General features: G+C 41.2%; 48 protein-coding genes (1 of these 48 only partly in view). 5 read left to right on the top strand and 43 right to left on the bottom strand.

Features of this window, described 5'->3' with window-relative positions; genetic code table 11:
• From AC1DOK_RS07740 to AC1DOK_RS07720, 5 genes are all read right to left on the bottom strand, one after another.
• Positions 1-348, bottom strand: the 5' portion of a protein-coding gene (locus tag AC1DOK_RS07740) for a C40 family peptidase (RefSeq protein WP_477553669.1). It extends 186 nt beyond the left edge of the window; 348 of the gene's 534 nt are visible here — the first part of the coding sequence; its start codon is at positions 346-348; the stop codon falls past the left edge of the window.
• A gap of 176 nt (positions 349-524) precedes the next feature.
• Complete coding sequence (locus tag AC1DOK_RS07735) at positions 525-989, bottom strand: hypothetical protein (protein WP_477553668.1); 465 nt, start codon at positions 987-989, stop codon at positions 525-527.
• Between the two features lie 3 nt (positions 990-992).
• The gene (locus AC1DOK_RS07730) at positions 993-2,174 is read right to left on the bottom strand and encodes an MFS transporter (protein WP_477553667.1); all 1,182 of its coding nucleotides are present in this window, start codon (positions 2,172-2,174) and stop codon (positions 993-995) included.
• Positions 2,175-2,196: 22 nt separating this feature from the next.
• On the bottom strand, positions 2,197-2,955 hold the full coding sequence (locus AC1DOK_RS07725; protein ID WP_477553666.1) for an ABC transporter permease: 759 nt from the start codon (positions 2,953-2,955) through the stop codon (positions 2,197-2,199).
• Complete coding sequence (locus AC1DOK_RS07720) at positions 2,946-3,695, bottom strand: ABC transporter ATP-binding protein (protein ID WP_477553665.1); 750 nt, start codon at positions 3,693-3,695, stop codon at positions 2,946-2,948. Before AC1DOK_RS07720 ends, AC1DOK_RS07725 begins: the two co-directional genes overlap by 10 nt.
• A gap of 119 nt (positions 3,696-3,814) precedes the next feature.
• Between AC1DOK_RS07720 and AC1DOK_RS07715 the strand changes: the two genes are divergently transcribed.
• Positions 3,815-4,063, top strand: a complete 249-nt coding sequence (locus AC1DOK_RS07715; protein ID WP_477553664.1) for a hypothetical protein — start codon at positions 3,815-3,817, stop codon at positions 4,061-4,063.
• Here the strand turns inward: AC1DOK_RS07715 and AC1DOK_RS07710 are convergent.
• From AC1DOK_RS07710 to glnA, 8 genes are all read right to left on the bottom strand, one after another.
• Entirely contained in the window at positions 4,052-5,377 is a 1,326-nt protein-coding gene (locus AC1DOK_RS07710) for a glycoside hydrolase family 1 protein (protein WP_477553663.1), read from the bottom strand. The two genes, AC1DOK_RS07715 and AC1DOK_RS07710, sit on opposite strands and share 12 nt — an antisense overlap.
• Before the next feature lie 241 nt (positions 5,378-5,618).
• Entirely contained in the window at positions 5,619-6,524 is a 906-nt protein-coding gene (hprK, locus tag AC1DOK_RS07705; RefSeq protein WP_477553662.1) for an HPr(Ser) kinase/phosphatase, read from the bottom strand.
• A gap of 267 nt (positions 6,525-6,791) precedes the next feature.
• Complete coding sequence (locus AC1DOK_RS07700) at positions 6,792-8,108, bottom strand: ArsB/NhaD family transporter (RefSeq protein ID WP_477553661.1); 1,317 nt, start codon at positions 8,106-8,108, stop codon at positions 6,792-6,794.
• A 147-nt stretch (positions 8,109-8,255) separates the two neighbouring features.
• On the bottom strand, positions 8,256-9,095 hold the full coding sequence (gene dapF, locus AC1DOK_RS07695; protein ID WP_477553705.1) for a diaminopimelate epimerase: 840 nt from the start codon (positions 9,093-9,095) through the stop codon (positions 8,256-8,258).
• Positions 9,096-9,137: 42 nt separating this feature from the next.
• Complete coding sequence (locus AC1DOK_RS07690) at positions 9,138-10,376, bottom strand: LL-diaminopimelate aminotransferase (protein WP_477553660.1); 1,239 nt, start codon at positions 10,374-10,376, stop codon at positions 9,138-9,140.
• Between the two features lie 76 nt (positions 10,377-10,452).
• Entirely contained in the window at positions 10,453-11,955 is a 1,503-nt protein-coding gene (locus tag AC1DOK_RS07685) for a glutamate synthase subunit beta (protein WP_477553659.1), read from the bottom strand.
• Positions 11,956-11,986: 31 nt separating this feature from the next.
• Entirely contained in the window at positions 11,987-16,591 is a 4,605-nt protein-coding gene (gene gltB / locus AC1DOK_RS07680; RefSeq protein WP_477553658.1) for a glutamate synthase large subunit, read from the bottom strand.
• A 39-nt stretch (positions 16,592-16,630) separates the two neighbouring features.
• Positions 16,631-17,971 carry a type I glutamate--ammonia ligase gene (gene glnA, locus AC1DOK_RS07675; RefSeq protein WP_477553657.1) on the bottom strand — a complete coding sequence of 447 codons (1,341 nt, stop codon included), beginning with the start codon at positions 17,969-17,971 and terminating at the stop codon, positions 16,631-16,633.
• 234 nt (positions 17,972-18,205) lie between these two features.
• Here glnA and AC1DOK_RS07670 point away from each other — a divergent pair, with 234 nt between their 5' ends.
• Positions 18,206-18,550 carry a MerR family transcriptional regulator gene (locus AC1DOK_RS07670; protein WP_477553656.1) on the top strand — a complete coding sequence of 115 codons (345 nt, stop codon included), beginning with the start codon at positions 18,206-18,208 and terminating at the stop codon, positions 18,548-18,550.
• A gap of 154 nt (positions 18,551-18,704) precedes the next feature.
• On the opposite strand, the gene AC1DOK_RS07665 is transcribed toward AC1DOK_RS07670, so the two are convergent.
• On the bottom strand, positions 18,705-20,330 hold the full coding sequence (locus AC1DOK_RS07665) for a formate--tetrahydrofolate ligase (protein WP_477553655.1): 1,626 nt from the start codon (positions 20,328-20,330) through the stop codon (positions 18,705-18,707).
• Positions 20,331-20,820: 490 nt separating this feature from the next.
• Here AC1DOK_RS07665 and AC1DOK_RS07660 point away from each other — a divergent pair, with 490 nt between their 5' ends.
• The gene (locus tag AC1DOK_RS07660) at positions 20,821-22,092 is read left to right on the top strand and encodes a methyl-accepting chemotaxis protein (RefSeq protein WP_477553654.1); all 1,272 of its coding nucleotides are present in this window, start codon (positions 20,821-20,823) and stop codon (positions 22,090-22,092) included.
• Between the two features lie 164 nt (positions 22,093-22,256).
• On the opposite strand, the gene AC1DOK_RS07655 is transcribed toward AC1DOK_RS07660, so the two are convergent.
• From AC1DOK_RS07655 to ppdK, 21 genes are all read right to left on the bottom strand, one after another.
• Entirely contained in the window at positions 22,257-23,546 is a 1,290-nt protein-coding gene (locus AC1DOK_RS07655) for a homocysteine synthase (RefSeq protein WP_477553653.1), read from the bottom strand.
• Between the two features lie 75 nt (positions 23,547-23,621).
• A complete protein-coding gene (locus tag AC1DOK_RS07650; protein WP_477553652.1) occupies positions 23,622-24,416 on the bottom strand; it encodes an ABC transporter ATP-binding protein in 795 nt (264 codons plus the stop codon).
• Positions 24,416-25,345 (bottom strand): ABC transporter permease, encoded by a 930-nt coding sequence (locus tag AC1DOK_RS07645; RefSeq protein ID WP_477553704.1) that lies wholly within the window; start codon positions 25,343-25,345, stop codon positions 24,416-24,418. The genes AC1DOK_RS07650 and AC1DOK_RS07645 overlap by 1 nt, the downstream gene beginning before the upstream one ends.
• A 119-nt stretch (positions 25,346-25,464) precedes the next feature.
• A complete protein-coding gene (locus tag AC1DOK_RS07640; protein WP_477553651.1) occupies positions 25,465-26,565 on the bottom strand; it encodes an ABC transporter substrate-binding protein in 1,101 nt (366 codons plus the stop codon).
• 173 nt (positions 26,566-26,738) lie between these two features.
• Positions 26,739-28,271 (bottom strand): acyl CoA:acetate/3-ketoacid CoA transferase, encoded by a 1,533-nt coding sequence (locus AC1DOK_RS07635; RefSeq protein WP_477553650.1) that lies wholly within the window; start codon positions 28,269-28,271, stop codon positions 26,739-26,741.
• Positions 28,271-29,023, bottom strand: coding sequence for a 3-oxoacyl-ACP reductase FabG (gene fabG / locus AC1DOK_RS07630; protein WP_477553703.1), 753 nt, complete (start codon positions 29,021-29,023; stop codon positions 28,271-28,273). Before fabG ends, AC1DOK_RS07635 begins: the two co-directional genes overlap by 1 nt.
• Positions 29,024-29,116: 93 nt before the next feature.
• The gene (gene phaZ / locus AC1DOK_RS07625) at positions 29,117-30,016 is read right to left on the bottom strand and encodes an intracellular short-chain-length polyhydroxyalkanoate depolymerase (protein ID WP_477553702.1); all 900 of its coding nucleotides are present in this window, start codon (positions 30,014-30,016) and stop codon (positions 29,117-29,119) included.
• A 7-nt stretch (positions 30,017-30,023) separates the two neighbouring features.
• Positions 30,024-31,088 (bottom strand): 3-oxoacyl-ACP synthase, encoded by a 1,065-nt coding sequence (locus AC1DOK_RS07620; RefSeq protein WP_477553649.1) that lies wholly within the window; start codon positions 31,086-31,088, stop codon positions 30,024-30,026.
• Positions 31,089-31,094: 6 nt separating this feature from the next.
• Entirely contained in the window at positions 31,095-31,256 is a 162-nt protein-coding gene (locus AC1DOK_RS07615) for a hypothetical protein (RefSeq protein WP_477553648.1), read from the bottom strand.
• The gene (locus AC1DOK_RS07610) at positions 31,256-32,281 is read right to left on the bottom strand and encodes a branched-chain amino acid ABC transporter permease (RefSeq protein ID WP_477553647.1); all 1,026 of its coding nucleotides are present in this window, start codon (positions 32,279-32,281) and stop codon (positions 31,256-31,258) included. The genes AC1DOK_RS07615 and AC1DOK_RS07610 overlap by 1 nt, the downstream gene beginning before the upstream one ends.
• 8 nt (positions 32,282-32,289) lie before the next feature.
• The gene (locus AC1DOK_RS07605) at positions 32,290-33,147 is read right to left on the bottom strand and encodes a branched-chain amino acid ABC transporter permease (protein ID WP_477553646.1); all 858 of its coding nucleotides are present in this window, start codon (positions 33,145-33,147) and stop codon (positions 32,290-32,292) included.
• A gap of 19 nt (positions 33,148-33,166) precedes the next feature.
• Positions 33,167-33,871 carry an ABC transporter ATP-binding protein gene (locus AC1DOK_RS07600; RefSeq protein ID WP_477553645.1) on the bottom strand — a complete coding sequence of 235 codons (705 nt, stop codon included), beginning with the start codon at positions 33,869-33,871 and terminating at the stop codon, positions 33,167-33,169.
• A complete protein-coding gene (locus tag AC1DOK_RS07595; protein ID WP_477553644.1) occupies positions 33,858-34,622 on the bottom strand; it encodes an ABC transporter ATP-binding protein in 765 nt (254 codons plus the stop codon). The genes AC1DOK_RS07600 and AC1DOK_RS07595 overlap by 14 nt, the downstream gene beginning before the upstream one ends.
• A gap of 116 nt (positions 34,623-34,738) precedes the next feature.
• A complete protein-coding gene (locus tag AC1DOK_RS07590; protein ID WP_477553643.1) occupies positions 34,739-36,010 on the bottom strand; it encodes a substrate-binding domain-containing protein in 1,272 nt (423 codons plus the stop codon).
• A 50-nt stretch (positions 36,011-36,060) separates the two neighbouring features.
• On the bottom strand, positions 36,061-39,303 hold the full coding sequence (locus tag AC1DOK_RS07585) for a BTAD domain-containing putative transcriptional regulator (protein WP_477553642.1): 3,243 nt from the start codon (positions 39,301-39,303) through the stop codon (positions 36,061-36,063).
• 117 nt (positions 39,304-39,420) lie between these two features.
• Positions 39,421-40,965 carry an AMP-binding protein gene (locus AC1DOK_RS07580; protein WP_477553641.1) on the bottom strand — a complete coding sequence of 515 codons (1,545 nt, stop codon included), beginning with the start codon at positions 40,963-40,965 and terminating at the stop codon, positions 39,421-39,423.
• A gap of 36 nt (positions 40,966-41,001) precedes the next feature.
• Positions 41,002-42,183: an acetyl-CoA C-acetyltransferase gene (locus tag AC1DOK_RS07575; RefSeq protein ID WP_477553640.1), complete on the bottom strand. Its 1,182-nt coding sequence runs from the start codon at positions 42,181-42,183 to the stop codon at positions 41,002-41,004.
• 210 nt (positions 42,184-42,393) lie between these two features.
• A complete protein-coding gene (locus AC1DOK_RS07570; RefSeq protein WP_477553639.1) occupies positions 42,394-42,870 on the bottom strand; it encodes a DUF3939 domain-containing protein in 477 nt (158 codons plus the stop codon).
• Between the two features lie 164 nt (positions 42,871-43,034).
• Positions 43,035-43,844, bottom strand: coding sequence for a pyruvate, water dikinase regulatory protein (locus AC1DOK_RS07565; RefSeq protein WP_477553701.1), 810 nt, complete (start codon positions 43,842-43,844; stop codon positions 43,035-43,037).
• A gap of 40 nt (positions 43,845-43,884) precedes the next feature.
• Entirely contained in the window at positions 43,885-44,526 is a 642-nt protein-coding gene (locus AC1DOK_RS07560; RefSeq protein WP_477553700.1) for a helix-turn-helix transcriptional regulator, read from the bottom strand.
• Between the two features lie 64 nt (positions 44,527-44,590).
• Positions 44,591-47,230, bottom strand: a complete 2,640-nt coding sequence (gene ppdK, locus AC1DOK_RS07555; RefSeq protein ID WP_477553638.1) for a pyruvate, phosphate dikinase — start codon at positions 47,228-47,230, stop codon at positions 44,591-44,593.
• A 133-nt stretch (positions 47,231-47,363) separates the two neighbouring features.
• Between ppdK and glpX the strand changes: the two genes are divergently transcribed.
• Positions 47,364-48,329, top strand: a complete 966-nt coding sequence (gene glpX, locus AC1DOK_RS07550) for a class II fructose-bisphosphatase (protein WP_477553637.1) — start codon at positions 47,364-47,366, stop codon at positions 48,327-48,329.
• A gap of 123 nt (positions 48,330-48,452) precedes the next feature.
• On the opposite strand, the gene AC1DOK_RS07545 is transcribed toward glpX, so the two are convergent.
• The 5 genes from AC1DOK_RS07545 to AC1DOK_RS07525 are packed head-to-tail and all read right to left on the bottom strand — an operon-like array spanning position 48,453 to position 53,562.
• Positions 48,453-49,607 carry a M20 family metallopeptidase gene (locus AC1DOK_RS07545; protein WP_477553636.1) on the bottom strand — a complete coding sequence of 385 codons (1,155 nt, stop codon included), beginning with the start codon at positions 49,605-49,607 and terminating at the stop codon, positions 48,453-48,455.
• Positions 49,608-49,624: 17 nt separating this feature from the next.
• Positions 49,625-50,428, bottom strand: a complete 804-nt coding sequence (locus AC1DOK_RS07540; RefSeq protein WP_477553635.1) for an ABC transporter permease — start codon at positions 50,426-50,428, stop codon at positions 49,625-49,627.
• Positions 50,425-51,282 (bottom strand): ABC transporter permease, encoded by an 858-nt coding sequence (locus tag AC1DOK_RS07535; protein ID WP_477553634.1) that lies wholly within the window; start codon positions 51,280-51,282, stop codon positions 50,425-50,427. Before AC1DOK_RS07535 ends, AC1DOK_RS07540 begins: the two co-directional genes overlap by 4 nt.
• A gap of 3 nt (positions 51,283-51,285) precedes the next feature.
• Positions 51,286-52,404 (bottom strand): ABC transporter ATP-binding protein, encoded by a 1,119-nt coding sequence (locus AC1DOK_RS07530; protein WP_477553633.1) that lies wholly within the window; start codon positions 52,402-52,404, stop codon positions 51,286-51,288.
• 9 nt (positions 52,405-52,413) lie between these two features.
• Positions 52,414-53,562, bottom strand: coding sequence for an ABC transporter substrate-binding protein (locus tag AC1DOK_RS07525; protein WP_477553632.1), 1,149 nt, complete (start codon positions 53,560-53,562; stop codon positions 52,414-52,416).
• 175 nt (positions 53,563-53,737) lie between these two features.
• Here AC1DOK_RS07525 and AC1DOK_RS07520 point away from each other — a divergent pair, with 175 nt between their 5' ends.
• On the top strand, positions 53,738-54,499 hold the full coding sequence (locus AC1DOK_RS07520) for an IclR family transcriptional regulator (protein WP_477553631.1): 762 nt from the start codon (positions 53,738-53,740) through the stop codon (positions 54,497-54,499).
• A gap of 72 nt (positions 54,500-54,571) precedes the next feature.
• Here the strand turns inward: AC1DOK_RS07520 and AC1DOK_RS07515 are convergent, their stop codons facing one another.
• From AC1DOK_RS07515 to AC1DOK_RS07505, 3 genes are all read right to left on the bottom strand, one after another.
• On the bottom strand, positions 54,572-56,191 hold the full coding sequence (locus AC1DOK_RS07515; protein WP_477553630.1) for a family 10 glycosylhydrolase: 1,620 nt from the start codon (positions 56,189-56,191) through the stop codon (positions 54,572-54,574).
• A 143-nt stretch (positions 56,192-56,334) separates the two neighbouring features.
• Positions 56,335-57,054, bottom strand: coding sequence for a YwiC-like family protein (locus AC1DOK_RS07510; protein WP_477553629.1), 720 nt, complete (start codon positions 57,052-57,054; stop codon positions 56,335-56,337).
• 111 nt (positions 57,055-57,165) lie between these two features.
• Positions 57,166-57,648, bottom strand: a complete 483-nt coding sequence (locus AC1DOK_RS07505; RefSeq protein ID WP_477553628.1) for a hypothetical protein — start codon at positions 57,646-57,648, stop codon at positions 57,166-57,168.
• Between the last annotated feature and the right edge of the window lie 23 nt (positions 57,649-57,671).

Here is a 57,671-nt window from a genome sequence, read left to right as displayed (position 1 = left end):
ATCACTCTTAGCAACTTTCTTGCCTTGCTGATATTGTGCATTCGCTCCCCATTTCACATCGACCCCGATATGTTTAAGCGCATATTTGGTAAATGAAGAACAATCGAATATCAGATTACTAGGATCGTTCTTACCATAAACGTATTTAACTTTACCCTCTAATGATTTAGCAAAATTAATTAGCTCGTCCGCTTTTTGCTCCGATGTCATTGAATTTGTACTTGCTGTTGTTTGCGCTTTGGTGCTATTCACATCTGTCGCAGCAAATGCAGTAGTTGGCATAATCAAAGCCGCGCTCATCACAACACCAAGAACTAGTTTACTCAAAGATTTAAATTGTGTTTTCATTGTTGTTGCCTCCCTGAGTACGTATTTGGTTTCTGTCACAACTATAACACAGCCCAAATCGTCATTTTCCTAGCCCGAAGGAGTCAAACCCGCACCATAACTGAACAAACACTACCTTATTAGAAAACCATTAATATCTCATGATAATCTACTAACCTACTGCTCATACATTAGATTTATAAGCGTTCTCTTTGTAAGAACTCCTCGATTTCATTGACATTCTCGAACACCTCAAGAAGACTTAGATCAAGTAAATCTGCGTGATTCCCTTCCCCAAAGCAATCCTCAATCAACCTTCTGTAGACTTGTCCAAAATGAATAATAATCGCTCGTTTATGTTCGATAGAAGCATCCATAAACAAACCTTTAACAGCTTCTGTAAAGGCTATCATATAAGACCTTGGTTTATATTGATGTGAGATAATCACAGCCCCTGAATCTTCATGTTGATTACAAATACCTAGAATGAATGCAGGACTATTGGTTAAACCACAGCCCATGTACAGAATATAAGGATGATCATTGTTATAAGAACTACTTTGTAGCTGCGCCTCGACCAGATATTTGCCATTTACCAGAGCTTCTGTCTGAATAAAATCATTGATTTCTTGCTCTAGCTGAATCCTATTTCCTTTGATCATCTACTATACCTCCAATTTTTTCGTTCGTCCCGTATCTAATTTGAACGCAACAAAGCTTAAAGTAAATAAGAGTATAAACCCACCAATTAAAGCTCCTATCGCAACATCGATACTAAATCGATCAATTATCCAGCCCGTTGCTAGGGGTAAGAGAGCACCCCCGACTCCACCTGAAGCGATTAGAATGCTTGTAGTTCGCTCTGTTCTTCCTTGAAGAACCCTATTAGCAAATATGAGAGCGATGGCAAAAATACCTGACATCAATAATCCAACGATCATGATGACCATAAAAGAAGACCAAATCTTCGTAGTAAAACCAATCGTAGCAAAAATGATTAACGAACCAAGAGTGCTCCATAATACGTAATAAGCATATTTAATCTTTTCTGCAATAGCACCTGCAAAGAATCTACCGATTGCCATCGTAATCCAGAAGAAAGTGATACTTAGTGAGGCTACAGCAGGCGAAAGACTTAACCGATCGGCCATGATAACAGGAACGAAATTAACAATACTCATTTCCACCCCCACATACAATAAGAAGAAAGCAATAAATACAATTAATATTTTTATTTCTGGTTTAGAATATTTGCTTGGAGTTACCCTTCGTACTCCATTCGCTGACTTTGCAATTAAGAGATCAAACTTTCCTAAAGGTAATATCGCCCACCCAATAGCCAAAGCAAATGCGGATATCCCAATGAATATAAATGACAGCTGCCACAAACCCATAATAATTAGCCAACTGCAAATTAACGGCATGAGTAACGCACCAACACCGAACATAACCTCGATTCGGCCCATCGCTACAGCTCTCTTATCTCCCATAGACTCAATTATGAGTGCACCTACGACTGCTTCGACTGCGCCAAACCCAAAGCCTGCAGCAAAGCCTATTACATACATCCAGTTCCAGATTGGAAGGAAACCATAAGCAATTTCCGATACAGCTAAGCATCCTAGAAGAAATACAATTGTGCCTCTCTTACCTAATTTACTAGACAACCATGGCACAGCAAGCACACCAAATAGAAAGCCAGCAAATTGAGTAAACACTAGCTGTCCACCAACACCATAGCTTATTTCGTAATGGCTTACGATCTCAGGCAATACCGCACCAATCACAACATGTGCGAGTCCTATTAATAAATAGGATATACATCCTAACCAAAACAGCCGTTTCATTATTCCACTTCCTCTTCAGTCTTTATTTTGACTCCACCCAGCGCAAACGAAGATCCTTAGTAAACCAGAGACGATAACAGAGTAGACTTAGAATGATACTTGTAATTGCCGCTGCCGAAGTAATAGCAAACATAATTAAAATCTGATAGCGCACTGCTTCAACCGGATTTGCTCCAGCTACAATCATACCGGTCATCATACCCGGAAGCTGTACAAGCCCTACAGTCTTCATACTATCAATTGTAGGAATCATGCTGGATTTAACCGAACGTTTAAGAGATACTTGGATCGCCTGCCTAGTTGTTGCACCTAGCGATAACAAAGTTTCAATTTCTCCGCGCGATGACTCCACTTCTCGGTTCATTTGGTTCAAAAATAAACCCGATACGATCATGGCATTACCGATGATCATGCCGCTCATTGGGATGATGTATTGTGGAGTTGGATCGATAATATGGAGTCCAATGAATAAGCCCATCGTCAAAACTTCAGTTGCAGCGATAGCGGCTCCAATTCGCCATAATACACCCTTCAAGCTCTTGCCACGCTTAGCTGCATTCCAAGATGCGATCGAAATCATGAATAATGGTATAAGAAACAAGAAAATGGGGTGATCTGTATTAAATACAAATTGTAAGACATAACCCATGATAAGCAGTTGAACTGCCGAACGAATTGTACCAACAACAATGTCTTTCTCAAGGCCTAGCTTTTGCCAAACAGAGACTAGCACCGTAATCATAATAAAAATGAGTGTAAACGATAAGGCAACTATAGACATTCTGCGTCTCCTTGCTCAACCATATGTAAATATTTCCTTCCTAGCACCGAGGAAGGATGAGCGAAGAATGAGGTACTACTAACATCCTCCAGCAGCGTTCCATCACCGATAAACCAGATCCGCTCGCTTAATTGGCGAGCCTGTTCGATATCATGCGTCACCCAAATTTGTGTAGTTCCTTCAGATTGATGCCAATGCTTAAGGAAATTCTCTACTGCCTGCTTGCTCTGTGAATCAAGTGAAGCTGTTACTTCATCTAAAAGAATAATTTCGGGTCGCAATAAAAGAGAGCGTACCAAGGAGACTCGTTGCTTCTCTCCTCCTGATAGCAATTCAGCATTCTGCTTCCAGTCCAAATAATCAAGTCCGAGCTGCTCCATAATTTGAAGTGCAAGCTGTTGATCAAACAAGGTGCGATGCAAATGACTGACTGCCTTCAGATTATCATCTACAGTCCCTGGCAGCATCACTGCTTGCTGAGCCACATAACAAACCTTCATTCTCCATTTCCTTATGTCCCATTGATCTGAGGGAATATTGTGTAAGCGAATTTGCCCACTATCAGGTAAATCAAGCATAGCAAGAATCCGTAGCAACGTACTTTTACCTTGCCCAGAAGCCCCTAATACAGCTATCAATTCATGCTTATTAACCTGCGTAGATACATTCGAGAATAGAGATAACTTGTCTCCAACCGTTCTCGTCTTGGTAAGATTATGAATACTTAATAGAGATGTCACTTCATCTGTACTCCTTTACTTGATTCCATAATCATTGATCCATATTATATCATTTACACTTTTATATTCACTCGAAAAGTTGTAAACTACAATCATAAACCAAATAGGAGTTGATAGCCATGTCCCGTAGTTTATCAAGAAAACAACGTGATAAACAAGCTCGTAACAAAGGGTATGACCTGAACGCAATGAAACGAAGTGGTACACAAATCGCTTTTAACACAACGACCAAGACAACCAAGACCAAAGCCGAACTGCTTATGCAGCACAAACACAAAAAGCTCGATCTCACCGACAAATACGGAGATGATCGAGCTTTTATGTATCTTGTAAGGAACAATGTAAGGTACTCCTATTTATCTTGCTAACCGTTTAAGAAGATATTGATCTACCATTTCAGCCGTAACTGCTTTGTGCTTACAAATCTCCGCATAAAAATATCCACTATCACGAATCGTTCTTACCTGTGTTACATAATCAATTTGGACAAGGCCAAATCGTTGACTTAATCCTTCCTGCCATTCAAAATTATCAATTGTCGACCAGTGATAGTATCTCTGCACAGGTATACCTTCATCCCTTAATCGTACAATTTCCCGAAGATGATCATAAATAAACTTAGCTCGTTTCTCATCCTTTTGATCACAAATGCCATTCTCAGTAATATAAATTGGAAGCTGGTATTGCGCGAATACCTTCTTACATATTCGGTATAATCCCTCAGGATATATCTCCCAGCCCATGTCATTCGTATCCGCCCCTTCCTTGACCAGTTGCTTAGCAAATACCAAGAGTGGATTCCATGTGAATTCAACGATATCACGCGAATAGTAATTAAGGCCGAAGAAATCACAATAGAGCTCGTTTCTCTGTGTTATATATTGTTTACCGCTGTGAATAGGAAATTTATAATTACCTCGGATCATTCCTTCTAGAAATAAGGTGTGAAAGGTATAATCGGTTAATTTGCGAGAAAGGATTGAACGAATCTTCTTCTTCTCGATATCAAACACTCGCATATGAAATGCAACACCAACCTGCGTCTTGCCTGGATAATGCTGCTCACCACGAATTCGATGAATGGCCCTGTAAGCATCAATATGAGCTTCAATCATCAGCTTAGTTCCTTTAAAAAAGGAGGTAATGCTTGGCTCAGCTGGAGGACTAGTTAATTCAATGTAAGACTGAAATAAATACACATTCGGCTCATTGATTGTCACCCAATCGGATACTAAATCTCCAAGCGCTTGTACTACGACCTTCACATACTTGGTAAAATAATTAACAATTCTGGCATTTGTCCAGGCTCCTATTTCTTCTATCCATAGTGGATTCGAAAAATGATGGAGGGTCACGAGTGGTTTGATACCTGCATTCAGCAGCATGGTAATTTCAGCTCGATAATGATCCAGAGCCTCTTGATTATATTGTCCTTCAGCGGGTTCTATTCGGCTCCATTCTATACTCATTCGATACGTATCATGATGCATCTGCTTCATGATAGCAATGTCTTCTTCATATCGATTCCAATGATCAGCGGCAATGATGCAATGAGAACCATCCTTAATCTTCTCTTCTTCACAAAATTGGTACCAGCTATTCTGTGTATCGCCACCCTCGATCTGCAAGCTTGCTGTTGCTGAACCCATAAGTAAATCATCTGGTAATCTAAAAGCTTCCATACCTTCCCCTCCTTAAGAAGCATATTTATTAAGTAAATAGTAAATTTCCGCTTTTTATTCTAATTTATACCATTATATCATAAGTTTTTTCTTACAATGCTAAGTCCTTTTGAAGCTCTAAATCTTTCAAGCACTGATTTTGTTATTGAGCCCCTTTTGACACAAGAGAACAAATAAAAGACGTGGTAGAAACGACTCCGCTAAGGAATCTTTAGTTTCTGTTCACGTCTTTTATTCATTACTAACTATTCAAGCGCTGCATGAATTCTTCTGCGGCACTATAACCTTGAAGCTGAAGGAAGTAGCTATTAGCAGCGGCTTCAACTAAGGCTGCAATATCTCTTCCGGGCTGAAGTGGAATCTGAATATGCGGAATACGAACATCCATATACTCAACGTGTTTGGTTTCTAATTCCAAATCATTATAGAGCTCACTTTCTTTCCACTGGGTTAGCTCGATATCGAGCACAATCCGAGATTCATCCTGAAAAGAGCTTCTTCCGTAAATACGTGCAACGTTAATTAACCCTATACTACGCAAAGCAAGGAATTCTCGGGTCTTCCCGTTATGTGTTCCAATAATAGTCTCAGGATTCACCTTTTTAAGCACGACTGCATCGTCAGCGACTAGTCGGTGTCCACGACGAATAAGTGTTAGGGCAGTCTCACTTTTACCTATACCCGATTTACCCCTTAGCAAAATCCCAATGCCGGCTACATTCACACATACCCCATGGATTTGCATTTCAGGAGCAAATAACTTGGTTAAGTAAGAATCCACTAGCTCTATAAAAATACTTGTAGGCTTCGGTGAGCGGAGTAACGGAATACTTTCCCTATTGCAATGAGCGATTAAATATTCAAGACCACCTTGGTTCCAAGTTACAACAAAGCATGGCGGGTGATATTTAACTACATTGCCAATTCGAATATCACGTTCACTCTCGGTCTGAGTATGTAAATATGCGATTTCCTTCTCACCTAATACTTGTACATGTTCTTGTGGAAAAAAATCAAAATAACCTACAAACTCGAGGCCAGGCCTATGTACAACTGATCTTGATATAGTTCGATGCAATTCAGATTGTCCAGCAAGCACTTCCAATTGAAATTTATCAACTATATCTTTGACGGTGATTGTTTTCATGGTACTGCACCTCTCATCACTATTTCATTTACAACGTCTATTCTATCATAAATGAATCAATTTCAGATCAAAACGCTTTAATTTGTCTATATATAGTTTCAATATAACCATTTAGATCAGTTATGAAATTGATTCAAATACACAAATTAACGCAGTCACTAGCTTTTATTAAGGAATAACTATGGATTTGAGTCAAAGCATCACTTTGAATAGCAATGGATAACCAGTAAGTAGCACCATTTGATTATTCGAAGTGACGCCATGCTCTTAATGGTATACGACTAGTACATATATCGACGCGATAACTAGTGAGACTAACGTAATGGGAGCCCCAATTTTAAGAAACTTTAAATAAGAAATTTTGTGTCCCTCACGTTCAGCCATACCAGCTACAACTAAGTTAGCAGAAGCACCAATCAAAGTACCGTTGCCCCCCAAGCAAGCTCCTAAAGCTAAGGACCACCAAACAGGATTAAGCATATTCGGATCCGCTAAATTCATTTGTGCACCCATATCCTGAACGAGCGGAATCATCGTTGCAACAAATGGAATATTATCAATCGTTGAAGATGCGATTCCAGATACCCAAAGAATTAGCATAGAGGTAAGTGTTTCATTACCAGCTGTAATCTCGATGACTTTAGTTGCTAAGTAACTAATAATCCCAACATCCTTAAGACCTCCAACGAGTACGAATAAACCTGCGAAGAAGAATATTGTGACCCACTCTACTGAGCGAAAAACACCTTCAATTTCATGATCTTTCACACCAATGAGCATTAGAATCGTTGCACCAGCTAGCGCTACAACGGCTGCTTCAACGTGAATAACGCTATGAAGTACAAAGCCGATCAAGGTTAGTGATAGGATGACAACACTTTTGATAAGAAGCGCTCTATCCTTCAGATAACTGCTCGCATCGATACTCATTAGTTCTGCTTGTCGATCAGCAGCAACAGATAAATCCTTTCTATAAACCACCCGTAAAATTCCAAGTGTAACAACGATAATGATCAGTACAGGCGGTCCTAAATTTACAATAAAATCATTAAAATTTAAGTGCGTGGAGGTTCCAATCATAATGTTAGGAGGATCTCCAATAAGTGTGGCTGTACCACCGATATTACTCATAAGAATACATGAAACCAAGTAAGGCATTGGGTTAACCTTCAAGATCTTCGTGATTGCAAAAATAATCGGAACCATCAATAGAACTGTCGTCACATTGTCTAAGAAAGCAGAACCAAGTGCCGTAATCGCTGACAACATCAATAGGACCTTGATCGGGTCACCCTTCACTTTCTGTGCGGCTTTGACAGATAAATATTGAAAAAGTCCTGTTTTATTCGTAATTGCAACGATTAGCATCATCCCGATTAACAAGAAGATCGTCTGCCATTCAATATGCTTCACATAAGCATCGTGCACATCTACTACACCTATGAGAACCATTAATACGGCGCCTGCTATTGCTAGCAAAGCCCGATTCATTTTCTCAAGAATGATTAACGTATAAACAATAACAAATACTGCAATAGCTCCAATTAGCTTCCAGAGTGGAACCATTGATATTACATCCTGCATTCTATTCTCTCCTTTAAAACTAAATCATTTTTAGTAGTCTTATAATCATACTATATTTTAAACAACAAACCACCATTCACACTGATTAATCGTGTAAAATGGTGGATTTCGTTTGTTTTCTTGTTCATTTATTGACGATAGACTCAATTATTGACGATAGAATATACCATCACTTATAAAAGCAGCAGGTCCCTGCATATAGACATGACCATTCTCAGCATAGGTTATGTTTAAATCCCCACCAAGTAGATGAACGGTTACGGATTCAGTTCGATCCAAATAGCCATTAAGTACTCCAGCTACTACTGCCGCACACGCGCCTGTCCCGCAAGCCATCGTAATTCCTGAACCACGCTCCCATACACGAAAATCAATTTCTCGTGTGTTTCGTACTTGCACGAACTCCACATTGATTCTTTCTGGAAACATCGAGGCGTGCTCAATAGGTGGACCTACTTCTTCAACAGCAATCGTATTTATGTCATTTACAAACATAACGGTATGCGGATTTCCCATAGAAACGACTGTCATATGATAGGTTTGTCCGTCGATAACAATCGATTCATCTATTGTCTTGCTATCCGAATCGCCTAGCATGGGAATCTCTTTCTTAGTCAATCGAGGCTCCCCCATATCAATCTTTACTGACTGAACAGCTTGCTTCTCTTGATCTGTCTCCAGAACAACATGCATGATACCACCAAGTGTCTCAATCGAGAAATTGATTTGCTCTGTCAAGTTTCGATCATGCACATATTTTGCTACACATCTTAGACCATTACCGCAGTTCTTACCTTCTGAACCATCGGAATTAAAAATTCGCATCCGAAAATCGGCGACATGAGAAGGCCCAATAAGAATCATACCATCTGATCCTATTCCAAAATTCACATTGGATAGCTGTATAGCAAGCGGAGCTAATTCTTCTTCAGTTAACTGTTCATCAAACTCATTTATATAAATATAGTTATTGCCTAGACCATGCATTTTAGTATATTTCAACTGATTATTCAACTGACATTCCCCCAATTAGAACAAATAACGATCAGAGGAAAGACGACGCTTAACTTCCGATATAACGCGCTGTTCTTCTGCCTCATTATGCGCTTGGAACGTGACTGAGAATCGCACATAATGACCCGCATTATCCCATGGAACAGTTGAAATCATTTTTTCACGAATTAAATATTGGCTAAAATCTTCTGCTGATTGAAACTCAGGGCCACCGACAACTGCTTTTGGTACTCGTGTATATAAGAAGAAGGAGCCTTTGGGCTTCTCAGCTTGGAATCCTAGACTACGTAAAGCATCAACAAGTATTTCATGTCTTCTCGAATATTTGGCACTAATTGTCTCCGTAATTTCCGGATGAGATAGTGCATAGACCGCTGCTTTCTGAATCGCTATGAATTGACCTGAATCGCTGTTATCCTTAATCGTTGCGAATGCTTTCACAACATGTGGATTCCCAACAATAAATCCAATTCTCCAGCCTGTCATATTATAAGATTTGGACAATGAATGAAGCTCAACGCCCACTTCCTTCGCACCTGGAATCGATAGGAAGCTTAGTGGCTTTTCGCCATCAAATACAAGCGCTGCATATGCTGCATCATGAACAACAATAAGATTATGTTCTTTAGCAAACTGAACAACCTTCTCAAAGAATTCCCTTGTAGCATAAGCACCTGTTGGATTATTAGGATAATTCAAATATAAGAGCTTGGCACGACTTAGTACCTCAGGAGAAAGTGAGTCTAAATCAGGCAAAAATTGATTGTCCGCATGAATCGGTAAGTAAACCGCTTCTCCACCTAAATATTCGGTATGCGTACCTAGAATTGGATAACAAGGTGTAGGTAGGATCGTAACATCACCAGGATTAATAAAGGCTGTTGGAAGCATCGCTAATGCTGATTTGGAACCTATGACATGATTTACCTCTGTCTCTGGATCAATACCACTTACGCCAAATACTTGATCCATATAGATCGCCGCAGCCTTTTTAAATTCCGCTATTCCATTATCGGAATAGAAACGATTCTCCCTCTTGCCTGCTTCCTCAGATAAAATGTGAACGACTTCTGTATTAGCCATTTCATCCGGTTCCCCAACACCGAGGTCAATTAGTTCAATCTCAGGATGTGCTTTAAGTGCTGCTTGCTTCGCACGTTTAATTTTCTCAAACTTGTAGATTTCCGTATCCTTCCCGAACTGGGCTCCCCCAATTCGCTCTGCAAATAAATTCTGTATATATCCTGCCTCCATAAATAACCCTCCTACAATATAGAACGAAAGCATATGCTCTACTGGTACAAGTTCCTTCAAAGGCATATGCTTACGTTTATTGATTAATGAACACTTTAGAGCTAGCACATTCGACTAAATAACGATCACATGCTTTGGCAGCCTCTCGCCCTTCTTGTATAGCCCAGACAATTAAGCTTGAACCGCGACGTGCATCTCCAGCCGCAAATACACCTTCAACATTCGTAGCGTACTGTCCACTCACTGTGTCAATATTGGATCTACGATTTGTTTGAAGTCCCATTTTATTCAAGAGTCCTTCCTCTGGACCACTGAAGCCGATAGCCAGTAATACGAGCTGTGCATCCCATATTTTGTCGGAACCAGCAATTTCTTCACGGTGCATACTCCCATCAGGATTCTTAGTCACCTTCATTTGCACACTTCGAACACCTGTCACATGACCAGAACCATCGCTAATAAACTCTTGTGTCTTGATTGCGAACTCACGTGGATCTTCACCATAAATCGCAGTTGCTTCTTCCAAACCGTAATCACATTTATGGACAATTGGCCACTGAGGCCATGGATTCTGCTCTTCTGCACGTTCGTTTGGCTTGCGAACATGAATATCAAACTGTGTAAGGCTGCGGCAGTTATGACGAAGCGCTGTTGATACGCAGTCAATGGCTGTATCTCCACCACCTATAACTAATACATCCTTGCCTTCAGCAGAAATATACTGCCCATCTTCGAGATTAGAATCCAGCAAGCTCTTCGTGTTAGCATGTAGGAAATCCATCGCATAATGGATACCTGAGAGCTCTCTTCCTGGCGCTTCTAGATCGCGTGGCTTGGTTGCCCCAATACATACGACAGTGGCATCGAATTGCTTCTGCAGCATTTCGAACGTAATATCCTTACCAATTTCCGTATTCGTTACAAATATAATGCCCTCTTTACGTAATAACTCCACACGACGCTCTACGACATGCTGTTCAATTTTCATTCTTGGAATACCGTAGGTGAGCAGTCCACCAATTCGATCATGTCGCTCAAATACTGTAACGGAATGTCCGACTTTGTTCAGTTCGTCTGCACATGCGAGCCCAGCCGGGCCAGAACCAATGATCGCAACGCTTTTACCAGTACGCTTACTTGGTACGACCGGTACAACCCAGCCTTCATCAAAGCCCTTATCTATGATCGCTCGTTCAATATTTTTGATCATCACTGGTGAGTCGTACAAGGATGCAACACAGGAACCTTCACATGGTGCAGGGCAAGCTCTTCCTGTAAACTCAGGGAAATTATTCGTTTGCTGTAGACGCTCAAGCGCTTCGCGCCATTGTCCTCTGTAGACAAGATCATTCCATTCTGGAATCAAATTATGAACAGGGCAGCCAGTCACTTGTCCACTAAACACTTCACCGGTTTGGCAGAAAGGAACTGCGCAATCCATACAACGCGCTCCTTGCTGCGCAAGCTCTCCATCCGTCAGCGGTATATACAGGTCTCGAAAGTCTTGGATCCTTTCTAGAGGAGCCCGCTCACGCATATGCTTCGACTTGTAGTCCATAAATCCAGTTGGCTTTCCCATACGTGTCCCCTCCTTCTTAATCCGATGTTAGTCAAGCATTCTTTCTTTCTTGAAATGCTGCTAACAATGCCTCTTCACCAGGAACACCTGATTGGCGGAATCGTTCAATGGCTTTGAGCATCCGTTTGTATTCCGTAGGCACAATGCGTACGAATTGCTTCACATTTCGTTCCCAATGCTGCAGAATTTTCTGTGCGTGTGTACTATGAGTAAACTGAACGTGATTCTCAATCATTTGTCTGACGGTAGTCATTTCTTCACGATCTTGGATTGGCTCAAGCAACACCATTCGTAGGTTGCACTGTGCTTCAACTGCCTGAATGCTATCAGCATATACATATGCGATTCCACCCGACATTCCAGCCGCAAAGTTCTTACCGATTTCACCAAGTACGACTACTCTTCCACCAGTCATATATTCACAACCGTGGTTACCAACACCTTCGACAACAACATTAGCCCCGCTGTTACGAACACAGAAGCGCTCTCCAGCTACACCACGGATATAAGCTTCTCCGGATGTTGCGCCGAACAAAGCAACATTCCCGATAATAATATTTTTCTCTGGCTGAAAGCTTGATTTAGTTGGTGGATATACGGCAATTTTGCCTCCGGACAATCCTTTACCTACATGATCATTGGCATCCCCTTCTAGAGTGAAGGTCATTCCTTGCGGTATGAATGCACCAAAGCTTTGCCCTGCCGTTCCTTTAAAATCAATTCTGATCGTATCTTCCGGCAATCCTTCAGCACCATAAAGCGTAGTCACTTTACTGCCCAAAATTGTACCGACAGCACGATTCATATTATTTATCAGTAACGTTACATGTACCTTTTCTTGATGATCAAGGGATGGTTTAGCAAGCTCTACAAGCTTCTGAACATCTAATGTTTGATCCAATTCATGATCTTGCGGAATTTTATATTCAATGCCATTCGTATCACCCATAACAGGTCGATAAAGTAATGGTGTTATATCGAGGCTCGAGGCCTTAAGATGAGCTGGAACTTCTTTGGTAGTCAATAAATCCGTACGTCCCACCAACTCATTAATGGTACGGAATCCAAGCTTCGCCATCCACTCACGAACGTCCTCAGCAATAAATTGCATGAAATTAACGATATGATCAGGGTCTCCCTTAAACTTAGCCCGAAGCTCTGGATTTTGCGTTGCAATACCTACTGGACATGTATCCATGTGACACACTCGCATCATTACGCATCCTAGGACTACTAGCGGAACTGTTGCAAAACCATATTCTTCTGCACCAAGCAATGCTGCAATAATCACATCGCGCCCCGTCATGAGCTTACCATCTGTTTCAAGTGTCACTTTACTGCGTAATCCATTAAGTACAAGTGTTTGATGAGCTTCAGCAAGACCGATCTCCCAAGGCATACCCGTGTTCTTAATACTTGTTCGTGATGCTGCCCCTGTTCCACCGTCATATCCGCTAATGAGAATAACGTCTGCTCTTGCTTTGGCTACACCTGCTGCGATCGTTCCAACACCAGCTTCAGAAACTAATTTGACATTAATTCTTGCAACTGGGTTCGCATTCTTCAGATCGTATATTAGTTCAGCTAGATCTTCGATAGAGTAAATGTCATGATGCGGTGGTGGTGAAATAAGCTCCACACCTGGTGTAGATCCACGAGCCTTTGCAATCCATGGATACACCTTACGAGCTGGCAGCTGCCCACCTTCACCAGGCTTTGCTCCTTGTGCCATCTTGATCTGCAATTCGCTCGCATTGATAAGGTAATTGCTCGTTACGCCGAATCTACCTGAAGCTACTTGTTTAATTGAGCTGCTGCGAAGATCTCCATTATCATCTGCGATGTAACGTGCAGGATCCTCTCCGCCTTCACCTGAATTACTCTTAGCTCCAATTCGATTCATCGCAATCGCAAGTGCCTCATGTGCTTCACTACTGATTGAGCCATAAGACATAGCTCCAGATTTGAAGCGTTTAAGGATATTCTCTACCGATTCAACCTCATCGATTGGTACTGGTTCTCGAGCAAATGTAAATTCTAGTAAGCCTCTAAGATTATTGCTTGTTTGTGTTTCTTCATTAACTAACTGGCTGTATCGTTTAAATAAGCTATAGTCGTTCTGACGACAAGCGTGCTGTAAGGTATGAATCGTTTGTGGGTTGAATAAATGCTCTTCACCATTATGTCTCCACTGAAAATCATCACCAGATTCAAGCTGTGGCTGTCTTCCATTATCTACAGCAAATGCCTTCTTATGTCTGATTAAAGTCTCACGTGCAATAACTTCAAGCCCAATGCCACCGATTCTTGTTGGTGTCGAAGTGAAATATCGATCAACAACATCTTGGCGAATACCAACAATTTCACATATTTGAGCACCAACGTAGCTCTGAATTGTAGAAATACCCATTTTGGATATAACCTTCAGGATTCCCTTGGTCACTCCACTTAAATAGTTGTATACCATCTGATCATAAGTAATCGGTTCGGCCAAATCTTCTGTTTCTAATTGCTCATTCATCAACATATGCAGCGTAGAATCAAACACTAAATATGGATTAATCGCATTGGCTCCATAACTAAGCAGCATAGCCAAATGATGAACTTCACGTGGTTCACCTGATTCTACGATCAGACTAACCTTTGTACGCGTACCGCAACCAATTAAGTGATGGTGAAGCGCACCTACTGTCAATAAGGCAGGAATTGGTGCTAAGCTTGCATTCACACCTCGGTCAGATACGATCAATAGCGTAGCTCCATCTTCAATTGCTTGGCTTGCTTCAGCTAATAACTGTTGTAATGCTTCTTCCATCCCTTGTTCGCCATCCGAAACTGGGAATAGCATAGATAAGGTCGCAACCTTCAAATATTGTTCTTGATTATACTTGATACGTTGTAGCTCTTTATTGCTCACAACAGGTGTCTTCAAACGAATTCGTTGTAGCTTTGCTACTTCTTGCTGAAGTAAAGGAACTTCTGGTCCAATTAATGCTTCAACAGATACAATCATTTCCTCCAGAAAAGCATCGATTGGCGGATTTGTGACCTGTGCGAACATTTGCTTGAAATAGCTATACAGTAGTTGTGGCTTCTGAGACAATACCGCAAGCGGTGCATCATACCCCATTGATCCGACTGGATCTTCTCCACGAACTGCGAGCGGAACCAGAACTTTATACAGCTCTTCATTCGTATATCCGAACACATGCTGAAGACGCGAAACCGTTTCATAAACCGGTTGCTTACTTTCATTACTGTAATCCTGTAATTCATCTAGATGAATGATTTGTTCTTTTAGCCATTCACGATACGGATGCGCTCCAGCAATACGCTGTTTAATTTCACGATCAGGTACAATTCGTCCTTGCTCCGTATCAACAAGCAGCATTTGCCCAGGACGCAAACGATCTTTACGAATGATGTTCTCAGGATCAATATCAATTACACCAACTTCAGACGACATAATGATGCGATCATCCTTGGTGATATAATAACGTGCTGGTCTTAGTCCATTGCGGTCAAGGACAGCACCAATTTGTGTCCCATCTGTAAAAGCAACAGCAGCAGGACCATCCCATGGTTCCATGGATAAGCTGTGATACTCGTAGAACGCTTTTTTCTCATCGCTCATACTTGCATCCTTTTCCCAAGGCTCAGAAATCATCATCATGATAGAGTGAGACATAGACCGTCCCGTAAGCATTAGAAACTCCAGAACATTGTCAAACATCGATGAATCACTACCATCTTCATCAATAACCGGACGAACCTTAGCCATATCATCAAAGTAATCGGATTCGCAGGCACGTTCACGCGCCCGCATCCAGTTTACATTACCTTTAATTGTATTAATTTCACCGTTATGAATCATATACCGATACGGATGCGCTCGTTCCCAGCTTGGAAATGTATTCGTACTGAATCTAGAATGAACGAGCGCTAGCGCAGATTCGAATCCAGGATGGGACAGATCTTGATAGAATGCCGCCAAATGCTCCGGTAATAGCAAACCTTTATATACGATTGTCTTACAAGACAAACTCGTAAAATAAAGCTTATCTGTATCCGGCAACTCCATACGATTCGCTTCGAATTCAATACGTTTGCGAATGAGATATAGCTTACGTTCAAATGCAAGCTCATCTGTATAGTTGAAGTCAGATGCAGCCGCAATAAATACTTGACGTATATAAGGTTTAGCTGCTTTTGCACTTTTACCCATTACAGAGTCATCAACAGGTACTGTTCTCCAGCCAAGCACAACTTGACCTTCGTCAGTAGCAATTCGTTCAACCATATGTTCATACGCTAGGCGACTTGCTTCCACTTGTGGCAGAAACACCATCCCTACTCCATAAGCGCCAGCTTCCGGAAGGGTAAACCCTTCCTTCAAGCATTCCTGAACAAGAAGAGTATGAGGAATTTGTGTTAGAATTCCTGCACCGTCACCTGTACTCGGATCTGAACCTTGGCCCCCACGATGCTTTAAGCGACATAGAATTTCTAATGCCTGGTTGACGGTTGCATTTGATTTTACACCCTTAATATTCGCTATGAATCCGATCCCACACGCATCGCGTTCAAAAGCTGGATCGTATAGTCCTTGTTTTAACGGTAATCTATTCATTGTCATGTCAAACCACCCTCTACTGATAGCTGTAAAATGTATGACTTAGTATGCAGTCATGTACTGATCACGTTCCCACGGATGAACTTGCACCCTAAACTGATCCCATTCGATTTCTTTGGCTTCGATAAAGTGTGAAACGATATGCTCCCCTAGTGCTTTGACAATAACATCATCGCCTCTTAGCTCATCAAGTGCTTCTTGTAAGGAAGAAGGTAAACTGTCAACACCTTTTTCTCTACGTTCTTCTTCATTCATCAAGTAAATATTTTGGTTCGTTGGATCGCAAACCTTCATTTTACATTTAATACCATCAAGTCCAGCTGCTAGCATTGCAGCAAGTGCTAAGTAAGGATTAGCTGCAGGATCTGGGTTACGAACTTCAATTCTAGTACTTAATCCACGGCTAGCTGGTACACGGATAAGTGGACTTCTGTTCTTAGCGGACCAAGCGATGTAACAAGGTGCTTCATAACCAGGTACAAGACGTTTATAGGAGTTAACTGTCGGATTCGTAATTGCTGCGAAGCCACGAGCATGCTCTAGAACTCCTGCCATGTATTGTTTGGCTGTTTCACTTAATCCAAGCTCATCGCTCTCATCGTAGAATGCATTCTCATTACCACGGAATAATGATTGGTGACAGTGCATACCAGACCCGTTTACGCCATACAATGGTTTTGGCATGAATGTCGCATGTAAGTTGTGTTGTTTAGCTACATTCTTCACTACAAGCTTGAACGTTTGGATTTGGTCAGCCGCGTTTACAGCGTTCGTATATTTAAAGTCAATTTCATGTTGACCAGGTGCTACTTCGTGATGAGAAGCTTCGATTTCGAAGCCCATTTCTTCAAGTGTTAACACGATATCACGACGGCAATTTTCTCCTAAATCGATTGGTGCTAGATCGAAGTATCCACCTTGATCGTTCACATCAAGTGTTGGTCTTCCTTTCTCATCTAATTGGAACAAGAAGAATTCTGGCTCTGGTCCAACATTCATTGCTGTAAAGCCCATGGATTCAGCTTGCTTAAGTACTTTTTTCAAAATACCTCTAGCATCTCCAGCAAAAGGTGTTTGATCTGGGTTGTACACGTCACAGATCAATCGTGCTACTTTACCGTTGCCTGTTGTCCAAGGGAATACCATCCATGTATCAAGCTCTGGATATAAATACATATCTGATTCTTCAATTCTTACAAAGCCTTCAATTGAGGAACCATCAAACATCATTTTATTATCGAGTGCCTTTGGTAGTTGACCAATTGGAATTTCTACGTTCTTAATGGTTCCGAGTAAATCAGTGAACTGCAATCGAATGAATCGAACATTCTCCTCTTGCGCTAAGCGTACAATGTCTTCTCTGGTATAATGTTTTACTGTCATCTTCAAAACCTCCGATTAGTTTTCGTTATTGAATGATTTCATTTTTTCATAAAATATATATCAATTCCACAAAGATGTTAGATAATCTAACATAATATATTTTTATTTCCGCTATAGATATCATTATATGTAAGATAATATGACATTAAGTTTTGTGGATCTTCAAATTTATGCTACATTAAAAATATCAAGAATTCGAAACATCAATAAGGGTTCCAATAGGGAGTGAATAACATGTCGGCAATATCCTATAAAGATAAGAAAGTCATATCGATCGGTATCGTTAGTGAATTAACTGGCTTGTCGGAGAGACAAATTCGCTACTATGAAGAACGCCAACTCATATTTCCAGAGCGTACCAAGGGGCGGACTCGCATGTATTCTTTTGCTGATGTGGAATTGCTTGTGGAAATTGCCAATAAGATCGAAGATGGTATGCAAACTTACGAAATCCGTAAAAGTAATGAAGCCCAGAAGGAACAAACGACGATTAGCAAGGAAAAAATGCGTGAAGAAATTAGAGGACAGCTTAACGTGAGGTTCGGTTTACTGAATCGCAGTGGCACCAAATTTAGATAATAAGCAAGGTGAAGTCTATATAACCAAGAAGAAGGGGATGTCTCAAAAGTAGAATTTTCTATTTAAGGGGTAAGCTCCTTTTTCACATTTATAGTAGCACTAAAAAAACAGCAACCCCAATTTAGCATGAGATTGCTGTTAGTCCGATAGATCCTTAATCTAAATTCAAAACATTTCCATCAGCATCAATATCTAATCTAACAGCTTGCGGCTCTTTAGGTAATCCTGGCATCGTCATCACATCACCAGTTAACACAACGATAAATCCCGCTCCTGCTGATAGATGGATATCCTTAATATGCATGGTAAACCCTTCTGGTCGTCCGATTAATTTGGGATTATCAGAGAAAGAATATTGTGTTTTGGCTATACATAGCGGCAATCGATCCGCTCCCATTGCTTCTATTTGCCGGATTGCCTTCTTTGCTTTCATCGTCAAATGGACATCTGCACCACCATAAACTTGCCTAACTATGGTTTCAATTTTGGAAATAATCGTATCCTGTTCATTATATTGATAATGGAATTGACTAGGCTCACGATCGATTAATTCTACTAGCTGTCTAGCTAAATCAGTTCCCCCTTGTCCTCCATGTTCCCAAACACGAGAAACAACAGAGCTAACATTCAACTGACGTAATAACGCTTGTAATTGACTAATTTCTTCATCTGTATCTGTTGCGAAGTGGTTAATTGCTACGATTACTGGAACTCCAAAAGCACGTAAATTCTCAATATGCTTCTCAACATTCGCAAATCCAGCTTGAATAGCTGCTACATTCTCGAAAGAAAGCTCATTCTTTGAAACACCACCATTATATTTAAGCGCTTTGACAGTAACAACAAGCACTGCGGCACTAGGTTTAAGACCCGCTTTACGGCATTTGATATGAAAGAACTTCTCTGCACCCAAATCTGCACCAAATCCAGCCTCTGTTACCACATAATCAGCAAGCTTTAGCGCTAGCTTAGTTGCAATTACACTACTACAACCATGTGCAATATTGGCAAAAGGCCCGCCATGTACAAATACAGGTGTATTTTCAATCGTCTGTACTAAGTTTGGCTTAAGTGCATCCTTAAGTAATACCGTCATCGCACCATCAGCCTCTAAATCTCTCGCTGTTACAGGTTCACCTGTGTACTTGTAAGCTATGATTATATTGCCTAGTCTATTACGCAAATCAGTAAGACTCTCGCTTAAACAAAGAATAGCCATGATCTCTGAGGCTACTGTAATCATATACCCATCTTCTCGAACGCCGCCTTGCTGTAGACCAATTACGATATTGCGAAGGGCACGATCGTTCATGTCGACAGCTCTTTTCCATAGCACTTGCTGTGGATTTATCTGTAAGGCATTACCATGAAAAATATGATTATCAATCATTGCAGCAAGCAAATTATGGGCTGAAGAAATCGCATGCAGATCGCCTGTAAAATGCAAATTAATATCATCCGCCGGTACAATCTGCGCCTTACCACTGCCTGTAGCTCCGCCCTTCATCCCCATGCAAGGACCTAATGAAGGTTCACGTAGTGCAGCAATCGTCTGTCTACCAATTTGATTAAGTGCTTGGGATAATCCAATCGTTGTCAGCGTCTTGCCTTCACCTGCTGGTGTGGGATTCATTGCTGTTACTAGAATCAGTTTGCCATCGTCTTTATTTTGCACACGTTCCCAAACTGTATTCGTTATTTTAGCCTTATATTTACCATATAAATCCAAATCATCTGCTTCGATTCCTATTTGCTCAGCTATTTCGATTATCGGCTTCATGTCTACTCTCCCTCAGATTCTACAGTTCCTAGTTAGTATTAAAAATATACATCGTTCCGGCTTCAATTGGACGACTAATCCATACCAAAAAAATATTATTCATATAATAGTGTATAACGTTAGAGAGGATATGTTAAGTATGGGTTTATTTAAATTAATCTGCCGGGCTATCTCATTCACATGAGGTAGCCCATCCTTACTCATCTACACTGTTAATTAATTATGATTTTTCCCTTTGTTACCTTTGCGATCAGACGTTTTAGTCGTCGTATTCTGACGACCATGTCCTTGTTGTTTATGTGACATAATTCAACCTCCTATCATAGAAATAAACGGTTTTTCACATTATAATGTGTCAACCGTTGTCGAATATTATCAGTAATATTTAGAATTTTATACATTTAATAGTTTATATATTCTGAAAATGATTTATAATAGATTTGGTATCCTATAAATTCATATAGCTGATTATATTAAAGGGGAGTTTGAAATGAAATTCAGCGTCATTAAAAAAATGGTTCTTGGCATTATTAGCGTTTCACTAGTCACATACGGTACAAGCGGTTTTTTCATTTTTGTTCTCAAAGATTATATAGCTCCCCGAATGCAAGAATGGTTGTATATCTGTATCATCCTAGCGCTTGGTATTTTTTGGACGGGCCTACTCGGCTGGCTTGCAGCTAGATATTTAGTGAAGCCACTCATCACCTTAACGTCGGCTGTCAATGAGGCAGCTACAGGAAAACTGAATATCATCATACCTGAACATCGTTCAAGTGATGAGATTCATATTCTTTACGCTTCCTTCACAACCATGTTAAATAATCTGAAACAAATTATTTCAGAAATTACAAACAATTCTACTAGTACAAATCGAAATGCTTCAGATTTAAGTAATGCACTTCTTCAAGCAGCCAATCAAGTCGAAAGCATTTCCGATACCATTATCGATATATCCAAAGGCGCAGATCTTCAAGCTGTTTCGACCCAGAATACATTTGTTACAGTTGAGCGCATCTCAGATGCAGCTCAGGATGTGAGTAACAAAGCAGATCAAGCATTTAGTATTACCAAGAACATGTCACAAACACTCGTAGAAAGTGAGGTTATCGTTCATTCTCTTGTACAAGGTATGCTAGAGCTTGCTAAATCTAGCGAACGTTCCATTGAAATTGTGAATGAGTTAGATACCCACGCACAGGAAATTAATAATATTTCAATCGTCGTTCGAGAAATAGCTGATCAAACCCACCTGCTTGCCTTAAACGCTTCGATTGAAGCCGCTAGAGCCGGGGAACAAGGATTGGGATTTGCTGTAGTTGCCACTGAAATTCGCAAGCTTGCAGAGCAAAGCACGACTGCAGTTGATAATATCAATGACTTAATTAAGCAAATTCAAACCCAAATCGGCCTAGTTGTAAATCAAATTACTGGTCAAGTCCATGTTATTAGTGTAGAAGCTTCCAAAGGGGAGCAGGTCAACCAAGCACTTACTGACATTGTTGATGCGGTAAGTGATACCTCTAATGCTGTTAAGGTTATTGTTGAGGTCGTGTCCGAACAAGCGATACAAATTCAGAAGACCCTTGATGAAACTAGAGGAATCGCAGCTATATCAGGCCAAATCGCAAGTGGAGCGAAGGATGTGTCTGCCTATACGCAAGAACAGACGGCTATTATGGAAGAAATCGCCGCTTCATCTGAAGTCTTACGAAATAATGCCAATGACCTCAATCAGAAAATAAAAATCTTCCAAACATAGATAAACCTCAAAACTTACTTCATCATTAGACAAACCTTGCTATAGAGCAAGGTTTTTTGTTCAAGCACTGATTTTGGTATTGAGCCAAAAATGAATGATAAACTTAAAAGAGGACACTCTTAGTCGTTAGACTATGAGGTGTCCTCTCTTTAATAATTAATCTATTATTGACTCGCTTTAATCGCTTGTTCGAGATCATAAATAATATCGTTAATATCTTCTGTACCAATCGATAGACGAATAAGACCTGGATTCACACCTGCACCAATCTGTTCTTCTTCAGTAAGCTGCTGATGTGTTGTACTTGCTGGGTGAATGATAAGTGACTTAGAATCACCTACGTTAGCAAGATGTGAGAATAATTTAACGCTATGAATTAACTTACGACCTGCTTCAATTCCACCCTTGAGACCAAAAGTCATAATAGCCCCTTGACCTTTAGGCAAGTATTTCTTCGCAAGCTCGTACGATGAGTGACTAGGAAGTCCTGCATAGTTAACCCAGTCAACTGCATCATTAGCTTCTAAATACTCAGCAACCTTAAGCGCATTCGAGCTGTGACGCTCCATACGAAGATGTAAAGTCTCAAGACCTTGTAGAAGCATGAATGAATTGAATGGAGAAATAGCTGCACCCATATCACGAAGTAATTGAACACGTGCTTTAATAATGTACGCAATCGGTCCTACAGCAGCTGTGTAAACAACACCATTATAACTTGGATCTGGCTGAGTTAATCCTGGGAACTTATCGTTTGCAGTCCAGTCGAATTTACCACCGTCTACAATCACGCCACCAATCGAGGTACCATGTCCACCAATAAATTTCGTTGCAGAATGTACAACAATATCAGCACCATGCTCAATTGGGCGAAGTAAATATGGACTTGGAAATGTATTATCTACGATAAACGGAACACCATTCTCATGTGCGATCTTAGCTACTGCTTCGATATCAAGCACGTCACCTTTTGGATTCCCGATCGTTTCGGCATACACTGCTTTCGTTTTATCCGTAATTGCAGCACGGAAATTCTCTGGATCACTTGTATCAACGAATTTCACCTTAATACCTAGTTTAGCAAGTGTAATCGCGAATAAATTGTATGTGCCACCGTATAAGCTTTTGCCTGAGACAATTTCATCTCCAGCCCCTGCAATATTCAGGATCGCATAGGTAATCGCTGATTGACCAGATGCTACAGCAAGTGCAGCTGGTGCTCCTTCAAGTGCAGCAATACGTTTCTCGAAAACATCTGTAGTTGGGTTCATCAAGCGAGTATAAATGTTACCAAATTCTTTAAGCGCAAATAAGTTAGCTGCATGATCCGTATCACGAAAAGCATACGACGTTGTCATATAAAGCGGTACTGCTCGTGATAAGGTAGTTGGATCTACCTCTTGACCAGCGTGTACGGCTAATGTATCAAACCCTAAGGATCTTTCTTCAGACATTGTTATTGCCTCCTTGACTATTATTTATCAATTCAAACTATTCCTACCTATTTTCTCATATTTCACAAAAATTAGCTACCCCAATACGACTCGGTCATCAGTAAATTTTTCGCCGCGAATGTTCTCGAATTCTTTAAGCAGCTTTTCTACTGTCAAGCCTTGCTTATGCTCTTGATCAATATCCAAAATTATTTTACCCTTATCCATCATGATCAAGCGATTACCAAGTCTAATTGCTTGCTCCATATTATGTGTTACCATCAAAGTTGTTAAATGAAACTCTTCTACTATTTCGTGCGTGAGTCTTGTAATTAACTCTGCTCTAGACGGATCAAGTGCAGCTGTATGCTCATCGAGCAACAAAATTTGAGGTTCAGTAAATGTCGCCATCAGCAAGCTTAACGCTTGCCTTTCACCACCTGATAACATCCCAACCTTGGCATGTAATCTGTTCTCTAGACCAATACCAAGCTTCATTAATTGCCCATGAAAAATAGCTTTACGCTTCTTCGTTACGCCGAACGAAAGTCCTCTATTCTTACCCCTCGAATACGCCAAAGCAAGATTCTCTAGAATAGTCATGGATGGAGCAGTTCCAGCCATTGGATCTTGGAATACTCTACCCATCCATTTACTACGTTTATATTCAGGCAATAACGAGACATCCTTATTATCTATCCAAATTGAACCTACATCCGGAGTTAGTACACCCGAAATAATATTCATTAAAGTAGATTTACCTGCTCCATTACTTCCAATTACAGTTACAAAATCCCGTGGTTTAAGATGTAGGTTAATATTAGCAAGCCCCATCTTCTCATCAGGAGAATTCGGATTAAAGATTTTGGATACATTCTTAATAGCTAGCATTATGAAGCACCTCCATCATTAACCATAAGCTTACCCTGTTCCATAAGCTCTTGACCACGCTTCTTCGCAATCTGCTTCTGCCTAATTGATCTTTGAAGCATGGGAAGCGTTAAAGCGATAATAACGATTACAGCTGTAATTAGCTTCATGTCACTTGCTTGCAGCCATTCAATTCGTAGAGCAAGCGCAATAATAATACGATAAATAATTGCACCTAAGACAACTGCTATTGTGGCACGAATGACGGTTTTGGCACCAAAGATGGACTCCCCGATGATAACGGAAGCAAGACCAATTACGATCATCCCTACCCCCATCGTAATGTCTGCAAACCCTTGTGATTGAGCTACTAGTGCACCAGAGAGAGCAACAAGCCCGTTCGAAAGTGAGATTCCGATAATAATCGTACGATGCGTATGAACACCAAAGCTTCGAATCATCTTCGAATTATCACCCGTCGCACGCAAGGCAAGACCAAGCTCTGTGTGCAAGAACCAGTCAATCAAGAATTTAATAACAATTACGATTACTGCCGTAATACCTAGCATCACCCACACGTTCGTTATTTGTGTGAACATCGTGTCAATTCCAAGTAAGGAATAATTCGATTTCCCCATAATCCGGAGGTTAATCGAGTAGAGCGCAATCATCATAATAATACCAGAAAGTAGTGCATTAATTTTACCCTTCGTATGAAGTAGACCTGTGATTGCACCTGCAATCGCGCCTCCTACAAATGCGAGAATCATCGCAAGGATAGGAGAAACTCCGTTCGTAATCGTCAGTGCAGCAATGCCCGCACCTGTAGTAAAGCTAGCATCAACGGTAAGATCTGGAAAATCAAGAATCCGAAAGGTTAAATACACGCCTAATGCCATTACAGCATATAAAACACCTGATTGCAGAGGTCCTTGCAGTGCTTCAATCATGTTGTAAATCATGTTGTTATCCTCCTCAAGTTTAATAAAATACAAGGGAGAGTAGCCTATGGATAGACTACTCTCTATTGAAAACTATGTTCAAACTGCTCAATTGCCAAACTATCCAATTACTCGAATAAGTAATTGTTCGCTTTAGCTTCAGCTTTCATTTCATCTGTCACTTTCAAGCCTTGCTTCTCAGCTGCTTTCAAGTTAATAGCAAGATTCACTTTCTCAGCATAACCAACTGGAATATCAGCAGGTTTCTTACCATTCTTCAGAATATCAACTGCCATTTTGCCAGTTGCATAACCAAGATCGTAGTATTCAAATCCGTAGGAAGCTACGCCGCCTTTTTTCACGGAATCTTTCTCAGCTACAAATAAAGGCAATTTATTCTTATCAGCAACTTGGATAACTGTATCAAGTGCGCCTACAACTGTATTATCAGAAGGAACATAGATTGCTTGCACTTTACCGATTAAGGATTGTGCAGCAGTTTGCACTTCATTACTGTTAGTAGCTGCAGCTTTGACAACCTTCAAACCAAGCTTCGTTAAATTTTCTTCAGCCATCTTCACGTTAACAACTGAGTTTGCTTCGCCTGGGTTAGATACGATTCCTACTGCTTTAACGTCTGTTACATTCTTAGCAATAAACTCCATAAGCTTGGAAACTGCTTCAGGATGCATATCAACTGTTCCTGTTACATTGCTACCTGGCTTCTCATTGCTTTGAACAAGCTTCGCATCAAGAGCATCTGTTACTGCAGTAAACAGAACCGGAATATTCTTACCGTCTGCTGATGTTTGTGTAGCTTGAGCAATTGCTTGTGCTGTAGGTGTTGCAATTCCTAAAATTAGATCTTTCTTATCTGCTACGAATTTCTGTGCAATTGTTGCTTGAGTTGGACCGTCACCTTGAGCATTCTTATAATCGATTACCAGGTTCTCGCCTTCAATGTAACCATTATCTTTAAGAGCCGCAAGGAACCCTTTACGCGCCTCATCAAGTGATGGATGCTCAACGATTTGTGAAATACCAATATTTACTTTCTTAGCAGCTTCAGGAGCTGGCTTAGTGGCTTCTGGTGCCTTAGTTGCTGCTACTTCTGGAGCTGGTGTGCTTGACGCTTTACCACCTTCAGTAGTGTTTTTGGCTCCACAACCTGCAAATATTGCAAGTATAAGAGTCATCATAATGAGCATGATCGATTTCTTAGTTTTCATTCTGTATTTCCCCCTCTTTAACATAACAACTAGTCTTAACCTTTATTGCATAAAAGCGTAAAATCAGTAAAGTAATATAGTAACATTATACCGTGATATACTATTACGTCAATTATAAATTATCAGAATATAAGCTTTAGAATTTCACGAGACCTAGTAATATGAATTCCGTATCATTGAAATATAGCATGCTCCATCGTTGTTAGATCAGGAGAAATTCGAGGTTTAAATGCCATCTGAGATAAAATATGCTTATCGATATCCATTCCAGGAGCTACTTCTATTAACTCTAGCGTATCCCCATCTAAACGAAAGACAGCACGTTCTGTAATATATAGCACCGTTATTCCTCGTACACTTGTATAAGCTGCATTAAATGTAATTTGTTCTATTAATGAAACGAATTTCTGATGCTTACCCTCTTGAATAATACGAAGAGTACCCTCATCCATAGCAACTTCCAAGCCTCCAGCTGTAAAAGTCGAACAAATCACAACCTTCTTGGCGTTCTGGCTAATGTTAATAAACCCGCCGCACCCTGTTACTTTGGAGCCATACTTACTCACGTTTACATTGCCAAACTGATCCGCTTCAGCCATTCCCAGAAAAGCAATGTCAATCCCACCTCCATCAATAAAATCAAACTGCGAAGGTTGATTGATGATCGCACTTGGATTTGTCGATGCCCCAAAGCTAAGACCACGTGCAGGAATACCACCAATTGGACCTGATTCTAACAATAACGTGTAATCTTGAATCTGATTCTCTGCCGTTATGAAGCCGATTCCTTCAGGTAGCCCAATACCTAGATTAATCACATTCCCTGCTCTTATTTCCATAGCAGCACGCCTGGCAATAATCTTCCTTTCATCAAACTTCATAGGTTCTAGTTTAGCTACAATTCCTTGCGTTTCACCTGAATATGCCGGGTTATATAACTCTAGGAAAGTTTGCTGATGCTCATCCCAAGATGCAACGATGATCGCATCAACAAGAATACCTGGAATAATCACCTGCTTGGGATCTAGATATTCACTTGATGCCATACGTTCGACCTGTACGATGACGATCCCGCCACAATTCTTAGCGGCTTGTGCCATTGCAAGCATTTCAAGTGTTGCGGCTTCCTTCTCCATTGTTATATTGCCATAAGCATCTGCTGTCGTTCCCCTAATCAGCGCTACATCAATCGGAAAAGCTTTGTAGAGCAATAGCTCCCTGCCGCTAATCGTAACTAGTTCAACCAAATCCTCGGTTGTCACTTTATTTAACTTACCACCCTCATATCGTGGATCGACGAATGTATATAAACCGACATGAGTGATCGTACCTGGTTTGCCAGCAGCAATGTCGCGAAACAAGTGAGCGATTGCACCCTGCGGCAAATTGTAGGCTTCAATGGCGTCCTCAAGCGCCATCTTGCCCAGCTTAGGCGCAAGCCCCCAGTGACCGCCGATAACCCTTCGGACTAAGCCCTCATGCGCCAGATGGTTGAGCCCACGATCCGCGCCATCCCCCTGTCCTGCCGCATATACCAAGGCTAACTCGCGCGGATATCCTTCCTTCAGATAGCGCTTCTCCAGCGCTGCTGTTAGTGCTTCAGGATGCGCGCATCCTACAAAACCACTAACGGCGACGGTTTTCCCGTCGCCGATGAGCGTGACGGCTTGATCAGCCGTAAGTACATTCACTTTATTCCCGTACATTAGATGACGAGACCCCCATCTACCTCAAGCACTGTACCGTTCACATAGTTTGATTCCTCAGAAGCAAGGAATAAGTAGGCTTGAGCAATTTCTTGTGGTTGACCAAGTCGACGAAGGGGAACCTTATCCTTCATCCCCTCTAACACTTTATCTGGCATGATAGCTGTCATCCCTGTTTCAATAAACCCAGGTGCTACTGCATTTACATTTATACCTTTGAAGCCAAGCTCTTTGGCCCAAGTCTTCGTCATACCGATAATTCCAGCTTTGGTCGCAGCGTAATTTGTCTGTCCAATATTCCCATTCACACCAACGATAGAAGAAGTGTTAATAATTTTGCCTTTACCCTTCTTTACCATATGAGGTGCAGCGTACTTCGTACAGTAGAACACGCCATTTAGGTTCACATCGATCACACTGTGCCACTGTTCGAGTGTCATTTTACTAAGCATACTGTCTTGGGTGATGCCCGCATTATTGATCAAGATATCAAGTGAACCAAACCGCTCAACAACTGTATTAACCATCGACTCTACGCTGCTAGCGTCGGCTACATTCACTTTAACGAACAGTAATCGATCACTTACAACTTCATCCTCACTCTTCAACTGCTCCACAGCGCTATTGCCTGCAGCATCGTTATAATCAGCCATTGCAACGCTTGCACCTTCACTTAAGAATAAACGCACAGTTTCTAGCCCAATTCCGCCTGCACCGCCAGTGACTATAGCTACTTTATCAGCTAATCTCATCAATTCCTCAGTCTCCAATCTTCTTAAATTAGTCATTCATATGAGGTAGCATACTTGTGATAATTGCTTAAGATAGATCCTTAAGATGAACCCTTAAGCTGATTCGCAGAGAAACTTAGTTATTTCTGAACATAGTAGCTCAATATCGTCGACTAACGGAGAATGTCCACAATTATGCAGCACAACTAATCTTGCGCGATCACCAAAATCATCCATAATCTCATTCGTCATTTCCATTGGAACGACGACATCGTGATCACCCCACAGGACAAGCACGGGAGCTATAATCCGATTGATTGCACCAGAGCCAGCTGTAAGCTCACCATCCACATTGCTGATATTATAGCTATTTAAACTATGATAGATTTCAGGTAGGTTCCGCTGCGTCAGAATATCGTCCAAGTAAGCTTCATATCGTTCAGGTGTCGGCCTCTTTAACGGATATACCGAAGCATTAAATAAGAATTGCATAAACTCCTTATCTCTTCGCAAGTTTGCACCATTTACGACCTTCGTGCGTAGAGTTACCTCCATTTGTTCTTTTGTCTTAATCCGCTGAGATAAATCCGAGACAAATTTTTCATCGGTTTCATAGAACGGATAACCACGTGTTGACATGGAATCAAGCAGAATAAGCTTCTCTACGTAATTCGGATAATCAGCGGCAAATTGCATAACCACCCCGCCACCTGTTGACCAACCAGCTAGCGAGAAACGTTCTAGCCCTATTGCATCCACAAACAGCTTGAGATCCTCTGATAAATCCTGCAAGCTATCGATTGGCTTCAGATAAGTAGAAATCCCAAAACCCCGTAGATCAACAGCATAGACTTTATACTGTGAATCTAAATTCTCAAGCACCAGATCCCAATGTTTAGAGGAATTCATATTGCCATGAACAAGTAATAATACCTGCTTTCCGCCTACTCTTTCACGATAACCAAGTGTTTCCCCGTTCGATAAATTGATGGACTTTAATTCAACTTCTATCATCACATCATCATCTCCATTTGATTGTTGTTGCCCCCCAGGCATATCCAATCCCAGCGGACACAAGGACAACTAAATCGCCACTTTTAATTTTGCCTTGCTGCACCCCTAGCTCTAAGCTCAAAATCTGATCAAACTGACCGATATGACCATAATCTTCTAAGTAGATGGTTTGTTCTTCTGTCAGACCGAGTTCTTGAAGAACATAATCATGTGCGGATTTCTTCATATGAAGAATCGCTAAATAGTCGATATCTTCTGGGCGATAGCCACTCTTAGTGACGGATTCTCGAATGACAGATACGAAATTCTCCATAGACTTGGTATCTAGCCTTGTTTTCATCCCTTCAGGATCTGGTACATCAAAGAACTGTAATCTCTGCTCTAATGCTTCCTGTGTAATAGGCTGCTTCGTACCGCCTGCGCAAATGATTACATCCTCTGAGAAAGATCCATCCGTAATAATATGAGAGGCAAGCACTTCACCACACACATTTGCATCTTGGTCAGTTAATCCATTCTGATCCTTTCGTAAAATCATTGCGCCCCCACCAGCTGATAAATTAAACATAAATCTGGTACGAGGATTCTGATAATCGATCAAATCTGAATTGCGATAACCTCCAGCAAGCAGCACCGTGGTAATAGCGTCGTCAGCAAGCATCATGTTCTTCGCTACTTTAATCGCCATAATGGTCGTACAACAACGAAGTGCTACATCGAATCCCCATGCATTTAGCGCTCCAACTTCTTGCTGAAGCTTCAGTGCCGCAGTCCAGACAGGATACTCTTTATGCTCTTCTCCAATATAAATAACCAGATCAATCTCAAGTGGGTCAATTCCCGCTTTGGTAATCGCTTCGCGAGCTGCGCGAATCCCCATCTCACAGCTATGGTCATCCGCACTTGGTATTGGTTTACGCTTAATGCCCATCTTACGTTCAAGCACCTCTTGAGGTATTCCAGATGCTTCACTTATTTGTTCACTTGTCATAAAATTCTGAGGAATATAGACACCCGTACTCACAATTCCAATTAACTGAGTCTGAATCGCATTCAATTGTGATATTTCCATTTACTGTTATCCTCTTTTCAGTACATCATCGATATAGTCCATTGCATCCTGAAGTGTACTAACTGTCACCTCATCTTGATTCTGCACATGTGTTACACGAATTCTCCACTTATGATCCTCTAGCTCCTCACACTCAAGCGGGCTAAAGCGAAGCACGAACGACGACATTACTTGGGAGGAGTAGGAATCTGCCACGTCAGATCGACCTTCTTTCCTTGCCGCTTTACCAATCGTTTGCTATACCACAGCTTAATCGTTCCGATTATACCAAGTGGGAATATCATAACGACCACAATATAGAGTAAGCCAAAGAAGATAATCCAGCGTTCAAAAATCGGGTGAACTTTAGCAAGCTCCGTTAACCAGTGATGGGCTAGTTCGATAATTGCTGATCCAAGGACAGCACCAACAAGTGTACCTACACCACCAATAATAGTCATAAGTAACGCATTTAATGTCACGTCCACGGATAATACAGAAGTGTTAATAAACTTTAATGTAATGACATATAACCCACCGCTCATAGAAGCTACGACGCCAGCGACAACACTGGCAATTACTTTATAATGGACGATTTCATATCCGAGCGATTCAGTACGCTGTTCATTCTCACGAATAGCTTGCAGCACTTTACCAAGCGGTGAAATCGTAATCCTCTTAAGCAATAAATAAATAATAACCATAACACCTAACGTAACTAAATAAAGTGTAGTGCGATTCATTAAGACCTCAGGAATCTGGAATGTAAATCCTTCTCCACCTTTGGTCACGGAACGCCATTTCTCTGCGACTACAAGCACAAGTCCCGAAATCGCTAGCGTAAGCATGGCATAGAAGTGACTTTTCAATCGTAAAGACAAGATCCCAACAAGATAACTTAGAATGGCAGCAAGTATAGCACCCACTACAAAGGCAAGAATAAGCATGCCGATCGAAGGTCCGAACATATCCATAAATACGCCAACTGCATAAGCACCAATCCCAAAAAATGCCGCATGTCCAAATGACACAATCCCAGTAAACCCGAGCAATACATCATAACTCATCGCAAAAATACCAAAAATAAAGATTTGCGTCATCAAGATCATTAGCGACCGGGAATCATTCACAAGAGGAAGAAGCACTAACATAACGCCGATAATAAGTAGTACCATATTAGACTTAGAAAATTCACTAAGCTTATTTTGCAACATGTATAGCTTCACCCCTTCGCTCCGAGTAGACCCGATGGCTTAAATAGCAGAACCGCAACCATGAGCAACATGTTGACAGCAAGCGATAAATCCGGCACATAGTAGGCCATTAGTGCACCAGATAGCCCGACGAGCACTGCAGCTAGTGCAGATCCTCTTATACTGCCCATCCCACCAATCACGACAACTATAAACGCCTGAATTCCAAACTGCATGCCCATTTCAGCAAAAATAACACCAGAGTAAGGTGCAAGAAGTGCCCCTCCTAAAGCGGCAAGTCCTGCTCCAAGCATAAATACAAGTGAGAATACGAGCTTAATATTGACGCCAAGGGACTGGACCATCTCTTTGTTCATCACTCCTGCTCGCACGACAAGACCCATCTTGGTTCTGTTCAGTAAGAACTGCAAAAGAGCAAAGGCTAGTAAGCCAACTATGATAATAAATAAGCGATATTTGATAATAATCACATCGCCAAGCATCCAGCTCCCATCTAAGTAAGGGGGAACAATTGCAGGGATTGGATTAGGATCCCAGAACACTTTAAGCAATTCACTTAAGACTAGCATGAGCCCTAAGGTTACTAATATTTGTGAAACGTGATTACCGTACACTGGTCGAATAATAATTCGCTCAATGATTAGCCCTAAGAGCATACCGATCACTACGGCTCCGAGTACCGCTAGAAGAAAGCTGCCTGTTTGCTTATACAGCCACACACCACCATAAGCACCCCAAGCAAACAAAGCACCATGTCCAAAGTTCAGCACACTCATGAGTCCAAATATAAGAGTCAGACCAGATGCCAGTAGAAACAGCAACATACCGGTTGCTAGGCCATTAATGACGAGACTGACTAATTCCATTCGACTGTAATTCCTTTCCTTAGGCAATTCCCAGGTACTTCTGACGGGATTCCCGATCATCTTTAAGTTCCTGCATTTGACCTTGATGTACAATTCGGCCTTCGTCCATGATGTAGAATCGATTGCCAATCATGCTTGCCATGAAGAAATTCTGTTCTACAAGCAGCACCGTTGTCTTCGACTTCATTTGTTCGATCGCCTGCATAACCTTCTCCACCATAATTGGAGCAAGTCCTTTACTTGGTTCATCTATCAGAAGCAGCTCATTATCATTGACATATGCTCTAGCGATTGCCAGCATTTGCTTCTGACCTCCGCTTAACAGACCGCTCTTACGTTGCCAGAAGGTTTGCAAATCTGGGAATAAACCAAGAACCCATTCTTGTCTTTCCATTGCACCTGCATCGTTCTTGCGAATGGCTAACTTCATATTCTCTCCAACAGTAAGATCGTAGAAAACTCCTTGATCCTCTGGCACATAGCCAATGCCTTTGCGGGAAATAAGATGTGTTGGAATGGAATCAATTCGCTCACCACCAAACAGAATCTGACCCTTCGAAGGTGGATTTAATCCCATAATCGAACGCAGTGTAGTTGTTTTGCCTGCGCCGTTCCTGCCGAATAGGACGGTTATATCACCCTTCGTAACTTCAAATGAAACACCTTGCAGAATATGATATTGCTCAATGTAGGTTTCAATCCCATCCACTTTAAGAAGCGTCATCGTATAATCCTCCCAAGTAAGCGGACTGTACCAGCTCGTTCTGCATAATATCATGTGGCGTGCCGTCAGCTAGTAAACGACCATTGAACAATACCGTTATACTGTCAGACAAGTCCAGCACCATTTCCATCTTATGTTCGATCAATAGGATCGTTCGATCCCGTCTATCTCTGATTTGTCTAATTACATCCAATATGGCAGGTACTTCCTCTACAGAAATCCCAGCTGTCGGCTCATCTAGCAGCAACAGCTCCGATTTAAGCGCAAGCAGCATAGCGATTTCTAACTTCCGCTTCTCGCCATGTGCTAAATTTTTGGCTAGTGCTTCGGCTTTACTTGCCAAGAAAACAGTTTCTAGCAGATGATAAGCCTCTTCTTCGAATTGCTTGAATTTTGAGGCGCGTGAGAACATATTAAATCGAACACCTGCTGCTGATTGCACAGCTAATCGCACATTCTCGAACACAGTTAAGCTTGGGAACACATTCGTAATTTGAAAAGAGCGACCCATTCCAAGCCTCGTTCTAGCAGGAGGGGGCAGATGTGTAATATCTGCCCCCTTAAATAATACCTGCCCTTCAGTTGGCTTTAATTGTCCGCTTATCAAATTAAAGAACGTCGTTTTGCCCGCACCATTGGGTCCGATGATCGATTTAAAATGCTGCTTCGGAACCTGCAAGCTAACCTCGCTAACCGCCATATGTCCACCAAAGGCAATACTGAGTTTGCTTGTTTCCAGGATCAGTTGCATGCGAACACCCACTTTCTGTCTTATTTCTTGAAATTTGAGAATTTATATGATTCCTTTATAAATTCTCTGAAATTTCTCGCAGAAATGCGCCGTCTAAATCGACGGCAAAGACATTTCTACTTGTTAAGAATAGGAGGCGTCGTTTCTTCCTTCGTCAGCTCTCTCATCAGAACCGGAACCGGATAATCTACACCATCACGTTTTTCTAGTTTAATTGCATACAGAGATTGCAAGGCTTGATGATCTTCAGGACGGAATGTCATCGTTCCCTTTGGTGTTTCAAATGACATGCCTTCCATCGCCTTAATCAATTTCTCTGAATCAACATCACCATTCGTTTTCTTGATTGCTTCTACAATTGAAATCGCAGCAGCCATACCACCTGCGGTAAATAGATCTGGCGCTTCACCATTGAAGCGTTTCTTGTGTTCATCCACGAGCCATTTGTTCACGTCATTCTTCGGCAGTTCATTGTAATAAACGGAGAAGCCTTCCATACCAACCAAATCATTCATTGTTTTAAGTGCTGCAATATCTGGTGCACCTGTTGAGATTTTGATCCCCTTCTCTTGAACCTTCATATCTTGCAATTGCTTCCAAGGGGAGTTCGCACCCGCCCACGCGATGAATAAATAATCTGGTTTAGCACTAATAATTTTCTGTATGTTAGCTGTGAAGTCAGTTGCTGTAGCATCTGCATATTGCTCTGTCACAATCTCAGCTCCAAGCTTCTTAGCAACTTGGCTAAAAGCTTTAATTCCATCACGACCGAAAGCGCTGTCAGGAGCGAACGTAGCAATCTTAACTCCTTGCTTCGCAATTGCTGCTGCACCTGCTGCTGCATCCTGTGAAGAGTTGCGTGCTGTACGGAAAACATATTTATTCCAAGCAGCACCTGTAATACTATCTGCTACAGCTGGTTCAACAACCATTACTTTCTTATATTCTAAAGCTAATGGTAGAACCGCAAGTGTGTCACCTGAACTGGATGACCCTACTAGAAAATCCACCTTATCTTGATCAAGCAGCTTCGTTGCTTTCTTAACTGCAACGTCTGGTTTTGTTTCTGTATCTTCAATTACGAACTCAATTTTACTTCCAGCAACCTCTTTGGTACCCCCAGTTGCATAATCAATTCCAAGCTCGAAGCCTTTGGACGTTTGTTTACCATAACTTTCGAGAGCACCTGTAAGTGACGCTAATACACCGATTTTAATCGTCTTGCTTGGAGCTGCTGGTGCTGTTGTCGCTGCTGCCGTTGCTGCTGGTGAAGGTGTACTTGCAGTTGATCCCCCGCTACTTGTAGTTCCACTACTACAAGCTGATAACAATAGTGCTATACCCATCATCATCGTGCTGCCCTTAGTTGCCCATTTTTTCACTGACATTGATTCAATCCCCCTAACACTTTAATTGTCCACATCATATAAGGGGACAGTTACAAATGAGTTACATCTGTTTGCATGATTTGGTTATACAATTGCTTTGTTGCATTCATGGGTTCAATACCAAGCTCGGATTCAATCGTTCTGCAGCATCTCTGATACCATTTAATCGCTTGATTACGATTATTAAGCTCATAATGACACTGCATAAGCAGTCGGTAGGCTTCCTCCCAGCATGCATCCTTCTCGAGCATCCGCTCACACCAGTGAATAGCAAGATCATAAGACTTCATTTCTACACATAGCTTAGCAAGACGCTCACTTCCTCGAAGAAATAACACCTGCAAACGCTCTCTTTCTTCAATACACCAATCTTCAAACCTACGATCTGGCAAGAAATCTCCTGCATAAAGCGATAGCCCTTTATCCAAATATCGAAGAGCATGTTCACCACTATGTTCCTCAAGGCCTGCCTTAATCAAGCTCTCAAAATCAACAATATCCAGCTCTAACCCCGCAGCTAGATTGAGCCCATAGGAAACACCATGCCTTTGAATAAAGAAGGGATTCGATCTTGCCATTCGTCCAGGTTCAAGCGCAGTATTCAGTGCATTAAGGGCAACTTTAAAATCACGATTAGCTGACTTATCATCTAAGCTGCCGAACAGCAGCCCAATCATCTCATCCTTAGGTACTAAACGTCTACGATTAATTAATAGAAGCTGGAAGAGTTCCTTCGCCTTATCTCGTTGCCAGTCTTTCCCGATTAACTCCTTGTCGCCAAGCCATACCTTAAAATTACCAAGTGTTTCAATCCTCAGTGTATAACCAGGATGATAGGTCATGTGCTCCATTCCTAATTTGGATAGCAAATAGGATACATAATGCAGCTGAATTTCGAGCCTCTGGGCTTCGATCAATAAGGGGACGATCTGCCTTGTATCAACAGGTCCAACCAATGTTCTACTGTCGAGCAGAAAATCATATTCTCCCGCCTGCATCATTCTTAGAAATTGTTCTATGACCTTCGGAAATAATTCATCCTGCTCTAGACGATAAGCAATAATCGCCTGCCACAATAGAGATACCGTTACCCCGTAACTATCTCCGCAATGCATAAACCGATTGTGACATTCGATAAATATGATGTTTGCTTCCTCATATCGATCAGCAGAACAAGAAGCGACCCCCATTGACAAGCGAATGAGTGAAGATAACCATTCATCCTTGACCTTCTCAGTTTCCGCTATCGCATCCTTGCCATACTGCATGGCTAAGTCATGCATGCCTTCACGACCGTATAACAGGCAGAGTCCCATCAATGGCTCGGCTTTGCCCCTTGGCATATCGAGCTGATCCATGATATCAAGTGCGGTTTTGTAGCAATCATTCGCAATCGAGAACTCATATCTTGGCATCATCTGTGCAGCATGACCCATTCGTATCCAGCCACATGCTTCTACGAACGGAGCCTTTTGCCTAATTCCTTGCATCATACCTGATTCAGCGAGCTGCTTCGCACGTTCAGGATTACCTAACATCATTTCGACGAGTGACAATAAGATATCCGTTTCACGGTGTGAACGAGATAAATATTGATCCTTAAACGCTTCTCGCTCCCTCGTAAGATCAAGCAGCTTCTTCACTTGCTTCAATCTTCCTGTACGAAGATGTAGTCTAGCCTCCAGAAACTCATCTTGAAAATCTCCACTCAGCTCCTGACACTTGGCATACCACTCTTCTGCTTCTGCTGCCCTCCCAGAATTAATCAAGTTCTCTGCCATAAGTCCAAACAATCGTAATAAATGATCCTGATCTACGTTACGTTCCGCTTCTAGCAACTCAATCGCTTGTTTAAGCAAGGTTTCCCCTTTGTCAGGTTGAATCGTATCGAGATAAATTCTTGCTTGCCCTTCTAATGCCAGACTATGGATGAACGCATCATTCACTCTACTCGCTAATAATTCACCTTTCGCATAGCAAGTAAGCGCTTTATCAAATAAGCAGCGATAACGATAGATTTCGCCTTCATAGATCCATAGCATCTGGAATTGGTTACGTAGAATGTCTGAAATACGCTGCATCCGCTGAAGTAAGCTTTCAAGCTGACCGTGATTAATCATCGTTCTGCCGTAATTCTGCAGGATTTTGGCAACCCCATAATCATCACCGATGACGCCCAAATGGTAAATTGCTTGATCATTCTTGCCTATTCGTTCAAAATATTGCGCAGCTGCCTGATGAAGCTCCATGTATATTTTCGGCTTACGTTTAAGCTCTCCAAGTAGAAAATCTTTAAAGAGCGCATGAAAGCGATATTGACGTTCTCCAATAGACAGTAAAAATAAATGATTCGCGCTTAAATGATCCAGCAAGAAGATGGAATCGTTTCGTGCGAAAATGTGATCACATAAATCCACTGACATTTCATCCAAAATACTGATCTGCAGCATAAACTGCCTGACTTCATCCGTCTGCTTGTGAAAAACTTCTAATGCTAGAAAGCGGAAGAGTTCATCCATCGTTTCGGTGTCTTCGGTCAAAACGGAGGTTACATCGCCTCTACTGAGCAGCATCCGCTGCCATATAAGCTGGATTGCAATAACCCAGCCCTCAGTCTTCTCAAATATTTGCCTTGCTCCATCTATCGGTAAGACGAATTCATAATAATCCGTAAATAATACCTCGATTTCCTCTTCTGTTAATGCTAGATCAGTCTCACCAATCTCAAGCACGTCGTTTCTAAGCTTCATCGCTCTAAGAATTTCCCAGCTTGGACGTGTTCTACTGGATAATACAAGATGAAAGCGACTAGGTAAGTAGAGAAGGAAATGCTGCATAAAGCGATCAATTTCTAACGAATGCTCAATAACATGATAATCATCTATAATTAACACAAGATCGATCTCTAATTGATCAAGCATATTAATAAGGACTTCACACAAGCCATATATTTCATGATCAAGCGTAAACTGTTCGCCTTGTGCCATACGGTTAATTAAATCTTGGCCAAATTCAGGCTGTATCGTACGAATCGCATAAATCATATAGGTTACGAATGGAACTAAATCATCATCATGAGCAGACGAACTATACCAACAGAACTCATATGACTCTAAGCGAAAAAAAGCCGATAATGCTGTGCTCTTCCCATACCCAGGACCAGAGTGAACAAGCGTAAGCGGATAATCCAAAACACGCTTCAATTTCTTCGTCAATGCAGCACGTCTTAGCATATGCTTCTTTAAAGTAGGAGAAGTTAGTTTTGTTGATAAAATAATGCTCTCCTTGTTCATATCCGCACTCCTCATATAAATTATCAAATTTTTCAGATATCATCATACCCTATCTTAACACAGAAAAAAATACTTGGTCATCACCAAGTATTCATCATCTCGCAGAAAAATTTCATTCTATCCATTATGAATCGATCTGAACGAATGTATAATTTTGTTCTTATCTAGCTTTCCGACGTCTGTTAAAGGCAGCTCGCTTACGAATTTCATTTGTTTCGGAATTTTATATTTGCCAATAGATGCTGCACAATAGCTTCTCAGTTCATCTTCTGTCAACGTACAATCTGGTCTTAAGACAATTACCGCAGCCACAATCTCTCCCCATTTGTCGTCAGGCAGCCCAACAACAGCCACGCTCAATACAGCAGGGTGTCCCGCAATCAAGGTCTCTACCTCGATTGGATATACATTCTCGCCACCTGTGATAATCATATCCTTGCGTCTTCCGACGATATAGAAATCCCCATTCGCATCCTTCTTGCCTAAATCTTCCGTACGGAACCAGCCATTGTCAAAAGCTTGTGAGGATATAGTGGGTTCATTCCAATAGAATTCGAATAAATGCGATCCTGCAAGCAGGAGCTCACCTACCTCATCAACTGCTGCTTCTTCTCCACGCGTATTCACAACCTTAGCTTGACTGAGTACCATCGGTTTACCAACACAGCCTGGCTTACAAGCAGCATCTGTCGGGCGAATATAGAAATTATTAGGGCCGGATTCCGTACCTCCATATCCTTCTTTAAAGGCTACACCTTTGGCAGCAAATGCTTCATAAATCGGATGAGGACACGGCGCACCACCTGAAAGGAAGGTATGCATAGCTGGAAAATCAGTCTCCATAAATTCCTTCGTCTGAATGAGCATATGATACATCGTTGGAACCATCAAAGCGATTGTACACGCTTTGTCCTTAAGCAAACGAATAACACTGCTCGTATCGAAGCTTCTTGCAATCACAACCGTCCCTCCAGCCATGAGTACTGGAATGGATAACGCGTTCAGTCCACCTGTGTGAAACATGGGCAAGTAAGTTGGCGTAACTTCTTGTTCCGATAAATTCCAACTAATAATGGTATTCGTAGCATTCCAGAACATAGATAAGTGACTAAGTACAACGCCTTTGGGTCTACCTGTTGTTCCACCTGTATAAATAATGGCAAGTGGATCATTCGCGTTAAACGTTGCAATAGTCTGTTTCGTATCCTTTAGCATATTATGATCAGCAAAATCAGAACCACTTAATTGCAACACTTGTTTATACCTAAATTCATCAATTTCTAGTAGGGGTAACCCTTGGTTCAAGATGTCTCCTGTAGGTAAAGAATAGAATTCCGGGTGAACGACAAGCAAACTAGGCTGGCAATCACGTACAATATACTCTAGCTCTGAAGAAGCTAATCGCCAATTCAAAGGAACACAAATAGCTCCAAGCTGACCACATGCAAATAACAAGTCCAAGTAGCAAATATGATTGGGTGATAATAGTGCTACTCGGTCGCCCTGTGTGATCCCACAGTCACGAAGATAAACCGCAATGCACTCCACTCTGTCCCAAAGCTGCTTGTAAGTCCAAGCTTCACCTGTTTCTCCATCAATGACAGCCGTTCGATCTGCAGATATGCGACTTCTTTGTTTCATCCAATTCTGAATATTGTTCATGTATGATGTCCTCCTACAACACATCCCCGAATGTAACTAGATTTGTTCGACTATCATTGCAACACCATGACCGCCTCCAACACATAAAGCAGCAAGCCCCGTTTCAATAGATTGGCGCTTCATTTCATGTAGAAGTGTAACGAGTATACGAGCACCGCTTGCACCAATTGGATGTCCTAATGCAATCGCTCCACCATTAACATTGGTAATGGCTGGATCAATTCCTAGCTCTCGAATAACAGCAATGGCTTGCACTGCAAAAGCTTCATTTAATTCAGCTAGACCAATATCCTGAATGGACATTCCAGCTAATTTGAGAGCAATTTGCGTTGCTGGAATTGGACCAAGACCCATCAGCTTGGGATCAACTCCTGCTGATGCATATGATCTTATGCGAGCTAGTGGGGTTAAACCAAGCTCATTTGCTTTATCTCTAGAACAAATAACTAGCGCAGCAGCTCCATCATTAATGCCAGAGGAATTACCCGCTGTAACCGTACCCTCTTGCTTGAACGCCGGCTTTAATTTAGCAAGCATATCTATGGTTACGCCGTTACGTGGATATTCGTCTGTATCCATTCGAACGATGTTACCTTTGCGATCCTTATATTCTATTGGGACTAGTTCATTGTCGAAGCGCTGAGATAATCTCGCTTGTTCAGTTCTAAGTTGACTGAGTAGAGCAAATTCATCCTGCTCCTGACGAGAAATGTTATAGGCCTCTGCAATGTTCTCAGCTGTAATTCCCATGGAAAAGTCATGCACAGCACATGTCAAACCGTCATGCATCATACTATCGATGAGCTGTGTGTCTCCCATCCGAAACCCATTTCTTGCTTTCCGAAGCAAATGAGGCGCGAGTGTCATGTTCTCCATACCACCCGCAACAATCAGTTCTGCATCCCCAGATTTAATGCTTTGCGCTGCAAGCATGATCGTCTTGAGTCCCGAACCACAAACTTTATTAATCGTAGTCGCCGGAGCTACATACGGAATTTCTGCTAGAAGCTGAGCTTGCCTCGCAGGGTTCTGCCCTATTCCTGCTTGGAGCACATTCCCCATAATCACTTCATCGACTTCATTTGGCTGAATCGAAGCCCGCTTCAACGCTTCCTTAATCGCCATCGCTCCTAATTGAACGGTAGTAACCTCACTGAAACCTCCCATAAAGGCTCCTATAGGTGTGCGTACAGCACTTGCTATAACTACTTCTCTCACCACATGTCCCACCTTATATATTCGAATACTGTCAGTAAACAATAGCCGGGTTACAAATCAGTTACACTGATTTATTTAGCTCATTTTTTTGAGTCTATAATGAATATGGGGTAAAGTAATCAGTGAGGTGGATATCATGCGATCTGACGGTATATATTCTAGTACGCCAAAAAGCCTCCCACTCAGGGAGGCTTCATTCATGCCTGTTCGTTAATTTTGACGCCAATTCTCATTGTGTGTAACTAGATCATGTTGATTACTAATGAATATAGGAAAAGATGGTTTCTCTTTGAGGTAATAATTATTGATAAGCAAGTCGAAGTTAACACGTTGTTCATAGCAATTATCTATTATGGGAAGCTTGTGATGTTCAGTAATATAATCGTCAACGGCTTCTTGAACCATATCTAAGTAAACCGCAATGTCTTTATCCTTTTCCTCAAAAATCTCATAGGTTTCTCTCGACATAAAGAAATCTTTGGTTGGTATCCCGCCAAGATAAGCTGCCATTAAAGCAAAATTAATCCGATTATTTTCTTCTATAAGAACCGTCCTTCTCATACCAAGCTCTGATAAGGATGCCTCAAATTTATTTACAGCTTCCTTCACTTCCTGAAGTGTAACTTCTACTTGAACATAGGGCTTCCTTAATTGCTCTCGTTTTTTACGCTTAAATAATCGCAACATGAGTGATCCCTCCTACAAGTCAATCTCTATAAGATTATCGTATAAATATAAGTTTTGTAATCGCTTTCATATTATAAGTATACAATTCATTCGTTCGATTAACAATGAGTTTCATCACAAAAAACCGCCTTCTCCTAAGGGAGAGGCGGCATTCAGGGTTAGCATTATATGTTTATATACTCTAGAATAAGTCCGGCTGTTTCTTCAATCGCTTTATTCGAGACATCGATAATTGGGCAGTGTAATTGCTTCATTAGTGATGTAGCAAATTCCAATTCTTCAATGATTCTTGTCATGGAAGAATAATGTGAGCCATAGGGCAATCCCAAAGTCTTGAGTCGTTCAGTACGGATTTTGAGCAAACTTTCTGGATCAATGGATAAACCAATGATCTTACCTTTGGGAACATGATAGAGCTCTTCAGCAATTCTCACTTCTGGCATAAGCGGGAAGTTCGTAACCTTATAGCCTTTGTGGGCTAAGAATATACTAAGCGGAGTCTTCGACGTTCTGGATACACCGATAATAACAATATCCGCTTTGAGGATTGCACTTAAATCGCGACCATCATCACATTTAACCGTAAATTCAATCGCCTCAACACGTTTAAAGTAATCACGATCAAGTTCATGCAACAAGCCTGGCTTCCTGCTAGGTGCATCATTAAATGTATCGATATATGCTTGCATCATTGGCCCCATAATATCAATTGCTCGCACACTCAGACGAATCGCTTCCTGCTTCATCATCTCCCGAAGTTCAGGTTGAACGAGTGTGTATGCCACGAATCCGCCTTCTTGAGCGACCTGCTCCATGATGGCAGTTATTTCACTTTCCGATCTAATATGACCCATTCGCTTGATTCGTATATCTCCACTTTGAAACTGTCTCAGTGTTGCCTTCACAACAGCCTCTGCAGTTTCACCAACGGAATCTGAACAAATCGTAATCGTTTGCTTATTCTGCACGACGATACCCCCTACTTCTCCTAGGATTCTAGCTTATATGGATAAGCTAATGTCCTAATACCAGCTCCAATAATAATTTGGTCATAGATGTTTTGGTTATTCTTCCTATAACTTCAAGCTTTGGTTTGTCTACCTCTGATTCATGCTTGTGCACAACGGGCAGACTATCGACTTCATGATAAATCATTTTGCGTGCTGCTTCTACCACGTCATCTTCAGCGTCAACGCAAATTAGATTCGAGCGTGTCATTACCATACCAACCGGCATAGTTGCAGCCGCTGAATTACCTAAAGTCACCTTAAGCAAATCTTTACGTGAAACAACTCCTTGAAGTGAGCCTTCCTCATCTGCCACGATTAAACTACCAACATTCTCCAAGAACAAGGTTACAACGGCATCGCCAACCGTAGATATTTCTGAAACGATAATCGCGCGTGATTGGACATCTTTCACTTTAAGAGAAACTAGTTTCTGAAGATTAACATTCTCAGGAACCGCTGCCTGTGCTAGAAAATAACCAACCTTTGGCTTAGCGTCAATATATCCAAGCATGACAAGCAAGGAGAGATCGGAGCGGATCGTCGGCCGGCTCACACCTAGTTGTTCTGCAATTTGTTCACCGGTGATTGGCTCTTGACTAGTCACAAGCTTAACAATCTCTAACTGTCTGGTCGTTAATTGGATAATAACCCCTCCAAGTTAATCATTCTCTAACTGAAATAATCATAGCTTAATTTTATCAAAGAAACAATTAACTACCGATAATTTGAGCTTGAGCTGCTGCTATTCGAGCTAACGGTATACGGTAAGGCGAGCAGCTTACATAATCTAGACCAATTTCATGGCAATAGTAAATCGATTCTTTATTTCCACCATGCTCCCCACAGACACCAGATTTAAAATTCGGTTTCTGAGCTTTAGCCTTGCTAACAGCAAACTCAATAAGCTGACCTACGCCATCCCTATCCAGAACCTCGAAGGGATTATTAGGCAATACCTTATGCTCCACATAGTGAGATAAGAATTTACCTTCCGCATCATCACGGCTATAGCCGTACGTCATTTGGGTTAAATCATTGGTTCCAAATGAGAAGAAGTCTGCATACGGTACGATTTGATCCGCAGTTAATGCAGCCCGAGGAACTTCGATCATCGTCCCGATTTCATATGGACAAGCTTCCACCCTCTCACCTAGAATTTGCTTAGCAAGCTTATCAATCCGATCTCTAAAAAATTTCAATTCATTCACATGCCCAACAAGCGGAATCATGATCAGCGGGATAACAGCAATGGATTTAGCTACACAATTCTTAACTGCATAGAAAATCGCTTCAACTTGCATATCATATATTTCTGGATAAAGAATTCCGAGCCTACATCCACGCTGCCCCAGCATCGGATTTGTTTCATGTAAAGCACGTACCTTTTTCATCAAATAACGCAGGTGTGCTGCTTCTCTAGTCTGTTCCTGCCCAGCTACTACTAGCTTGGTATGTTGATCTGTAAGTTCATCCATATGTGGTAAGAATTCATGAAGTGGTGGATCAAGCAGTCGTATTGTCACAGGCAGCCCATCCATTGCAGCGAATATCCCTTCAAAATCGGATTGCTGCATAGGAAGTAATTGATTAAGCGCTTCTCTACGTGCAGCTTCATCATCAGCTAGAATCATCGCCTGGACTACAGGTAAACGATCATTTCCAAAGAACATATGTTCAGTCCGACATAAACCAACACCCTCAGCTCCTAGTTCTCTTGCTTTAGCCGCATCCTGAGGGTAATCTGCATTTGCTAACACCTTTAATCTACGAATACCATCTGCCCATGAGATCAGTTCCGTTAACTCCTCTGATAATGTTGCTTCCTTCACAGCCACTTTGCCTTTATAGACTGCTCCAGTTGAGCCATCTATTGATATCCAGTCGCCTTCTCTAAATTCATGTCCACTCACTCGCATGACTTTCTCGTTCATATCCACTTCAATTGCCTCACATCCACACACGCAGGATTTACCCATACCACGAGCAACAACTGCGGCATGACTCGTCATTCCACCTCTACAGGTCAGTATACCTTGAGCAGCAAATACTCCATGAATATCCTCAGGAGTAGTCTCTGAACGAACGAGAATTACCTTACTGTTCTGTTTACTCCATGCCTCAGCTGTATCCGCATCAAAAACAACTTGACCCGATGCTGCTCCCGGTGAAGCAGGTAATCCATTTGCTACTCGCTCCAGTGCTTCGTCTGTATTAATCGTAGGATGCATTAATTGGTTCAAATGTGCCATATCTAGTCGCATAATAGCTTCTTCTTTGCTAATAACGTCTTCTTTAACTAAATCAACGGCGGTTTTGACTGCAGCTTGGGCTGTACGTTTGGCATTTCGAGTCTGCAGCATATAGAGCTTGCCTTTCTCAATCGTGAACTCAATGTCTTGTACATCACTATAATGAGCTTCCAGCTTCTTAGCTGTATCATGCAATAGTCGATAAATGTCAGGCATTTCATCATTAAGCTCGGAAATCGTTCTTGGTGTACGAATACCCGCAACAACATCTTCGCCCTGTGCGTTTGTTAAAAATTCTCCATATAAATGATCTTCACCTGTAGAAGGATTTCTTGTAAATAATACGCCCGTACCCGAGTCCGTACCTAAATTTCCAAACACCATAGATTGAATATTAACTGCGGTACCTTGATGATCAGGAATTTGGTTGATTCTTCTATAAACAACAGCACGGTGATTATTCCAGCTATGGAAAACCGCTTCTACTGATAACCTTAATTGATCTATTACATCTTGTGGGAATGGTTGTCCTGCAACCCGTTCGAATGCCACTTTATATTCACTCACTAATTGTTTAAGATCCTCAGCCAATAAATCCTGATCTTGCTGAACATCCTTTGATTTCTTCATTTCATGCAATAGCTTCTCAAAATGATAGGACTCTACATTAAACACTACATTACCGAACATCTGAATTAATCGACGGTAACAGTCGAATGCGAATCGTTCATTGCTTGTATGAATTGCTAAGCCCTCTACCGTTTGATCATTTAAACCTAAATTAAGAATCGTATCCATCATACCAGGCATCGAATTAACCGATCCAGAACGTACAGATACTAGTAATGGATTAGAGGAGTCACCGAATTGTTGTTGCTTCTTACGTTCTAACTCTTTCATTGCAATATTAATTTCATCCATTAATCCTTCAGGCAACTGCTCTTTCTCAAAATACTGCCTGCAAGCTTCCGTTGTAACTGTAAATCCTGGCGGCACAGGTAAACCTGCACGAGTCATTTCTGCTAAATTCGCACCCTTACCACCTAATAATAACTTCATATCCTTATTGCCTTCTTCAAAATGAACTAATCTCTGTTGCATGGTTTCCCCTCCAAATGCGCTGAATAAGATGTATTATATACCTTGATTACTTATAATATATACTATATTATTATATATGACACAATATATATTATAAAAATAAGCAATAATACATCGTATATGAGGTGGAACTATGAACAGAGAGTTAACTTTAGAAATCGTACGCGTTACCGAACTAGCCGCACTTGCTTCCTCACAATGGATGGGAAGAGGTGTTAAGAATGAAGCAGATGGTGCTGCAACAGCAGCAATGCGAAGAATGCTTGATTCAGTCCCGATTAATGGAACAGTCGTCATTGGTGAAGGTGAAATGGATGAAGCACCGATGCTGTATATAGGTGAGAAGGTTGGTAATTTAGTTGGACCTGAAGTCGATGTAGCAGTCGATCCACTAGAAGGAACCGAGCTCGTTGCAAGTGGACTGAACAATGCACTCGCCGTTATTGCTATTGCCGATAAAGGCAATCTTCTACATGCACCAGATATGTATATGGAGAAGCTTGCTGTTGGACCTGCATTATGTGGGAAATTAAGCTTAAACGATCCATTACCGGTTACCTTACAGAAAGCTGCTGATATTCTAAATAAGCCGATTTGCGATTTAACTATATCTATCCTTGATCGTGAGCGTCACGCTGAACATATCGCAACACTTCGGGAATATGGTGTCCGTATTAAGCTGCTAAGCGCTGGTGACGTTGCTGGGGCGATGGCGACTGCTTTTCCAGAATCGGGAGTCGATATGTATATTGGTTCGGGTGGTGCACCTGAAGGTGTGCTTGCTGCTGCGGCCCTATACTGTTTAGAGGGCGAACTGCAGGGTAGGCTTATGCCGATGAATGAAGAAGAATTACAAAGATGCTTCACTATGGGCATTGCTGATCCGCTTCGTGTATTGAACATGGTCGATATGGTTGGTGGTGAGGATGTGATTTTTGCTGCAACAGGCATTACTCCAGGGGATACTCTCAACGGGGTCAGATTACTTCCTGGTCAGAGGGCAGAAACCGATTCTATCGTTATGCGTGCCAAAACTAAGACCATACGTTACATCAAATCGGTTCACTATTTGCCTAACAAAATGCTATTACAAGACTAAAAATTGTGACAAGCATGTAAATTCCAGATTTCTTGATTGTATACCGCTTAGTGCGGTAGAAATCCGGTGGCATAAAATACCCACCTTCTTTTAAAGTGAAGGTGGGTATTTTTCTTAATGAAGTTATATTCGCTCAATCAATCCTGCTAATAAAGCAGCACGTTGTGGAATTTCATCAATACGAACGTATTCATCAAGCGAATGTGCAAAGTCGCCTCTCGCTCCTAAGCCATCTAAGGTAGGAATTCCGCAGGCTGCAGTGAAATTCCCATCACTTACCCCACCTGTTCCCGCTTCCGAAAGAGCCATATCAGGCAACTCATCACCCGCAACAGCAACCGCTAATTGATACAGAGCCTCGATCTCCTCTGTTCTTTCCATAGGTGGTCGTCTAATGCTACCTTCGATCGTTATCTTTGCTTCAGGATGCGAGCTGACAAGTTCATGCAATTCATGCTCAATTCTAGCCGCCTCTTGCATGGTCCCGACTCTCACATCAATAATCGCTTCTGCTTCAGCAGCAACAACATTAGATGCAAATCCGCCTTGAACAATCCCTACATTCAGCGTTGTGCCGAGACGTTCATCCTCAAGCTCGTACAAGTTAAGAATCTGCATGGCCATTTCTTTAATTGCTGAAACGCCCGCCTCCGGATTTACCCCAGAATGCGCAGAACGTCCCTCAACGATCATTTTGAATCTTCCATTGCCTTTGCGTGAAGTTTTAATCGCACCTTTAGGTTCCATTGGTGGCTCGAGAACGAGTACAGCATCTGATTTTCTTGCCTCTTCCTCAATATGAGCACGAGACGTTGTGCTTCCTATTTCCTCATCGCTGTTGATCAGAAGCACAATTTCTTTACCTTGTGGCAAACGTCCAAGCTCAATAAGGGCTTTAATTCCGTACATCGCCTGCAGCAGTCCAGCCTTCATATCATATACACCAGGGCCATAAGCCTTATGATCTCTAATCTCAAAAGGACGACTAGTTGTTTCGCCTCTTGGCCATACCGTATCGCAATGACCAAGAAGAAGAATTCGCTTGTTAGATGGAGATGGATTCTCATGCTTCACACTGCATATTAACCGATCACCAAATTTTTCATTCTTTATGCGTTCTACGCGTCCGTTCGTTAATTGCACAAACAAAGATTCATACCAATCTATCATCAGATCGTTTAAAGCTTTGTCATCAGAAGGAGAGTCCATATTCACACTTTCTTCCAAATGAATTAACAAATCGGGCATGTAGTTTTGAATTTGCGTAACCAGATTCATTGAGTATTCTGCCTTCCTTAGTGAGAGTGCGTGTTACTTCCGAATAAACGATCCAATCCATAAACTTTTTCGATAATAAAAATAAATACGAGGCTTATTAAAATAAGCACAGCAGATAGAGACGCCACAAGAGGATCTAATGACTCCTGCATATGGTTAAAAATAGCCATTGGTAAAGTAGTTGATGACGGAGTAACCAAGAACAGCGAGATGGTCACGTTGTCAAAGGAGGTTAGGAATGCGAACATTCCACCTGATAGTATAGCTGGCTTTAACAAGGGCAATGTTATTTTCCAAAACACATTAAATGAACTCGCGCCAAGAATATAAGCTGCACGCTCAAGTGTGTAATCAAATGAACTAAGGCCAGTAAGCACAAGTCTAACTACATACGGAATGGTTATTAATATATGTGCAAGAAGTAGACCTGTAAAGGTTCCTGCCAAGCCGATTTTAGTGAAAAAGATCAATATTGCGATACCGATAATAATAGCTGGTACGGTAAGCGGTGATAATAACAGACCATTAATGGCACCTCTGCCTGGCAGCTTATATTTATGCAAGGCAATTGCTGCAAGTGTTCCGATGACCGTCGAAATAATGCCAGTTATTACTGCAAGCTTCAAGCTGTACCAGAATGAATCGATAAATTCTGGTCTTTCCAGAATTTTGGCGTACCATTTGAATGAAAAGCCCTCAGGGGGAAACGATAAGTAACCAACTGAGGTGAATGATGTTGGAATAATAATGAGTAGTGGTGAAATCACCATCAGGACGACAATGAATGTGGTAAAGCCAAGCAATGAGAATCGGAGCCTCATGATGAGAACACCTCCTTATACTTCTTCGTCTCCAATAGCTTGGTGAACAAAGCAACTAGACCAAGTGCGAACACAATTAACAGAAATGCAAGTGCAGCCCCAAGTGACCAATCGAGTGAAACCATGATCGTTTCATAAGCGATAACAGGCATCATTTTGACAGAAGTGCCTCCAAGAAGAGCTGGTGTTACAAACGAACTCATGGATAAGCTAAATACGAGTGTTGAACCAGCAATAATACCTGGCAAGCTAAGTGGAACTGTCACGCTAAAGAATGCCTTAGCCTTTGTAGCTCCAAGAATATCTGCTGCTTTATAAAGTGATCCATCAATGCTATATAGACTCGTAGCAATCGCGAGAATCATATACACAATTACAGAATCAGTCAGACCTATGATAACGCCGAGCTCGTTATAAATTAACCGAAGCGGCTCGTCAATCAGACCTAGCTTCATTAATGTAGAATTGACAAAGCCTTTGGGTCCCAGAATAACAACCCAACCAAAATTTCGAATAACAACGCTAATTAAGTGAGGAGAGATAATAAGAAATGTTATGAAGCCTCGCATTTTAGGTGTTGCTTTAGCCATATACATGGCCACTGGATAACCAAGCAACAAACACGCAACTACTGTTAATAAACTAACCTTGATTGTTCTCCATAATATTTGAAAATAATACGGATCCTGAACAAATAACAAATAATTCTTAAATGTAAAACTAAGATCTTCATTTTGAAAGCTAAGCATGAAAATGTATGCCATTGGAAAAATGAACGCGCCCAATATTACAATTAGGCTCGGAGCTAGGAGCAACAGAGCAATGGCTTTCCCAGAAAACCTTCTTTTATTCACTCTCTAATTCTCCTTTACTGGAAAGACATAAACATCTTCCATTTTCCAGCTCAGCTTTACAATTGTTCCTGTTTCCATATTCAAGCCAGAATCAGAGGATTGTAAGCGAACATTCATTAAATTGCCTCCCACTTCTACAATGCACTCTGTAAATGAGCCTAAGAATGACGTATAACGAACAACAGCCAGCATTGAATTTATATCTGCGTCGCTAGTTCTTGAACCGCTCTCAGATGCGATGACTAATTGTATTTTCTCAGGACGAACATAAATAGAAACAGCTTGATCTGCATGGAAATTCAAGTTACGCTGCCTAGCTTGCAGCTTGCTACCACTTTCGGTTACTAGCTCAATCACATCGGAATTAGAGGATTTAACAACACCCGGAATGCGATTGGATTTACCAATAAATACATGCACGAATTCAGAAGCAGGCTTATTATAAATTTCCCAAGGCGTACCTATTTGCTCGACCTTTCCATGATCAAGCACTACGATTCGATCGGACAAATACATAGCTTCCTCTTGATCATGCGTCACGAAGATTGTCGTTACACCAATCACCTGTTGAAGTCGTTTCAGTTCCTCCCGTAGTTCCTCCCGTAGCTTAGCATCCAAATTACTTAATGGCTCATCGAGCAGTAATACAGAAGGCTCAGTTACCAAAGCACGTGCGATCGCTATCCGTTGACGCTGTCCACCAGATAGCTGTTTCGGAAATCGATCAGATAAATGCGGAAGCTTGACGACTTGCAGAATCTTATCAACCTTTTCCTTAATTTGCTTACTAGGTACTTTTCTCAGCTTCAATCCGTACTCAACATTCCCTTCAACAGTCATATGAGGAAAGAGAGAATACGTCTGAAACACCATGCCGAGATCCCGTTTGTTCGACGGGATCCCATTCATGAGTTTACCTTTAATCAGAATCTCGCCTTGATTCGGATCAAGGAAGCCTGCGATCATATTAAGTGTTGTTGTCTTTCCACAACCAGAAGGACCGAGGAAAGATATACATTCACCTTGTTCAATTTGAAGATTAAAATCCTCAACTACTGTATTGTCACCAAAGCTTTTGCGAATATTTCTCAGCTCTACATCAATTTTCTTGGTTGTTGTCATAGGGTCACCTTAATTTTTCCCTACAAGCGGTGCTACTTCTTTATTGAAACGGCTTAACCATTCTTTCATGCTTTGGCTAAGTACTTCATAATCGAAGTTCTTCACTTTGCTGCGATCAAACTCTAACAATTTAGCAATATCACCAGGAAGCTTCACATTAACAGCTGGATTGTAGTACAACTTAGTTGCATACATCGTTTGAACTTCTTCAGACAATAAGAAATCAATGAATAGATTAGCAGCTACTGGATGCGGAGCACCTTTAACAAGTGTTGCAACGTTTGGTACAAGGTTTGAACCTTCTTTAGGGATTATAAACTCAAGTGGTAAACCGCTTTCTTGTTTTTGCACGATGCTTCTTGCCATTGTCCATGTCGTATAAGCTGCTGTTTTATCTTGTAGATTCTGTTGAAGCTGTGAAGCGTTCTTCGCAAATGTAGGCAAGTAACCAGCAATTATTTTCAATTTCTCGAAACCTGCATCCATTGATTTCTCAGAACCACCGTTTGCGTAAGCAAGCATGATCGTTGCTGAACGTCCGAAGTTACTGGAGATTTCAGTCATCGTGATGTTGCCTTTAAGTTCAGGCTTCGTTAAATCGTTCCATGATTCTGGAATAGGTAATCCTTTTGCTTTAACAGTCTCAGCGTTATATGAAATACCCATTGGTGTAAAATTAACAGCAACACCGCTATCGTCCTTTACTTTCAATGAAGGATCCACTTTCGCCATATTCGGAATATCCTGAATATTAACTCTATCCCATAATCCCTCTGCACGACCCGCTTCTTGTTCGCCGCCTTCAACAACTGTTAAATCGATTTGCGGAGAACCTTTCTGCGCTTTTACTTTTGCAACCAATTCAGTAGATACACCAGACACATAAGACAGCTTAACATCAGGGTACTTTTCATTAAATTTCTTAAAAACAACATCCTTCATTAATTTTTCAACAGTTGCTCCATTACCTGCCACAACCAATTCTTTCTCTGGAGTCACCGTTTTTGTAATCGCTTCCGGAGTTGCAGATGCATTAGCAGCAGGTGTCGAACTTGGCGCAGATGTTTCTGAAGCACTTGGAGCTTTACTACATCCTGCAAATATAGAACCGCAAATTGCTAATACAGATATTGCTGTAATCATTTTTCTCTTATTCATTTATACCCCTCCAGAAAGATAATTTTCTGTTCACTATATGTGAACGCCGTTTACCATATGTAACCGATAATTGATTTTAGCATGAGAAAGTGGTATATTCAATACAGAATTTTAAATTAATTTAATAAATTCTAAATTAATAGTTTATTTAATATAATTAGAGTTACTTAGGGAGATGGTGTCTATTTTAACTTCTGTTCAGAAGAGTTGTACTTTGCTTAAAATTTTTTTGAATTCGGATAAGGAGTTAGGAGTCAGCGAGCTTAGTAGAAGACTTCAGATTTCTAAAGGTGCTGTTCACAAGCTGCTTATCACACTTGAAAGCGAAGGCTTCATTAAACAAAACCCCAATAATAAACTTTATTCATTAGGCTATACCTTACTTGAGCTTGGTACGAAGGTTAAAGAAAACCATAATTGGGCTGAATTTGCAAGACCAAGCTTACAGAAATTAGCCAGCTATACCAAAGAGTTCGTCTGTTTTTGTATCATTGACGACTTAGACGCCATATACATTGATAAAATCGAATCTCAATATCCCATTCGATTTAATGTGGAAGCCCATCGGCGCTTCCCTTTATACGCAACCTGTGCCTCTCGTGCGATTCTGGCGTATTGTTCTCCTTCCACTATTGATCAAGTGCTAAGCGAGCCATTTAAACAATACACTTCTCACTCCATCACGGATACAGAACAAATGAAGCAACGTCTCGAAGCAATCAGAACACTTGGCTATGAGACAAGCTCCAACTTACGTAACATTGGTGTTACTGGTATAGCTGCTCCTATTTTTGATAGCGAGGGCAATGTGTCTGCTTCCGTCTCCTTAATTGGTCCTGTAGACCGAATGAAAGAAAATCTGACCCACTTGATCGAAACAGTCGTAGAAACAACTACGGAACTCTCTCGTCATTTTGGTTATAATCCTCATTCATAACGAAGAGATAGCTACCGCTCATACAACAAAACGCCGCCATCTGACTTCTCGGTCAAATGACGGCGTTATTTATTAGTTTAATTGATAATAGCTTGTTAAAGCATCTTTGATCCCTACTTGATTACTTAATAAATTCTTTGCACTAAAGAAAATACTTCCTTTAACTTGAGGCCGCTCAGTATTATATTTCAGTTGACCTATAATAGCATCGCTTGTTGCCCAATCTGTACTATTGGTTCCAAGACGATGAGCACCATGTCCAATGTACAACTTCACATTATACTTACTCGTTTCTTTCATCCACCAATCAACGAGCGTATCATAACTAGCTACTTTAAAACCAATACTCCAGTAAAGCTGAGGTGCTACGTAGTCGACCCACTCATTGCGTATCCATGTCCGAGTATCAGCGAATAAATCATCATATGAAGATAGTCCGTTCGTACTCGAACCCGTCGGATCGGTCTTTGCATTACGCCAGATTCCGAATGGACTAATCCCGAATTCCACATCACTTTTAGCTGCTTTAATCGAAGTAGATAGCTGCTGTACGAATTGATTCACATTATCTCGGCGCCAATCCGCTTTATCAGCAATTTTCTTAGGGTTGTACTTCACGAATGTTTCATCATCAAGAAATGGAACTTCAGATATGCCATATGGATAGAAATAATCATCCAAGTGAACCCCATCAATATCATAATTACGAACAACTTCCATAATGGCATCGATAATATGCGTTCTTACATCAGGGATTCCCGGATTTAATAATAATAATCCTTTGTGAGGTACAATCCACTCTGGATGCTGTTTAGCAGGATGATTATCGGCTAGAGTTTCAATTTTATTGTCCGTATTCCCACGGAATGGATTGAACCAAGCATGAAATTCCATATCACGTTTATGCGCTTCTGCTATCATAAATGCAAGCGGATCATAACCAGGATCCTTCCCTTGTGTACCTGTTAATACCTTTGACCAAGGCACTAACTTAGAAGGATATAAAGCATCTGATGTAGGTCTTACTTGAACCATAACAGCATTGATACCGATTTGCTTCAATTCATCTAACATTTTAACAAACTCACTTTTTTGCTGTAAAACACTTAATCCTGGTTTAGATGGCCAGTCAATATTATAGACCGTTGAAATCCATGCAGCTCGCATTTCTTTCTTCGTCCCCTGCACTTCCCCAGGTTTTTCTTCTGGTTCTTTCCCAGGTTCTTTCTCTGGCACATTATTTCCCGAGGAATAAATGCCTACTGTTTTGCTTAGCTCATCCCATGTCACTAAAGCTCCTAAGCTTTCACTAATGAATCGTAGCGGTACCATCGTATAATTATTACGCAATTCAGCTGCGACATCTAGCTTTACTTGCTTACCGCTTACTTCAGCTGTTTGGAGCCCAATAGTTAAGTATATTGTTTTCTCTGACGTATGTATTGTAATCTTCTTAGGTTTAGGATCCCAATTAATGTCCGCACCTAGTGCTTCAGATATGAAACGAAGTGGTACCATCGTTGTTCCGCTTGCCTCTAGGATATAGGGTGGTGCTTCTGACGAAATCGCCTTATCATTCACAAGCACTTTCACATTCTTATTAATCTGTGAATCTTGTTTGGCAAATACCAAGGATGCTTGCATACACATAGATAGTACTAAAACCCAAATAATCAATCTGCTTTTTCTCAAGATGTTAGCCCTCCCAAATTACATCAAATCCAATATTTATTCTACGCCGTATGTAAATAGCTAGTTCCTGGAAACTAGCAATACCTAATTCTACTATTTTTAGATATCATAAGTCTATGATACCAAAGTTTTCTAATCAAATTTTAAGAATACATAACGAGGACAAAAATAGAAAATAGAATAGAGAATACAATTTCACTTATTCCCACTTGCTTGATGCTCAGCTTCAGTTTCGGATAGATGACAGCTCTTGCTAATAGAATCAACATCGGAATCATAAGCATCATAGGAAAAAGAATACCAAATGCGATTAAACTAATCGCATGATATCCAACGGATAGAATATAGAACACCTTATTCTTCTTCTCACGAATCATCGTTTTGACATAGAACACAGCCCCAATAAAATACAATAAACAAATAAAGAACAGATCTGATGCTAATGACCAATCACTGCCTCCACCTATCCAATAGGTTACATATACCATTGAGCAAAACTGTACAACAGCTACTAGATCATTTACAAAGCTTCTCTCATTATTACTCTTAGCATAGAACACATTAACGAGAAACAAAGGAACATAAGCTAGTCCGACGAATAACAATGCTGGTTTAAGTATAATTAATGGCACACCTGCTATCACCAATAAGCCACCATAGATCTGAATCGGGCGGAGAAAGAGTTTGCTCTTACGAGTACGGATCAACTGCAAAAGTGGGAAAGTAAACAAATATATTATTAACCAACACACAAACAGTAGTGCATGTAAAGGCCGAGCATCTGCAGCAAACGTTCCAAATAAGAAAGGCATAATCAGCATCGCCCATGCACCATGTTGATTAGGTATATATTTACTATGCAATGTAAACACTCCTTATGAACAATTAGACATAGATATAAACAATTATACTATACCATATAGCAAAAAGAGATGCTCCCGCATCTCTTTTATCGCCATACTATGTTCATATTATTAAGCTTCGCTACTATCATCTGCATCAGAAGCCTCAGCTTCACCGCTATCATCGGCACCAGCACCTGCTTCTTCTGATGCTTCATCGTCAGCAGCTTCACTATCATCCGCATCTGCATCAACTTCTGCTTCTTCCGATGCTTCTTCCTCTTCCACTGCTTCTTCAGTTGCTTCGTCAGCAGCTTCCTCTTCAGCTACTTCTTCACTTGCTCCTTCAGCTTCTAGAACGACAGCATCCTCTTCTACCGTTTCCTCAGAAACTACCTCTACTTCTTCACTCATAGCTACATATACTTCTTTTTCTTCCATTTTTGTTTCCTCCTCGATTGGTTTAGTTTCCTGATTAATCACTTCTACAATCAGTGCATCTTGTTCTGGTTCATCTGTAACCACTTGCTGCCCTGTGATAGTTTCAGCAATCTCTAGGTTACTCGAATTATCGGTTGTCTGCTTACGTGAGAACCATTTTGAAAAAATAGACATCTCAGAAACCACCTCTACTTCTC

It is taken from the genome of Paenibacillus sp. P5_B5 (assembly GCF_056400365.1).
The sequence above is the reverse complement of the archived record's forward strand: the minus strand, read 5'-3'. Positions and strand labels throughout refer to the sequence as shown.

What these genes read in the sequence shown, in the direction of transcription:
- AC1DOK_RS07580 (WP_477553641.1), bottom strand. Translation starts at nt 40,965, where the DNA reads ATGAACAATATTCAGAATTGGATGAAACAAAGAAGTCGCATATCTGCA.
- AC1DOK_RS07570 (WP_477553639.1), bottom strand. Translation starts at nt 42,870, where the DNA reads ATGTTGCGATTATTTAAGCGTAAAAAACGAGAGCAATTAAGGAAGCCC.
- phaZ (WP_477553702.1), bottom strand. Translation starts at nt 30,016, where the DNA reads ATGATAGAAGTTGAATTAAAGTCCATCAATTTATCGAACGGGGAAACA.
- AC1DOK_RS07505 (WP_477553628.1), bottom strand. Translation starts at nt 57,648, where the DNA reads ATGTCTATTTTTTCAAAATGGTTCTCACGTAAGCAGACAACCGATAAT.
- AC1DOK_RS07610 (WP_477553647.1), bottom strand. Translation starts at nt 32,281, where the DNA reads ATGTTGCAAAATAAGCTTAGTGAATTTTCTAAGTCTAATATGGTACTA.
- AC1DOK_RS07615 (WP_477553648.1), bottom strand. Translation starts at nt 31,256, where the DNA reads ATGTCGTCGTTCGTGCTTCGCTTTAGCCCGCTTGAGTGTGAGGAGCTA.
- glpX (WP_477553637.1), top strand. Translation starts at nt 47,364, where the DNA reads ATGAACAGAGAGTTAACTTTAGAAATCGTACGCGTTACCGAACTAGCC.
- glnA (WP_477553657.1), bottom strand. Translation starts at nt 17,971, where the DNA reads ATGACAGTAAAACATTATACCAGAGAAGACATTGTACGCTTAGCGCAA.
- AC1DOK_RS07585 (WP_477553642.1), bottom strand. Translation starts at nt 39,303, where the DNA reads ATGAACAAGGAGAGCATTATTTTATCAACAAAACTAACTTCTCCTACT.
- AC1DOK_RS07640 (WP_477553651.1), bottom strand. Translation starts at nt 26,565, where the DNA reads ATGAAAACTAAGAAATCGATCATGCTCATTATGATGACTCTTATACTT.
- AC1DOK_RS07730 (WP_477553667.1), bottom strand. Translation starts at nt 2,174, where the DNA reads ATGAAACGGCTGTTTTGGTTAGGATGTATATCCTATTTATTAATAGGA.
- AC1DOK_RS07520 (WP_477553631.1), top strand. Translation starts at nt 53,738, where the DNA reads ATGGTGTCTATTTTAACTTCTGTTCAGAAGAGTTGTACTTTGCTTAAA.
- AC1DOK_RS07620 (WP_477553649.1), bottom strand. Translation starts at nt 31,088, where the DNA reads ATGGAAATATCACAATTGAATGCGATTCAGACTCAGTTAATTGGAATT.
- AC1DOK_RS07725 (WP_477553666.1), bottom strand. Translation starts at nt 2,955, where the DNA reads ATGTCTATAGTTGCCTTATCGTTTACACTCATTTTTATTATGATTACG.
- gltB (WP_477553658.1), bottom strand. Translation starts at nt 16,591, where the DNA reads ATGACAATGAATAGATTACCGTTAAAACAAGGACTATACGATCCAGCT.
- AC1DOK_RS07735 (WP_477553668.1), bottom strand. Translation starts at nt 989, where the DNA reads ATGATCAAAGGAAATAGGATTCAGCTAGAGCAAGAAATCAATGATTTT.
- AC1DOK_RS07600 (WP_477553645.1), bottom strand. Translation starts at nt 33,871, where the DNA reads ATGACGCTTCTTAAAGTGGATGGGATTGAAACCTACATTGAGCAATAT.
- AC1DOK_RS07540 (WP_477553635.1), bottom strand. Translation starts at nt 50,428, where the DNA reads ATGAGGCTCCGATTCTCATTGCTTGGCTTTACCACATTCATTGTCGTC.
- AC1DOK_RS07605 (WP_477553646.1), bottom strand. Translation starts at nt 33,147, where the DNA reads ATGGAATTAGTCAGTCTCGTCATTAATGGCCTAGCAACCGGTATGTTG.
- AC1DOK_RS07595 (WP_477553644.1), bottom strand. Translation starts at nt 34,622, where the DNA reads ATGCAACTGATCCTGGAAACAAGCAAACTCAGTATTGCCTTTGGTGGA.
- AC1DOK_RS07650 (WP_477553652.1), bottom strand. Translation starts at nt 24,416, where the DNA reads ATGCTAGCTATTAAGAATGTATCCAAAATCTTTAATCCGAATTCTCCT.
- AC1DOK_RS07545 (WP_477553636.1), bottom strand. Translation starts at nt 49,607, where the DNA reads ATGAATCTGGTTACGCAAATTCAAAACTACATGCCCGATTTGTTAATT.
- AC1DOK_RS07670 (WP_477553656.1), top strand. Translation starts at nt 18,206, where the DNA reads ATGTCGGCAATATCCTATAAAGATAAGAAAGTCATATCGATCGGTATC.
- AC1DOK_RS07655 (WP_477553653.1), bottom strand. Translation starts at nt 23,546, where the DNA reads ATGTCTGAAGAAAGATCCTTAGGGTTTGATACATTAGCCGTACACGCT.
- AC1DOK_RS07645 (WP_477553704.1), bottom strand. Translation starts at nt 25,345, where the DNA reads ATGATTGAAGCACTGCAAGGACCTCTGCAATCAGGTGTTTTATATGCT.
- AC1DOK_RS07710 (WP_477553663.1), bottom strand. Translation starts at nt 5,377, where the DNA reads ATGGAAGCTTTTAGATTACCAGATGATTTACTTATGGGTTCAGCAACA.
- AC1DOK_RS07635 (WP_477553650.1), bottom strand. Translation starts at nt 28,271, where the DNA reads ATGTACGGGAATAAAGTGAATGTACTTACGGCTGATCAAGCCGTCACG.
- fabG (WP_477553703.1), bottom strand. Translation starts at nt 29,023, where the DNA reads ATGAGATTAGCTGATAAAGTAGCTATAGTCACTGGCGGTGCAGGCGGA.
- AC1DOK_RS07690 (WP_477553660.1), bottom strand. Translation starts at nt 10,376, where the DNA reads ATGGAGGCAGGATATATACAGAATTTATTTGCAGAGCGAATTGGGGGA.
- AC1DOK_RS07525 (WP_477553632.1), bottom strand. Translation starts at nt 53,562, where the DNA reads ATGAATAAGAGAAAAATGATTACAGCAATATCTGTATTAGCAATTTGC.
- AC1DOK_RS07685 (WP_477553659.1), bottom strand. Translation starts at nt 11,955, where the DNA reads ATGGGAAAGCCAACTGGATTTATGGACTACAAGTCGAAGCATATGCGT.
- AC1DOK_RS07660 (WP_477553654.1), top strand. Translation starts at nt 20,821, where the DNA reads ATGAAATTCAGCGTCATTAAAAAAATGGTTCTTGGCATTATTAGCGTT.
- AC1DOK_RS07700 (WP_477553661.1), bottom strand. Translation starts at nt 8,108, where the DNA reads ATGCAGGATGTAATATCAATGGTTCCACTCTGGAAGCTAATTGGAGCT.
- hprK (WP_477553662.1), bottom strand. Translation starts at nt 6,524, where the DNA reads ATGAAAACAATCACCGTCAAAGATATAGTTGATAAATTTCAATTGGAA.
- AC1DOK_RS07590 (WP_477553643.1), bottom strand. Translation starts at nt 36,010, where the DNA reads ATGTCAGTGAAAAAATGGGCAACTAAGGGCAGCACGATGATGATGGGT.
- ppdK (WP_477553638.1), bottom strand. Translation starts at nt 47,230, where the DNA reads ATGCAACAGAGATTAGTTCATTTTGAAGAAGGCAATAAGGATATGAAG.
- AC1DOK_RS07715 (WP_477553664.1), top strand. Translation starts at nt 3,815, where the DNA reads ATGTCCCGTAGTTTATCAAGAAAACAACGTGATAAACAAGCTCGTAAC.
- dapF (WP_477553705.1), bottom strand. Translation starts at nt 9,095, where the DNA reads ATGCATGGTCTAGGCAATAACTATATTTATATAAATGAGTTTGATGAA.
- AC1DOK_RS07530 (WP_477553633.1), bottom strand. Translation starts at nt 52,404, where the DNA reads ATGACAACAACCAAGAAAATTGATGTAGAGCTGAGAAATATTCGCAAA.
- AC1DOK_RS07665 (WP_477553655.1), bottom strand. Translation starts at nt 20,330, where the DNA reads ATGAAGCCGATAATCGAAATAGCTGAGCAAATAGGAATCGAAGCAGAT.